Source organism: Pilimelia anulata (assembly GCF_014647895.1).
Taxonomy (GTDB): domain Bacteria; phylum Actinomycetota; class Actinomycetes; order Mycobacteriales; family Micromonosporaceae; genus Pilimelia; species Pilimelia anulata.
The window spans coordinates 1-57058 of sequence record NZ_BMQB01000012.1 but is presented as its reverse complement, the minus strand read 5'-3'; the positions used below and the strand labels follow the sequence as shown (position 1 = coordinate 57058).

Here is a 57058-nt window from a genome sequence, read left to right as displayed (position 1 = left end):
CATCGCCGGCCGGCAGTACGTCCTGGACAGCGACTGGGGCGCGGTCCAGCCGCGGGCGGCCGCGGAGAACGCGTACCTGGAGTCGCACGGCTGGCCGGCGTACGGCGAGTGGTTCCTCGGGCTCACCGACGGCGCCACCGAGGAGACGAAGGGGCGGTACGCGTTCGCCCACGGCGACTTCCGGCGGCTGCACCGCAGCGGGCTGATCGCCTGCGTGTACCGGGCGGCGGAGTGGCGGCACAAGGAGATCGAGCTGGCCGCGCACGAGCTGCTCCAGGAACTCGACCGGGCCACGGCCTGACCGGAGCCGGTCGGCGCGGCCCGAACGGGCCCGGGCCCGGCGGCCGGCGCCGGGTCAGGGTGGCGGGCCGGCGGAGGATGCACAGGTGGTGTCCGCCGCTTCGCCGCCGGCGCAGCCATCGACGTGCTTACGCTGCGATCATGAATGACAGGATCGCCCGGCACGAGGGGCGGCGCACGATCCGGCGGGTACTGATCATGGAATCGATCCCGGTGCGGGAGTCGCTGCTGCTCCACCACTTCGAGCGGCTCGGCTGCCGGGTGGAGCACGTCGCGTCCGCCGCGGCGGTCGTCGCGTCCGTCCGGGACCTCGTCCCCGACCTGGTCGTCGTGGACCGCCAGGAGCTGCCCGACATGCCCACCGCGGAGCTGCTCGACCGGGTCCACCGGGAGGCGCCCGACTGCCGGGTGGTGGTCGCCACCGGGCTCAACTTCACCGACGTCGAACGCGGCGAGCCGCTGGTCTTCGAGGAGGGCGCGGCCGACGTCATCGACAAGCCCTACACCCGGCACGCCGTCCAGCAGGTGATCGACAACGTCGAGCCCGGCGGGGACCGGCCGCCCGGCTAGCGCGGCGGGGACGGCGCCGGCGCCGTCCGGCCCCGGCCCCCACGCCGGTGGATCGACGCCGGTCGCTCCCGGAGTTCGCCCCCCGTTCGCGTGCACCCGGGTTGCCGGCACACCCGGGGTCACCGGGCCCGGTGAGGCTGCGGGCGTCGATATCCGGACGCCCCGGGGGTACCCCATCATGGTCTTGTCCAGACGCACGCTGCTGTCCGCCGGCGCCGCACTCGGCGCCACCGCCGCCGGGCTCCCCCGCGGCGCCGCGGCGGCCGCCCGACCGCTGCGCGACAACCCGTTCACCCTCGGCGTCGCCTCGGGGGACCCCGACGACCGGGGCATGGTGCTGTGGACCCGGCTCGCGGTGCAGCCGCTGGCCGGGGACGGCCTCGGCGGCATGCCGGACCGCCCGGTCGAGGTCGCCTGGACGGTGGCCGCCGACGAGCGGCTGCGCCGGGTCGTCCGCGCCGGCACCGCCGTCGCCCTGCCGGCCTCGGCGCACAGCGTGCACGTCGAGGTCGACGGGCTCGAGCCGGGCCGGACGTACCACTACCGGTTCACCGCCGAGGGCCACGCCTCGCCCGGCGGCGTGACCCGCACCGCCCCGGCGCCGCTGCGGACGGCCGGGGCGCTGACCATGGCGTTCGTCTCCTGCTCCCAGTACGAGCACGGCCACTTCACCGCCTACCGCCGGCTCGCCGAGGACCACCCCGACCTGGTCCTGCACCTGGGCGACTACCAGTACGAGTACAAGAAGGGCGACTACGTCGCGCCGGGCGGCAACGTCCGCGACCACCTCGGCCCGGAGACCGTGACGCTGGCGAACTACCGGCAGCGGCACGCCCAGTACAAGACCGACCCCGACCTGCAGGCCGCCCACGCGGCCGCGCCGTGGCTGGTCGTCTGGGACGACCACGAGCTGGACAACAACTGGGCCGACGAAACGCCGGAGCGCCCGGAGCCGGACTTCCGCGCCCGCCGGGCCGCCGCCTTCCGGGCCTACTACGAGAACATGCCGCTGCGCCGCACCTCGGTGCCGCAGGGCATCGACCTGCAGCTCTACCGGCGGGTGCACTGGGGCCGGCTGGCCACGTTCCACCTGCTCGACACCCGCCAGTACCGCGACGACCAGGCGTGCGGCGACGGCCTGAAGAGCTGCCCCGCCGCCGCCGAACCCGCCCGGACCATCACCGGCGCGGCGCAGGAGCAGTGGCTGCTCAACGGCTTCCACCGGTCCCGGGCCCGCTGGGACATCCTCGGCCAGCAGGTGTTCTTCGCCCAGCGCGACCACACCGCGGGTCCGATCAAGACGACCAGCATGGACGCCTGGGACGGCTACGTCGCCAGCCGCGACCGGATCACCCGGGGCTGGCTCGACGCCGGCGTGCGCAACCCGGTCGTCCTGACCGGCGACGTCCACTCGCACTGGGCCAGCGACCTCAAGCTGGACTACGACGACCCGGGCTCGGCCACGGTCGGCAGCGAACTGGTGTGCACGTCGGTGACCTCCGGCGGCAACGGCGCCGACTCGGTACCGTCGGCGAACCCGCTGCTCCAGCTCAATCCGCACCTGCGGTTCTACAACAACCAGCGCGGATACGTCCTGACCACGATCACCGACCGCGAGCTGGCGGCGGACTTCAGGGTGGTGCCGTACGTGAACCGGCCGGGGGCGCCGGTGCACACGCGCGCGTCGTTCGCCATCGAGGACGGGGTCCCCGGCCTGCACCGCACCGCCGACCGGCCCACCCCCGGCGCCGCCGGGCGCGACCCCGGGCCGCAGCCGGACGCACCCGCCTGATCGCCGCCCCGGTCCCGCCGGATCGCGGTGGGACCGGGGCGGCGATCGCGACGGGGGCGCCGCTACGCGGGCCGGGACACCTCGCCGAACGGTGGCTCCGCCCGGCTCGGGTACGGCGCCGCGTCCGCCAGCGTCACGGTCAGGTCCGGGGCGTCGCTCCACCGCTGCCGCCAGCGCCGGGCGACCGCGTCGAAGCGGGCGTCGTCCAGCCCGTACGTGGTGACGGTGAGCGCGACCGGCCCGGCCGCGGGCGTACTGATCGGATGGTCGGCGACCAGCGCGAGCAGGTGCCCGGCGGGGTCCACGACGATCCGCTGGTGCCGGCTGTCCAGCCACGGCCGGCCGACGACGGCGGCGAGTGCGTCGGCCGGGACGATCGTCGCCTCCAGGTGCACGGTGCGGCGGGTGCCGGGCGGCTGGGTCTCCAGGAAGAATCGCAACTGGGCCAGGAACGTCCGCCAGCCCTCCTCGGCGCTGTCGGCGACCTCCGGCCGCGGCCCGGCGACGCCGGGCATGACGGCGCAGATGGTGGTGCGCGGCCCGTTGGCCAGCAGGGCCAGGTGGGAGCCGTCGTCGAAGCGCAGTTGTACCGGCGGCTCGGCGATCAGGTGGTCGCCGAACAGGTGCTGGATCTCGGCGGCCAGGTGCGGGTGCTCCCAGCCGAACCACTGGCCGAGGAGCGCGGGTTCGGTGAGGGCCTGCCACACGGCCTTGTGCGGGGCGGCGATGGTGGTGTCGACGTGGAACGGTCGGGGCTTGCCGGGCATGGTCGGCTCCCGTCGTCGCGGGCGATACCTGCCGCCAGCCTCCCGGGCCGGGGTGGCCGCGCGGTGGAATGGATCTATCCACTTGCCGCGCGCCGGTACCCGCTCCGCGCCGACGCCCGGTGTTCGGGTGTCGATCACCGGATCGCCATCCGGATCGGGCAGCGCGGTTCGCCCCGGTGCGGGAGGCTGGCGCGCTGTGATCGTGGACATGGCCATCTACCGCGGCGGCGGCCGGCACGCCATCGCCGGCGACATCGGCGACGCGGTCGACGCCGCCCGCGCCGCCGGCGACTGCTTCGTCTGGATCGGGATGCACGAGCCGACCCGGCGGGAGTTCGACCTGGTCAGCCACGAGCTGCGGCTGCACCCGCTGGCGGTCGAGGACGCGATCGACGCCCACCAGCGCCCGAAGCTGGAGCGCTACGGCGACTCGCTGTTCGTGGTGCTCAAGACGCTGCACTACGTCGATCCGACCTCGGACATCGAGGTCGGCGAGATCATGCTGTTCGTCGGCCGGGACTTCGTGATCACGGTCCGGCACGGCCGGGCCGCCCCGCTGACCGACGTGCGCAAGCGGATCGAGGCCGACCCCGACCTGCTCGCCGCCGGTCCGGCCGGGGTGCTGTACGCGGTCTGCGACGAGGTCGTCGACACGTACGCGCAGGTCGGGCACGAGGTGGAGGCGGACCTGATCGACCTGGAGCGCCGGGTGTTCAGCCCGGCCGCCGACGACGTTACCGAGGCGATCTACTCGCTCAAGCGGGAGGTGCTGGAGTTCCGCGGCGCGCAGGACCCGCTGATCCCCGTCCTGGAGGAGATCGTCAAGGGGCGGGTGGCGCTGTGCGGCCACACCCGGGAGCAGTTCGCCGATGTCCTCGACCACCTGCTCCGGGTGGACGCGCAGGTGGACGCGCACAACGAGCTGCTGAGCAGCGCGCTCACCGCCCACCTGGCGCTGGTCGGCACCCGGCAGAACCGGGTGGCGGTCCGGCAGAACGAGGACATGCGCAAGATCTCCTCGTGGGCGGCGCTGATCGCGGTGCCGACGATGATCGCCGGGATCTACGGGATGAACTTCGTGTACATGCCGGAGCTGCACTGGGTGCTGGGGTACCCGCTCGGGCTGGCGGCGATGGCGGCGGCGGTGCTGGTGGTCCACCGCCTGCTCCGCCGCAACGGCTGGCTGTGACCCGACGGCTGGCTGTGACCCGACGGGCGGGCGGGGCGGGCGTCGTGCTCACGTGTCGGCCGGCGGCTCCGGACCGCCCGGGCGATCGACCACGTCGAGCCGTACGCCGACCTCTCGCGCGCCGCGGTACACCGCGGCCTCGACCGCCCGGCGGTGCGCCGGGATCGCCGGGCGGCGGGACGCCAGCCGGACCCTGCGCCGGCCGCGCACCACTCGAAGGAGCGCCGCCCACACCCGACGGATCGGGCTATTCGGATTTCTCGATCGTCGAACCCCCGCCGGGGCGAGCCGGGGAATCGGGTGGCGTGCGCGGGCGGCGCGGGTAAGGCTGTGGGCATGGCGTTGACCGTGCAGTGTCTGTGTATCGACTCCGTCGACCCGGCGGGGCTGGCGGCGTTCTGGCAGGAGGCGCTGGGCTGGCGGCGGACCTCCGCGGACGCCGACGAGGTCGTCCTGGAGCCGCCGGCCGGCAGCCCGGCCGACGGCGTCGCGCCGGACCTGCTGTTCCTGCGGGTGCCCGAGGCCAAGGCCGGCAAGAACCGGCTGCACCTGGACCTGCGGCCGGACGACCAGGCCGCGGAGGTGGCCCGCCTCGAACGGCTCGGCGCCCGCCGGGTCAGCGTGGGGCAGGGCGACGGCGTGAGCTGGGTCGTCCTGGCCGACCCGGAGGGCAACGAGTTCTGCGTCCTGCGCGCCCGCGGCCCGCAGGAGTAGCGGCGGACGGGCCCGGTCGCGCCCCTGCGGGAGCGGCCGGGCCCGTCCGGTCGGGATCAGCGCAGGTCGAACCGGTCCAGCTCCATGACCTTGGTCCAGGCGGCGACGAAGTCCGCGACGAACTTCTGCCGGGCGTCCGCGCTGGCGTAGACCTCGGCGATGGCGCGGAGCTGCGAGTTCGAGCCGAGGACCAGGTCGACCGCGGTGGCGGTCCAGCGCACCTCGTCGGTGGCGAGGTCGCGGATCTCGTACACGTGCTCGTCCGACTCCGACGCCCGCCACCGGGTACCCGGCGCGAGCAGGTTGACGAAGAAGTCGTTGGTGAGCACGCCGGGCCGGTCGGTCAGCACGCCGTGCCGGCTGCCGCCGACGTTGGCGCCGAGCGCGCGCAGGCCGCCGACCAGGACGGTCAGCTCCGGCGCGGTCAGGTCGAGCAGGTACGCCCGGTCGACCAGCAGCGTCTCCGGCTGGAGCTTCTCGCCGGGGCGCAGGTAGTTGCGGAACCCGTCGGCGCGCGGCTCCAGCACGGCGAACGACTCGACGTCGGTCTGCTCGGGGCTCGCGTCGGTGCGGCCGGGCCGGAACGGCACGGTCACGTCGACGCCGGCGTCGCGCGCCGCCTTCTCGACCGCCGCCGAGCCGGCCAGCACGATGAGGTCGGCGAGCGAGATCCGGGCGCCGCCGGCCCCGTTGAACTCCCGCTGGATGCCCTCCAGCGCACTCAGCACGGCGGCGAGCTGCTCCGGCTCGTTGACCACCCAGCTCCGCTGGGGTTCGAGGCGGAGCCGGGCGCCGTTGGCGCCGCCGCGCTTGTCGGTGGACCGGAAGCTCGCGGCGGCCGCCCAGGCGGTCGCGACCAGCCGGTCGGTCGCGATGCCGGACTTCAGCACCCGGGCCTTGAGGTCCGCTACGTCGGCGTCGGTCACGAGGGCGTGGTCGACGGCCGGCACCGGGTCCTGCCACAACTGCGCCTCGGGCACCCACGGGCCGAGGTAGCGGCTGACCGGGCCCATGTCGCGGTGCAGCAGCTTGTACCAGGCCTTGGCGAAGGCCCGCGCGAACTCGTCGGGGTTGGCCAGGAAGCGGCGGGAGATCCTCTCGTACGCCGGGTCGACGCGCAGCGACAGGTCCGTGGTGAGCATCGTCGGCTTGTGCCTGCGGGCCGGGTCGAACGGGTCCGGGATGATCGCCTCGGCGTCCCTGGCCACCCACTGCTTCGCGCCGCCGGGGCTGGTGGTCAGCTCCCACTCGTGGCCGAACAGGATCTCGAAGAAGCGGTTGCTCCACTGCGTCGGCCGGTCGGTCCAGGTGACCTCCAGGCCGCTGGTGATCGCGTCGCCGCCCTTGCCGGTGCCGTGGGTGCTCAGCCAGCCCAGGCCCTGCGCCTCCAGCGGGGCGCCCTCGGGCTCCGGGCCCACGTGGTTGTCGGCGATGCCGGCGCCGTGGGTCTTGCCGAAGGTGTGGCCGCCGGCGATGAGCGCGACGGTCTCCTCGTCGTTCATGGCCATCCGGGCGAACGTCTCCCGGATGAAGTGGGCCGCCGCCGCCGGGTCGGCGTTGCCGCGCGGCCCCTCCGGGTTGACGTAGATCAGGCCCATCTCGGTGGCGCCGACCTCGTCGGCGAGCTGCGCGTCGCCCACGTACCGCGCGTCGCCCAGCCAGGCGTCCTCCGGGCCCCAGAAAATCTCCTCGGGCTCCCAGACGTCGGCCCGGCCGAAGCCGAAGCCGAACGTCTCGAAGCCCATCGACTCCAGGGCGACGTTGCCGGCCAGGACGAGCAGGTCGGCCCAGGAGACCTGCTGCCCGTACTTCTGCTTGACCGGCCACAGCAGACGCCGGGCCTTGTCGAGGTTCGCGTTGTCGGGCCAGCTATTGAGCGGGGCGAACCGCTGCCCGCCGTCGCCGGCGCCGCCGCGGCCGTCGTGGATCCGGTACGTGCCGGCGGCGTGCCAGCTCAGCCGGATCATCAGGCCGCCGTAGTGGCCGAAGTCGGCCGGCCACCAGTCCTGCGAGGTGGTGAGTACCTCGGTGATGTCCCGCTTGAGCGCCTCGACGTCGAGCCGGGCGAACGCGTCGGCGTAGTCGAAGTCCGCGCCCAGCGGGTTGCCCTTGGGCGAGTGGGCGTGCAGCACCGACAGGTCGAGCTGGTTGGGCCACCAGTCGCGGTTGGTGTGCGGGCGGCCGCCGGTCCGCGGGGTCGGCGGGTGGATCGCCGGGTTCTCGCTCTCGCTGCCGTGCGTCGTCGCGGAGTCGTGCGCCACCGGGCAGCCGGCCGCTGACCTCCGGTCCTGCGCACTGGACGGGGTGTCCTGGCTGTCGCTCATGTGCTTCCTTCCGAACTGGCGGTTTGCGGGGACGTGCGGGCGCTGACGCAGTCAGGGCACGTACCCCAATAGACGACTTCCGCCTCGTCGACCACGTAGTCGCGGTCGTCGGAGGCGGTGAGACAGGGCGCCGCGCCGACCGCACAGTCGACGTCGGCGATCGCGCCGCAGGAGCGGCACACGACGTGGTGGTGGTTGTCCCCCACCCGGACCTCGTACCGGGCGGTCGCGCCGGCGGGCTGGATGCGCCGCACCAGGCCGGCGTCGGTGAGGGCCCGCAGCACGTTGTAGACGGCCTGGTGGGAGACCGCGGGCAGCGCCGTGCGGACCAGCGCGATCACCGCGTCGGTGTCGATGTGCGGGTGGTCCCGCAGCACCGAGAGGACCGCCAGCCGGGGCCGGGTCACCCGCAACGAGGCCGCCCGGAGCTGGGCCCCGAAGTCGGACGTCATACCCCGTACCCTAGCCCCTTATCTGGAGTAGTTCAAGTTTTTGGGCGACGCCGGTGTGGCATCGCCCACTGGCCATCCCAGCAGAGCGGCCCCCGAATTACCTGGAGTTGACCGAAGAGAAATTGCTCCGGCTGACCCGGATGCCCTGCTGGCACCGGCCGGTCCGACTTGCCAATGCGGCATCGACGGCCGCCATTCACGGCACTGATGGGATTGTCTATTTCCACACCCGAGGGTCAGCACTCATAGTTGGTCAGCCCGGTCGCGCCGCAGCTCCCTCGTCCCGTGGGTGTCGTGCGGGCGATTCCCTTTCCGAATGGAGCGGTTTGTGCGCGTTCGCCCATTTGTAACCGGCCCGATCCGCGCCGCGCTCCTGGTCGGTGCGCTGGCCCTGGGTTCCGCGGCGCCGGCCGCCGGGTCGCCGCCGCCGGCGACCCGGCCGGCCCCGGCCGACATCAAGGACCAGCTCGCGGCGATCCCCGGCATGCAGGTGACCGAGGGCACGGGGACGGGCGGCTACCGGTTGTTCCGGCTGGTCTACCGGCAGCCGGTGGACCACGGCGACCCGAGCAGGGGCACCTTCGGCCAGCGGGCGACGCTGCTGCACAAGGACGTCCAGCGGCCGATGGTCCTGCACACCAGCGGCTACTGGCTGATGGGCGACAACCGGTCCGAGCCGGCCGCGATCGTCGACGGCAACCAGCTCTCCACCGAGCAGCGGTTCTTCGAGAACTCCACCCCGTCGCCGAAGAACTGGGCGGACCTGTCGATCGCGCAGGCCGCCGGGGACCACCACCGCTTCGTGACCGCGCTCAAGCCGATCTACGCCGCGAAGTGGCTGTCCACCGGGGCCAGCAAGGGCGGGATGACGTCGGTGTACCACCGCCGCTTCCACCCCGGCGACATCGACGCGACCATCGCGTACGTCGCGCCCAACGACGTGGACAACGACGAGGACTCGGCGTACACGAGGTTCTTCGCCGCCGTCGGCGACGCGACCTGCCGGCAGCGGCTCACCGCCGTGATGAAGGCCGCGCTGGGGCCCAAGCGGACCGCGCTGGCCGCGAAGGTCGCCGCCCGCGCGCAGTCGGCCGGGGAGACGTTCGACCAGACCACCGGCAGCGCCGACGCGTCGCTGGAGTTGGCCGTCGTCGACGGCGTCTACGCCTTCTGGCAGTACAAGCTGGCCAGCGACTGCGCCCGGGTCCCGGCCGGCACGGCCAGCGACACCGCCATCTACCAGTGGCTGGACGGCACCGCCGGATTCGCCAACTACACCGACCAGGGCGGCGCGCGGTTCGTCACGTACTACTACCAGGCCGGCACCCAGCTCGGGTACCCCGTCTACGACCTGCCGGAGCTGGCCGGCCTGCTCAAGTACCCGGACCTCGCCGCCCCGCGCACGTACGTGCCCCGGTCGATCCCGATGCCGGCGTTCGACCGGGCGGCGATGCCCGACATCGACGGCTGGGTACGGGAGAGCGGCACCCGGATGATGTTCGTCTACGGCCAGAACGACCCGTGGTCGGCCGAGCCGTTCCGGGTCGGCAGCGGGAACGACGCCTTCGTCTACGAGGTGAAGGGCGGCAACCACGGCGCGACCATCGGCGGCCTGGCGGCCGCCGACCGCAGCGCCGCGCAGGCCGCGGTGCGGCGGTGGGCCGGCGTGTCGCTGTCCACCCGCAGCGCCTTCATTCCCGGCCTGGACGGCTGGACGCCACTGACCGACGACCCGCGCCGGCAGGGCCGTACCGAGTAGCCCCGCGCCACGGCGAATCTCGCGGGTGAGCCCTCCGGCGTCGGAGGGCTCACCCGCTGGCGTCGGCCCGCCGGTTCCGCCGGTGGTGAACACCGGGCCGGCCGGGCTCGGCGGTGGCTACGGTCGCGTCCCATGGCGACAGTGACCAGCCGCGGTCGAGTACCCGGCCGGCGCAGCGGGAGGCGTTCGCCGCCGAGATGCAGGCCGCGGGCGTCGACTGGCGCCTCGTCGTCCACGGCGGCGCCCTGCACGCCTTCCACCACCCGCCGGCGGGTCCGGGGCAAACCCCGCTCCCCGGCGTCGGCTACCACCCGCGGCACGCGCAGCGGGCCTGGCGCGACGTCGTCGCACTGCTCGCCGCATGCCTGCCCCTGCCGGAGCCCGGCCGCCGCGGGTGAGTGCGGCCCGGCCTCTTTCCCCGCCGCCCGATCCGCGCCGAGCGGCCGCCCGGCGACCGGGTCGAGCCGCTGGGCGTACGTCCGATCCGGACGGCCCGCCACCTTCGGCCCGGTACCCGCGATGAACAGGGTGACCGGTCGTCGCGGGCGAGGGGGTCAAGATGGGCAACAGGTTCCATTCACGCAATCCCGGAGCACGGAGCCACGGCAAGTCCTGCAAGGGCAAGAAGCGCTACCCGACCCGCGAGTACGCGCTCGGCGTGCGCCGGTACCGCATCTCGCGCGGCGCGTGGGCCGGCACGCTGCACGTGTACGTGTGCCGGTTCTGCGAGTCGTGGCACGTCGGCAACAGGACGGGATCGAGCCAGAGCAAGTAGCTCGATCGACGATGCGGGCGAGCGGCGGCCCCCGGCCCGTACCCCGGGTCGGCGGTACGGAGCGGGTACCGTTCGCCGACGGGTGAGCCCGGCCCGGGCGATTCGACATGAGTGGTCCGTCGCACCGGCTGCCGGCGGAATGTGCTCGCCCGGCCGGGCGGCGGTGGTTACGGTGGCGCGATGCCCCTGCTCGGCCCCGCCGCCCCGCTGCCCCACCGGCCGGGCCGGATCCTGGTCGCCGGTACGTCCGGGTCCGGCAAGACCACCACCGCGACCCTCGTCGCCGCCGCTCTCGACCTGCCGCGGGTGGAGCTGGACGCGCTCTACCACGGCCCCGGCTGGACGCCCCGGCCGACGTTCGCCGCGGATGTGGACCGGTTCGCCGCCGGACCCCGCTGGGTGACGGAGTGGCAGTACCGCGCGGTCCGCGCCCGGCTGCTCGCCCGCGCCGACCTGCTCGTCTGGCTCGACCCGCCCCGCGCGGTGGTCCTGCGGCAACTGATCCGCCGCACGCTGCATCGGCGGCTGCGCCGGGTCGAGCTGTGGAACGGCAACGTCGAGCCGCCCCTGTGGACGATCCTGACCGACCGGGACCACGTCGTGCGCTGGGCCCAGCGGACCCACGGGCGGACCCGGGCGCGGGTGCTGGCCGCGGCGGCGGAGCGGCCGGGGTTGTGCGTGGTCCGGTTGGGCGGGTGGGTGGACGTGCAGCGGTGGGTGGCGGGGCCGTTACGGACCGCGGCGGACGCCGGGGCTGACGGGGCGGTGGGGTGTGCCGGCGGGGACCGGGGGGTTTGCTAGGCTTGCCGGGCGATCACGGGCTGTGGCGCAGTTTGGTAGCGCACTTGACTGGGGGTCAAGGGGTCGTCGGTTCAAATCCGGCCAGCCCGACAATCGAAGACGCAGCTCAGGGCCGGTATCCCTTCGCGGGATGCCGGCCCTGAGTCTTTTCGAGGGAAAGGCCCGGCCCTCGGTGCACAGGATGGCGTTCAGAGCAGCCATCGGCCCGGTTCGCGCGCTCGGGAAGGCTGCCGCCCACCCGACCGGGGGCCGCATTCACCCGTGCCGCCCGATGCAGCGGCGTTCGTCGGACGTTGCGCCGAGGCGTTGCGCGAAAGGCATAGCCGTCGATAGGCCCGCGCTATGGATCGCGTTGGGGAACGGCGAACGCATTCCCTGTGCGTCACGCACTATCCGGCGCCGCACCGCGGCGTTTTGGCTGTTCAGGGGCGGTTCGTCGGAGCGTGGGCGCCGCGTGAGCGGGTCCGAGGCGCCGGCCGGCGGCGAAGCCGGGGTTATGCCGCATTGACAGCAGTCAATTGCTGCGGTCAGCCTGGGGGCACCGTCGGCAGTATGCGTCGACGGCATACGGCCATCGATGCCCCACGAGGAGCCGATCCATGCTTCGCAGAAAACTGGCCAGCACCGCCCTGTGCGCGCTCGCCGCCCTCGCCCTGACGACCGGTACGTCGGTCGCGGCGACCGCCGAGCCGGCGCGCGCCGAGGCGAAGACGATCAACTATCAGACGGCGCAGCCGGGGAACCTGGCGGCGCAGATCGACGAGTCCGTCGCGATCTGGAACAAGGTCCTGAAGAACGTGCAGTTCGCCAAGGGCAGCGGCGGCATCTCCGTCAGCGTGTACGACGGCACCGGGCCCGCGCCCGGCACGGCGTCCTGCGTCGGCTGCACCAGCGGCGTGATCAAGATCTACCCGAGGAAAGCGGAGGAGTACAAGGCCGGCATCGTCCGCGTCATCGTGCACGAGTTCGGCCACATCCTCAGCCTGAACCACCCGTCCGACATCGGGAACTGCGACAAGGTGATGGCCGGCGGGGCCTGCGACAACCCGCAGCCCAGCGCCGACGAGATCGCGGCCGTGGACCGGTTCTGGAACCGGCCCGTGCTGCCCGCCCCGGGCGCGCCCGCCGACGACTCGGCGATCTTCGGTACGCCCGCGCGCTGACCCGGTACGCCCGCAACCGGTCGATCGGGGCGCCGCCACCACCCGGCGGCGCCCCGATCGCCGTACGCGGCTACTCCGCTGCCGGCGCGCGGCGGGCCCGGCGGGCGGTCAGCGCCCCGGCGGCGAGGTCCGCCAGCAGGAACGCGACCAGCGTGACGCCCAGGACCGGCAGCGCCCAGCACAGGCCCACCACCACGAGGACGCCGACGACGACGAGCCAGTCCGGCAGTCCCTGCCACGCGCCGCGGGTCGGCGGGGTGCCGACGAGCGCGCGCCGGTCGGACCGGGTCGGGCGGCGCTGCCACCACATCAGGTAGCCCCACGCGATCGCGCAGACCAGCCCGATCGCGAGCGCCGCCAGCAGGATCTGGTTGACCACGCCGAACAGGATGCCCATGTGGCCCTGGATGCCGAGCTTGGTGGCCTGCGCCAGCAGCGGCCAGTCGGCGAAGTCGCTGCGGGACACCACGCTGCCGGCGGCCGGGTCGATCGCGGCGCGGTCCAGGCGGACCGGCCAGGCGTTGTCGACCTGGCTGACGCTCCACGCCGCGGCCGGGGACGCCGGGGGCGTGATCTCGATCGGGCCGTCCAGGCCGTTGGCCGCCGCGACGGCGGCGACCCGGTCCAGGGCCGCGGGGTCGACCTCGCCGCCGCCGGCCGCCGGGCCGGGGTGGTGGCCGCCGGCCGGCAGGTCCGTCGCGAGGGCGGGCGTGCGGGCGGACAGGGCGTCGAGCAGGCTGCCGAAGGTGGCGCCGGCGTGCAGCGACCAGGTCATCCCGGTGGCCGAGAGGAACAGCAGGCCGACGGCCATCCAGACACCCATCGTCGCGTGCCAGCCGCGGGTGCGGCGCACGCCCTTGGCCGCGGCGAGGTCCGGCAGCAGGAACCGCCGGGCGCGCCGGCGGGCGCCGCGGACGCGGCGGGCCCACAGGATCAGGCCGCCGAGGACCACGACCCACAGCCAGCTCGCCGCCAGCTCGGAGTAGTAGCGGCCGACCGCGCCGAGGTGCAGGTTGCGGTGCAGGTCGTCCAGCCAGGTGGTCAGCGGCGTCGATCCCCACCAGGTGGTGAGGGTGCCGCGGACCCGGGCGGTGTACGGGTCGACGAAGACGGTGTGCAGCTTGTCGTCATCGGCCAGCTCGGGGACGGCGAACGACACCCTGGTCGTGGTGTCGCCGAGGCCGGGCTGGACCGAGGCGACCGTACCGGTGGGGTGGGCCGCGCGGGCGGCGGCGAGCTGCTCGGACAGCGGGCGCGGCGCGCTGCCGACCCGGTCGACGTACAGCTCGCGGCCGTGGACCGCGTTGTCGAGCTGCGGGGTGAAGACGTACAGCAGGCCGGTCAGCGCGGCCACCACCAGGAACGGGGCGACCAGGATGCCGGCGTAGAAGTGCAGGCGCAGCAGCAGCCCGGCGATGGCCGAGGGCCGCCGGGCGGGCGAGCGCGGCGCCGCCGCGGTCGCTGGTGCCTCCCCGGGCTGGTCGGAGACGTCGGTGATAGCGGGCATGGCGATTCCCATCGGGCTGGGACCGGCCTGGCGGTGCCGGGCGCGAGCGAACGGCGGACGCGGGGGCGCCACCGAGGGGGGCGGCGGGGGCCGCGGTACCCATCGACCGGAGGACGCCGGCTCGACAGGTATTGCCACGGGAGTCGTCGCGGCGCGGCGGAAAGTTCCCACCCGTTCGCGGCTCGCCGATCCGCCGGGGGAATCGCCCCGATCGTCCCGCCGGCGGGTGCCGTCGGGCCGACAGCGGCAGCGCGGCGGTCCCGCCCAGCGCGAGGACCTTGAGCGCTTCCGGGGCGATGTGGGCGTGGTGGGCGCGGGAGCGGGGCGGCCGCCCCGCCGGCGAGGACGCGGCCCGACCGGCGGCGTGGGGCGGCGGCGTGGGGCGGTAGTGACCAACGCAACCCTTCCGCCCGGGCCGCGCGCGCCGGTATACCTATCAATCCGATAGGTATACCGGGGAGGTCGACATGGGACGGGTCGAACAGGGCGGCGGCACCGGCCGCCGGGCGGTGCTGGCGGGGCTGCTGGGCGCGGCCGGCGGAACCGCGCTCGCGGGCGGGCCCGCGTTCGCCGGGCACCCCGACGAGCGGCCGTTCCGCGCCCGGCCGGGTACCGCGCCGACCCGGCCGAACCTGCTGGTCATCCTCGGCGACGACCTCGGCTGGGCCGACCTGAGCGCGTACGGCGCGCCGCAGATCCGCACACCCCACCTGGACGCGCTGGCCCGCAGCGGCGTGCGGTTCACCAACGGCTACTCGGCGGCCGCGGTCTGCTCGCCGACCCGGTTCGCCCTCTACACCGGCCGGTACCCCGGCCGGCTGCGCGGCGGCCTGCCCGAGCCGATCGCCAACCCGAACGAGCTGGAGGGACTGCCGCCGGGGCACCCGACGCTGGCGTCGCTGGTCAAGGGCGCCGGGTACCGGACCGCGCTGCTGGGCAAGTGGCACGCCGGCTTCCTGCCCTGGTTCGGGCCGCTGCGCTCCGGCTGGGACGAGTTCTTCGGCAACCTCTCCGGCGGCCTCGACTACTACTCCAAGCTCAGCCACCTCGGCCAGCACGACCTGTACGAGGGCGAGGTGCCGGTCGAGTCGGTCGGGTACTACACCGACACCGTCGCGCAGCGGGCGGTCGACTTCGTCCGCCGCGAGCACGCCGCGCCGTGGCTGCTGAACCTCAACTTCACCAGCCCGCACTGGCCGTGGGAGGCGCCCGGCGACACCGCGGTCAGCGCGGAGCTGACCGCGCGGATCAGGGCCGGCGAGAAGGGCGTGCTGTTCCACGCCGACGGCGGGTCGCTGGAGACGTACCGGGCGATGGTGGAGAACCTCGACGCGGGCATCGGCCGGGTCCTCGCCGCGCTGCGCGCCACCGGCCAGGAGCGCAACACCGTGGTGTTCTTCGCCTCCGACAACGGCGGGGAGCGCTTCTCGTACCAGTGGCCGCTGTCCGGCGGCAAGGGCGGGCTGAACGAGGGCGGCATCCGGGTGCCGACGCTGCTGAGCTGGCCGGCGGCCATCGCGGCGGGGCAGGTCAGCCACGAGCCGGTGATCACCCAGGACTGGACGGCGACGCTGCTGGCGTTCGCCGGTGCGGCGCCCGCGGCCGGCCACCCGCTCGACGGGCGGGACCTCAGCGGGTACCTGCTGCGCGGCGACGCCGCCCCGGCCGGGGACCTGTTCTGGCGCACCCGCGGCGCCCGGGCGCTGCGCCGCGGCAACCTCAAGTACCTGCGGGCCACGCCGACCACCGGCGACGCGCTGTACGACATCGCGGCCGACCCGCGGGAGGCGGCCAACCTCGCGGCGAAGCGGCCGGAGGTCGTCGCCGCGCTGCGGGCGACGTGGGAGCGGATCGACGCGGACCTGCTGCCGTACCCGTGACGGGCCGTGCGTGTGATCGGGCCGTGCGTGTGACCGCGCCGCGCGCGTGACCGGGCCGGGGAGACCGGGCCGCACAGCGCGGGGCCGCGGGTGATCAGGGCCGTCAGTCGCACTGGTCGAGGGACGCCCCGCTGGCGCCCGCGACCGTGTTCGGCGCCGGGAAGGTGGCCGCGAGCGTGCGGGTGGCGCCGCCGGACGCGGCCACCCGCAGGGTGACGGTCACCTGCTTGATCGCCGGCGCGGACTCCGCGGCCGACTCGTCGTCGGCGCCGGCGGTGACCGCGAAGGGCGCGGTGCCGGCCGGCGCGGCGACGCCGCTGGCCAGCACCGTCTCCGGCGCCGCCGCGGTCGCGCCGAGCGGCCGGGTGCGGCTCCACAGCCTGTCGCCGGCCAGCCACAGCACGGTGCAGCGCGGGGCGTCGCCGGGGGTGAGGTACCACAGCTCCGGGCGGCCGTCGGTGGTCCGGGTGGCCAGCTCGGCGGCGTACCGGACGGAGGCGTCGAGCCGGGCGAACGCCTGCCCCACCCGGGCCTGCGCGCTGCCCAGCGACTCGGTGCTGCGGTACGAGCGGCTCAGGCCGACGACCGCGGCGGTGACGAGCGCGCCGACGACCGCCATGATCCCCATGGCCACGCTCAGCTCGATCAGCGTGACGCCGCGCTCGTCGCCCGGCCGGACCGCCCGCCTCATGCGCCGAAGGACGGTTCGTTGGTCATGGCGCTGACCAGCACGGCGCTGGCCACCGACTGCGCGCTGCCGCGCTCGGTCCAGGAGACCGTGGCCAGCACCCGGACGAGCCGGGCGACGCCCGCCGCGGGGGCCGCGGTCGTGCAGGCCGCGCCGGGGCCGGCCTGATTACACTGGGTAATCGTCCAGGTGCGGGTGTAGCGGACGCCGTCGACGGTGACCGCGTCCGCGGGCGGCGGGTCGGCCAGCAGGGCCGCGCCCCCCGCGGCGGCGGCCTCGTCGGTCATCCGGGTGGCGAGTTGCGCCGCGTGCTGCCGGTCGGCCTGGCTGCCGGTCGTCGCCTGCGACGACACGGCCAGGGACAGCGTGGCGGTCGCTACCGTACCGATGAGGGCCAGCGACACCAGCAGCTCCACCAGGGTGAACCCATGATCCCCGGCCGGGCGCGCGGGGCGCGGCGGCAGGGCGGGGCGGGGGCTGGTCACGGGTGCCGATCGGCCGGCCGGCGGCCGACCCGAGGGATTTCCCGTTGTGCTCCGATCCGCCGGCCGCCGGCCGAAGGGCCGGGGTGGATACCGCTATCGATGCCGGCCGTAGGCCGCCGACAACCGGGAGGCAGGTGACCGGCTCGTGCACCCCGGCCCCGCGGCGGACAGCCGCGCCGCCGGCGGCCCGGAGACCGGGTCGCTGCCGCTGGCCGCGCTGATCGTCCTGGTCTGTGTCGGGCTCGCCGCGGCCCTGGCGCCGGTCGCGCTCACCCAGATCGGCTCGACCCGGGGCAGCCTCCAGCGGATGTACGCGCTCCAGGCCGCCCAGTCCGGCCTCGAGGTGGGCGTCGCCGGGATCCGCGCCGCGTACGGCGCGAGCGGCGGGGACGGCGACCGGTCCCGGCTGCCCTGCGGCACGGTCACCGGCAGTGGCGGCGCCGAGGCCCGGGCGACCTACTCCCTGTTGATCAACTACTACCCGGACCGGCCGACCGGCGGCAGCACCCCGCTGAGCTGCGCCGCCGCCCGCGGGACCGGGGCGGTCCCGGACTACGCGATGCTGACCTCCACCGGCACGACCGCGAGCGGGAGCACCGCCCGGCGGGCCCTGCGCGGCCTGTACCCGCTGCGGCGCACGACCGTCAGCCCGGACCCGACGCCCACCTACGGGCCGGAGAACGACTACTCGATCCAGCCGCGGATGATTCTCGCGTGGAGCCCGGGCAGCGGCTCCACCGACGTGTGCCTGGACCCCGGTACCGCGGTACCCGGCGCCGACGCCACGCCGCGGATGCGCCTGTGCGACAGCCTGGACCACCGCAACGCCGGCTACAAGCAGAACTGGTACTACCGGGAGAACCTCACCATCGCCACCGTCGGCTCGCTGCTCTCCGGCCGGGCGATGTGCCTCGACGCGGGCGCCACCCCGGTGGCCGGGCGGAGCCCGACGATGCAGCCGTGCGCCGAGCCGGCGCCGCCGCGGCAGCGCTGGTTCTACAACAAGTACAGCAACATCGAACTCGCCGCCGCGGCCGGCGCCGGGCCGGACGACCTGGCCCTGAGCGGCCTGTGCCTGAACGTCGCCTCGCCCGGCACCGCCGGCTCCGCCGTGGTCCTCGGTACCGGCGGCAACTGCCACAGCAGCAGCTACAGCACCCGGCAGACCTTCGCCCTCAGCACCAAGACCGGCCCCGGCTGGGCCACCCGCCGGCAGGCCGACTGCACCGCCGCGGCCGGGTACCCGTGCACGCTGCGCCAGGTGGTCAACTTCATCAACCCGTCCCGCTGCCTGGACCGGTACGACGACTTCTCCGCCAACATGGAGTGCGACCAGGAGCCGCAGCTCACCGACACCCGGTGGAACCAGCTCTGGCGGGTACCCCGGACCGTCGACGGCCCGGCCGGCACCACCGGCCCGCTGGTCACGGTCGACACCTCCGGCCGGACGTACTGCCTGACCGCGAGCACCGAGTTCCCCGTGCAGCGGGCCTGCAACCCGCGGTCGCCGACCGCCGACCAGACGTTCACCCTCTACGGCGACACCGGCGCGTACGCCACGATGTACCGGATCCTCGACTCGCGCGGCCGCTGCATGACCCACCCGAACGACAACAAGAACGGCGTGGAGTCATCCTTCTACTGGAACCACGCCAACTGGAACTGGAAGATCCGGATGGACGCCTGCGCCACGCGGCGCTCGCCGCCGGAGGCGTTCAACTACGCCGCGCTGTCCGACCGGCAGAAGTGGAACGCCCCGCCCGTCCTGCCCACCGGGGACCAGACGCCGGGCCCGACGACGCCGACCACCGCGCCGCCGCCCCCGGCCGCCTCGTCCACGACCCCGCTGGAGGAGGTCGTCGAGGTGCCGTGACCGCGCCGGCCGGCCCGGCGTGGTTGGATCGGCCGGTGTGCACCGTCGTGGTCAGCCTGGAGCCCGGCGCGGCCCGGCCGCTGCTGCTGGTCGCCGTCCGGGACGAGCTGCTGGCCCGCCCCTGGCTGCCGCCCGGCCCGCACTGGCCGGCGTACCCCGGCCTGCGCGGCGGCCGGGACCTGCGCTCCGGCGGCACCTGGCTGGCCGTCGACCCGCCCCGGCGCCGGGTGGCCTGCGTGCTCAACGGCCGCGGCCGCACCCCGGACGGCCCGCTGCGCACCCGCGGCGAGCTGCCGCTGCGCGCGGCCGCCGGCGCGCCGCCGCCGGCGGGGGCGTTCGCCCCGTTCCACCTGCTCACCGCCGACCCGGCTGCGGCCACCCTGACCACGTGGGACGGCGTACGGCGGCACACCGTCGCGGTGCCGCCGGGCCTGACGGTGATCACCAACGACGGGCTCGACCCGGGCCACCCGCGCGCCGCGTACCTGGCGCCGCTGCTCGCCCGCGCCGACCGCCCGGACCCGGCCCCCGGCGTGCCGCCGGCCGCGGCCTGGGCGCCCTGGCTGTCGATCGTCGCCGACGGCGCGCACGCCCCGGACGACCCGGCCGCCCTGATCCGCCGGCACACGCTGCCCGACGGTACGGCCTACGGCTCGGGCTCGCTCACCCTGCTGGCCGCCGGCCCGACCGGCCTGACCTGGTCCTTCGCGGCCATCGACGACCCGGCCGACCCGCTGGCGGCGCTGCACGACGTACCGACCGGCTGAGCGGGCCGGGTCAGGCCGACTGCGCCTCGCGGATGACCGCGACGGCGGCGTGCGGGTCCGGGACGGTGACGGTCACCGTGCGGCCCGTACGCAGCGTCAGCCGCAGGGTCGGCCCGGAGCGGACCGTGCAGCAGGTGCGGCGCGGCGTCCACCAGAACCCGTGCGCCACGGCCAGCGGGTGCAGGTCGATGACGTCGGCCCGGGTGATCGCCGCGAGCGGGTACGTGCAGCGCGGCCAGCCGAGCACCCCGAACCGGATGGAGACCCCGTTGGGCCCGGCCGTCGTCCGGATGCTGGCGGCGGTCAGCAGGTTGAGCAGCCCGAGCAGGAAGGCCACCGGCAGCGGGCCCCACCGGTCGAGCCAGCCGCCGCCGGAGGCGCCGCCCATGATCAGCAGCGGCGCCAGCAGGGCGGCGCTCAGGATCGCGATGAACCAGTTCGTGGCCCGGCCGGTGTAGATCGCGTGCCGGCCCCGGCCGGCGAGCGTGGAAGTCGTCACAGGGCACCGTCCTCTCGGTTGTCAGGTCAGTCGCTCGATGAGCCGGATCAGGTCGGTGCGGCCGAGCCCGTGCTGGCGGGCGACGCTCACCAGCGCCCGCGCGGCCTCGGCCACGCCGGCGGGCTCGGTCACCGCGGACGCGACCCGCGCGCCGCGGCCCCGGCGGAACTCCAGCAGCCCGTCGTCCCGCAGTTGCCGGTACGCGGCCAGCACCGTGTTGCGGTCGACGGACAGGGCCGCCGCCAGCTCGGCCGCCGGCGGGAGCTGCTCCCCCACCGCCAGCTCGCCCGACGCGACCCCGAGCCGCACGCAGCCGGCGATCTGCCGGTGCAGCGGCTCGCGCGACGAATGATCGACTACCCATCTCATAGTGCTAGCATTATCAGCACCATTCAGGGCGCGCGTCAAGCGCCCGGCGGGCGCGTCCCGGCGGCGGACCGGCCGGGTCCGATTCCGGACGCGGCCCGCCGAACGGCACCTCCGCGACAGGCCGGCGACGTACACTCTGGACCGGGGAGATCATGCCGATAGCGGGCACCCGGGGCTCACCGGCGGGCCGGATCCGACTCCCCCGCGCGGGGCCGGTGCGCGGGGGCGGGATGATGCTGCCCGGCACCCGCCCGGCCAGGCGACAGGTGCTGGCGGGCGTCGCGCTGCTCGCCGGCCTCCTGGGCCTGCCGGCGGTCGGGGCGGGGTTCTCCGGCACCACCCGGAACCAGAGTTCGTCGCTGGGCATGTCGACGAACTTCCTCGCCGGCGCCCTGTACGGCTGGGGCGACAACACCACCGGCAACCTCGGCCTCGGCAACACCACCAGCCCCCGGACCAGCCCGGTACAGGTCGGCTCGAACACCACCTGGGTCGACGTCGACCCCGGCAACAGCACCACCGACAGCTCGTACGACGCCGACACCGGCCACGCCTGCGCCGTCCGGTCCGCCGGCACCCTGTGGTGCTGGGGCCGCAACGTCTACGGCCAGTTGGCCCGGGGCAACACCACCGACTCGACCAGCCCGGTCCAGATCGGGGCGGCGACCGACTGGGCCGACGTGGACGTCATGCACTACAACACGTGCGTGCTCAAGACCACGGGGACGCTGTGGTGCACCGGCCAGAACGCGTACGGCCAGATCGGCGTGGGCGACAACACCAGCCGGACCAGCCTCGTCCAGGTCGGGTCCAACACCACGTGGAAGCAGTTCAGCGCCAGCAACGTCCAGGTCTGCGCCACCCGCACGGCCGGCACCCTGTGGTGCTGGGGCGCCGGCGGCGACTACCGGCTCGGCACCAACGGCACCGCCGACCAGGACAGCCCGGTCCAGGTCACCGGCTCGAACTGGGACACCGTCTCGCTCGGCCGCCGGCACGGCTGCGCGGTCAAGACCACCGGCACGCTCTGGTGCTGGGGCCTCAACGCCGACGGCCAGCTCGGCCTCGGCGACACCGGCACCCGCCAGGTGCCCACCCAGATCGGCTCGCTGACCACCTGGAGCAGCGTCAACGCCGGCAGCGACCACACCTGCGCGATCAGGACCGACAACACGCTGTGGTGCTGGGGCCACAACACCGAGTACCAGCTCGGCCTCGGCGACACCACCCAGCGCAACAGCCCGGTCCAGGTCGGCTCCGCGGCCTGGATGCGGGTCAGCGGCGGCGAGAACTTCACCTGCGGCACGCGCACCGACCGGACCGTCTGGTGCTGGGGCGAGAACGGCGACGGCTCGCTCGGCCAGGGCAACACCACCGACCGGACCACGCCCACCCAGGTGCCCACCATCACCGGCCGGGTGTACACGGGCAGCAACGGCGTCACCTCGGTCTTCGCCATCGGGTGACCCGGTGCGGCGCCGGGCCACCCGACCGGCGGGCGGTCAGACCGGGATCAGCTCCCAGTGCTGGTTGCGGACGCCCACGCAGGCCCACTGGTGCACGTTCGCGCCGTTGCCGGCCCACCCGCCGGCCACGTCCAGGCAGCGGTTGGCGTGCCGGGAGCGGATCTCCACGACCATCCGGCGCAGCGGGTAGCCGGCCACCCGGCGGGTGAACCAGAGCTGGTTGCCCCGGAGGCGGTCGTCGGCGCTGCCGAACACGCCGTCGACGCCCGGCCGGGAGTCGCAGCTCCACTGGTGCACGTTCGCGCCGTTGCCGCGGCCGCCGCCGGCCACGTCCAGGCACTTGCGGCTGTGCCGGGCGATGATCTCGTACACCGGCTGGCCGTGGGTGAACAGCCGGCGCAGCCGCCACTGCTGCTGCGGCGCGTCGACGCACGTCCACTGGTGCACGTTGGTGCCGTTGCCGCGGCCGCCGCCGGCGACGTCGAGGCACTTGCGGCTGTGCTGCGGCCGGATCTCGTACCACGGCCCGGCCTCGGCGGCCGCCGCCGGCGCGGCGGCGAGCAGGCCCGCCCCGGCCGCCGTGACCGCCGCGGCGAGTGCGGCGAGGGCCCGCCCGGTCCGACTCCCACGATCCATGTCTGCCCCTCCCATCCCGGCCGTCCATAGTGGACGGCCGGGGACAGCAGAGCACGGCGGGCGGCGCGGCGGCAGGGGTCGCGGGCGGACGTCACCGCAACCGGTGACCGGCACGCGCCATCCGGGCGACGCCCGCGCGTGGCCGGGCGGTCGCCGGGCGGTCGGTCGCGGCCGCGCAGCAGCGACCCCGGAACGGGCGCAGCTCCCCCGCGGCGAAGCCGCCGGCGATCACCGAATCCTCTTCCCTGACCCACTCGGCCACGACGCCGATCATGGCGCGGGGCCGGGGTGAGGCCGGCGGGCGGCCGGGGCCGGTGGGGTGCGCGGGTCCGCCGCGGCGGCCGGGGTCGGACGGGCGGCGGCGTGCGCGGTGGCACTTCGGCCGGGCGGCGGCGGGACAAGGAAGGGGGTGAATCATCGCGCACGAGACGGAGCGATGAGAGCCCGATCGATCCGATTCCGTACCGGTGCGGCGGTGCTGTGCGCGCCGCGGCGCGAGCGGGACCGCGAACGTCCGCGAGGTCGGCGCGCAGGCCGACGCGGCGCCCCGGCGCTCAACCGCTTCCGGGACGGCCAGCTCGGCTGCCGGACGGCGACCGCGGGCAAGGGCGCGTCCCGGCGCCGGTCGGCCGACGGGCTGATCGTGGCGAACGTCGACAGCGACGGCGCGGGCAACCGGCGGTGGCCGCTGCGCGGTACCCCGTCGATCCGAGCGGGCGCGGGGCAGGGCCGGCGGGGTTCGGCGCGGGCGCCGCGAAGTGATAACCGAACTATGGGCGGCGCTCTATTCACACGCCGACCTGTGAACGGTGTTCACCGAATGGTGATCTCTCCTGTATCCGCCGCATTTCCGCAGGCCAACACCTGCCACCAGCACGTTGCGCGGGCCGATGTGCATTGACCGGGATCGTTGTTCACGGGGTTGACACAGCCCTCCGGTAAAGCCTTTACTTTGACCCGCTCGGCCGTTCGATGTTGCCGCTTCGATCGATGGGCACCACCCGTACGGCTGATCGGCGGGCCCCCGCTCACCGCGCTCCCGCGCGCGTACCCACCGCGCGCTGGCGGCGGTGAGTGCCGCCACCGGCCGGAGGCCGCGGATCCCCGTCCGATCCCCCGGCGCCCCCACCCCCCGATAAGGAGCGTTTCCATGCGCAAGGTTGCGTGGGCCACGGGAGCGGCGATCGCCGTGACCGGGGCTGTCGCCCTCTCCGCCCCGTCGAGCTTCGCCGACACCGCCGGCGCCGCCCCGCAGGGCCGCCCGACCGCCCTGCTGGCGGCCTCGTCGGCCGACCGGCTCGTCGCCGGCGACCCGGACCGGTTCTTCGCCTCCCCCGCCGACGAGTTCGAGCAGCGCTCGAACGTCGCCGGCGCGGGCCTGCAGTACATCGCCTACGAGCGCACCCACCGCGGCCTGCCCGTCCTCGGCGGCGACTCGGTGGTCGTGACCAACGCCGCCGGCGAGGTCCTGTCCACCTGGGTCGCGCAGACCCGGGAGCTGAACGTCACCTCGACCCGCTCCGGCATCTCCGCCGCCGAGGCCACCCGCGTGGCCCGGGCGCAGCTCCGCAAGGTCGACACCGCCGCCACGCCGAAGCTGGTCGTCGTTGCTGACGGCGCCGGCAAGCTGGCCTACGAGGTCCTCGTCGAGGGCGCGGACAAGAAGAACAACCCGGCCCGCCTGCACGTGGTGATCGACGCCAAGTCCGGCAAGGTGCTCAAGGACCGGACCTGGAACGAGGTCGTGCACGCCACCGGTAACGGCGGCTACTACGGCAAGCAGGACCTGGGCAACCTGTCCTCCGGCAAGATGGTCGACCCGTCCCGCCCCGGCCTCCAGTGCGGCGGCCAGAACGGTTCGGCGTTCACCAGCTCGAACGACTCCTACGGCAACGGCGGCGGCTCCGACCTGCCCTCGGGCTGCGCGGACGCGCTGTACGCCGGGCAGAAGGAGTGGGACATGCTGAAGGAGTGGCTGGGCCGCAACGGCATCGACGGCAACGGCCGCGGCTTCCCCGCCCGGGTCGGCCTGAGCCAGGTGAACGCGTTCTGGAACGGCCAGTACACGAACTTCGGCCACTCGCAGGACAACAAGCGCCAGCTCACCAACATCGACGTGGTCGGGCACGAGTACGGCCACGGCATCTTCCAGAACACGCCCGGCGGCTCGGGCAGCGGCAACGAGGCCGGCGGTCTGAACGAGTCGACCGGCGACATCTTCGGCGCCCTCACCGAGTTCTACGCCAACCACCCGAATGACAAGCCGGAGTACGAGGTCGGCGAGCTGCCGAACCTGGTCGGCAAGGGCCCGATCCGCTACATGTACGAGCCGTCGAAGGTGGGCGACCCGAACTGCATGTGGACCGGCTCGGCGCCGGAGGTGCACAAGGGTGCGGGCCCGCAGAACCACTGGTTCTACCTGCTGGCCGAGGGCTCGAACCCGACCAACGGGCAGCCGAAGTCCCCGACCTGCAACAACAGCACCCTGACCGGGATCGGCATCCAGAAGGCCGGCAAGATCTTCATGGGCGCCCTGTCCCGCAAGACCTCGGGCTGGACCCACGCCAAGGCCCGCGCGGCCTCGGTGGCGGCGGCCAAGGAGCTGTTCGCCGGCGGCGGCGAGTGCGCCGCGGTGCAGAAGGCCTGGGACGCCGTCTCCGTGAAGGGCAGCGACTCCTGCTGACCCGCGCTCCATTCCCGCGCTGATGCGGGACGTCGGGCCCGCTACCGGTTGGGGTGGCGGGCCCGACTGCGTGTCACGGGGCCGGCTCCGCGGGCGGCGCCGGGTCGGCGCGGGCGACGACGACCGGGACCGCGGCGTGCTGGAGGACGCTCTGCGTCACCGAGCCGACCAGCAGCCCGGTCAGGGCGCTGTGCCCGCGCGGGCCGACGACCAGCAGGGCCGCCGACGAGCCGGCGTCGATCAGCGCCTCGGCGGCGTTCAGCGTGTGCACCGGCCGGACCCCGACGGCCAGCTCCGGCAGCTCGGCCGCGACGGCGGCGAGGGTGTCGGCCAGGACCGCGTCGGCCCGCGCCCGGGCCGCCCGCTGCGCCTCGTCGTCGCTGAGCGTCAGGCCGACGTACGGGCTGGCCCACCAGGCGTGCACCAGCTCCAGCCGGGCGCCGCGGCGGTGCGCGGCCCGGGCCGCCCAGCGGGCGGCGGCCGCCCCGCCGGCCGAGCCGTCGACGCCGACGACCACGGGGGCGGCCGGGTCCGCCGGCGCGTCGCCCTCGTGCACGACGGCGACCGAGCAGTGCGCCCGGACGGCCACCCCGCTGCTGACCGAGCCGAGCAGCAGGTGGGCGAAGCCGCCCACGCCCCGCCGGCCGACCACCAGCAGCCGCGCCCCGGCCGAGGCGTCGACCAGGGCCGGGCCGCCGGCGCTGGGCTCCACCCGCTCCTCGACCACCAGGTCGGGGTGGGCGGCCCGCAGGTCGGCGGCCGCCGAGGCGACCAGCGCCGCCGCGGCCCGCCCGGCCTCCGGCTCGACCATCGGGTACGGGCCGAACGGCACCGCGTAGCTCATCGGGTGCAGGTAGCCGTGCACGAGCCGGACCCCGCAGCCCTCGGCGGCGGCCAGGTCCCCGGCCCACCGGGCCGCGTGCCGGGCGGGGGCCGAGCCGTCCACGCCCACGACGATGACGTCATCCATAGCCGCTACTTTCCCCCACCGCCGCCACGCATGCGCGGCGGCGGGCCGGGGTAACGGCGGAGCACTGTTGCCCGGCGAGGGCAACTATTGCACGATGACAACCGTCTGCCGGTACCGCCGGTGACGAAGGGAGCCACGCATGCGCGCCGTCAAATCGCTCTGGGCCATGGTTCAGGGGGACCCCGTCTTCATGCGCCGGATCAACGGCTGGCTCACCGTCTTCTGGATCATCATGATCCCGATCAGCCTGGCCGCCGGCTGGCTGGACTCCGTGGTGTACGTCTCGGCGCTCTCGCTCTGGGCGCTGGTCTCCGGGCACTGGTCGGCCTGGCAGGCCGCCAGGGTCGAGGTCAAGCAGGAGGAGGAGGCCAAGCTGCGCGACGAGCAGGACCTGCCCAGCGAGGTCGCCGAGCGGGTCGCCGAGGTCGTCGACGTGCCGCGGCCGCGGGCGGCCGACGAGCCGGCCGCCCGGCCCACCGGGGACTGACCCGCGGCGGTCCCCGGCGGCGCGCGGGCGGGTCAGCGCAGGGCGTTGCGCGTCCGCGCGCCCGCCCGGGCGGCGAACGTCAGCAGCGCGCCGACGGCGACCATCACCGCGCCCACCACCCCCAGGACCACGCCCGAGGCGCCGGTCACCGGCAGTTCCTGATTTCCCGTCATGTCTCTCTCCTCCGGTTTTCCGGCCGCGCTGCGGTCAGGCGGCCAGGCGGGCAGGGGACGTCCACACGCACCGGTCGACGACCGGCCGGCGGATCGCCCGGATCAGGGCGTGCACCAGGATCACCCGGTACAGCAGATCGATCACGGCCAGCGCCGGGATGAACAGCACCAGCCGCGGGTGGCGCAGGTGCACCGCCGCGCCGAGCATCCAGACGCCGTGCCCGGCGAGCAGCACCGCCGCCCCGGCCGGGCTCAGCCCGCCGGCGGCGAGGACGATCCACAGCGTCGCGGGGCCGGCGAGGACGTAGCCGAGCCAGTGCAGCATCAGCAGCACGTACGCGGCGTCGAAGCGGGTCGCGTGCCGGCCGACGCGGTGGCCGATGATGCCCTGGAAGGTGCCCCACATCCAGCGCAGGTTCTGCCGGTACCAGTCGCCGAACGTCGTGGGGTCCTGGAGCAGCGCCCGGGCGCGCGGGGCGTAGCGGACCCGGCCGAGGCTCTTGCGGTGGGTCTCCAGCACCCAGTACGTGTCGTCGACGATGTACGGCGGGCGCTGCGGCAGCAGCCGGTCGAGCAGCTCCGTGCGGTACATGGAGTTCGAGCCGGAGATGCAGTTCATCACGTTCGCGGCGCTCTGCAGCCGGCGGACGATGAGCTGGTAGTTCCAGTAGCTGTACGCGCGGGCGGCCAGCCACGGGTTCCACCGGTGCGCGCGCGGCCAGTACGTGACGTTGTGGCCGACGACGATGGCGACGCCGGCGCCGAGGGCGGCGCGGCACTGGACGACGAAGTCCGGGGCGACCAGTACGTCGTCGTCGAGGATGGCCACCGCCCGGTACCGGGCGCCGAGGTCGAAGTGCGCGTACGCAGCGTGCAGGGCGGCCGGCTTGCCGGCGTTGACCGGCTGGTCGAGCACCCGGGCGCCGGCCGCGGCGGCGAGCGCCGCGGTGGCGTCGGTGGAGGCGTCGGAGACCACGTACACGGCGACGTTGTTGGCCCGGGCGGCCGCGACCGCCCCGGCGATGGTGGCGGCGCCGTTGTAGGAGGCGATGAGCACGGCGACCTCGTCGTGGCCGACCGGGTCGGGCGCGGGCGCGGCGCGCCGCGGGCGGACCCGGCGGGGCCGGGCGAACCCGTACAGGAACGCGCCGGCGAGCACGGCGGCCAGGAGGGTGGCCACCGCCACCAGGAGCGTTGCGAACAGCAACATTGGCCAACCCGAGGGGAGTCGAGCCCGCACCAACAGCGAGGGGAAAGGCGACCCTATGGGCGCCGCCGCGCCCCTCACCATCGAGCGTTGGTCCGAGTTGGGGCTGGTCGAAGGGACTATGCGGGATTCATTCGCGTTCGCGCGCGGGCACGCCGGAAGCGGCGCCCGCCGGGCGCCGGCGACAGGGGGTACGGCTCGACGAGGGTGTCCGGTTCAACCGGCACCGGGGCGGGCCGCTCCGCGTCCCAGCGGGCGGCCTCCCGGTCCTGCAGGGTGGCGTGGATGGCCAGCAGGCACATCAGGATGAGCACGACGGCGCCGACGACCATGGCGGCGCGGCCGAGCAGCACGCCCAGGGCGACGACGCCCACGGCCGTGACAGGGAGCTGAGCGCTGGGTGACATACGGGTTCCTCCCCCGGAGAACACCGACGCGGGCGCTGCGGAACCCTGGTGCGGTACGGGCACGGCCGGTCGGCCGCGGCGACCGAAGCAGCGGTCGCGGAGAGAAGGTTATCGATACGGGTACGGTTACGCGCAGTGATCAGCTTCGATCGATGCGGGTCCGTGACCGGGCTGTCGCCGACCGGAGATCACCCCTCAGCCGTGCGCCCGACCCCGGCCGCCCGGACCGACGGACTTCTTCGCCCGCACGCTCACCTCGATCGGCGAACCGGTGAAGCCGAACTCCTCCCGCAGCTTGCGGGCCACGAACCGCTGGTACCCGGCGTCGATGGGCGCGGTGGTGAAGAGGACGAACTTCGGCGGCCGGGTCCCGGCCTGGGTGGCGAACAGCACCCGCGGCGCCCGGCCGCCCCGGACCGGGTGCGGGGTCGCCTGGACCAGCGCGGTCAGCCACTGGTTGAGCACCCCGGTCGGGATGCGCTGCTCCCACGAGGCCAGCGCCGTGCGCAGCGCCGGGGCGAGCCGGTCCACCGCGCGGCCGGTCCGGGCGGAGATGTTCACCCGCAGCGGCCAGGTCAGCCGGCGCAGCTCGCGGTCGATCTCGCGGTCCAGGTGGTACCGCCGGTCGGCGTCGACCAGGTCCCACTTGTTGAACGCGATCACCATCGCCCGGCCGGCGTCCTCGACCATCGACAGGATGCGCTGGTCCTGCTCGCTGATCGGCTCGCCGGCGTCCAGCAGGACCACGGCGACCTCGGCGGCCTCGATCGCGGCGGCGGTGCGCAGGCTGGCGTAGTACTCGGTGCCGCTGGCCCGGCCGACCCGCTTGCGCAGCCCGGCGGTGTCCACGAGCTGCCAGGTCTCGCCGCCGATGGCGACCAGGCTGTCGACCGGGTCGACGGTGGTGCCGGCGACCGCGTCCACCACCGCCCGCTCCTCCCGGGCGAGCCGGTTGAGCAGGCTGGATTTGCCGACGTTCGGGCGGCCGACCAGGGCGACCCGGCGCGGGCCGCGCGGGCCCGGCGCCTCCGGCGGGGCCGGCTCGGGGAACGCGGCCAGCAGCGCGTCCAGCAGGTCGCCGGAGCCGCGGCCGTGCAGCGCCGAGATCGGCCACGGCTCGCCCAGGCCCAGGCCCCACAGGTTGGCGGCCTCGGCCTCCAGCGCGGTGTTGTCGACCTTGTTGGCGATCAGCAGGACCGGCTTGGCGCTGCGGCGCAGCATCCGGACGGCGGCCTCGTCCACGTCGGTGGAGCCGACGACGGCGTCGACCACGAACAGCACCACGTCCGCGGTGGCCACGGCCGCCTCGGCCTGGGCGGCGATCGCGGCGGCCCGGTCCCGGGCGTCCGGCTCCCAGCCGCCGGTGTCGACCACGGTGAACGCGCGGCCGGCCCACGTCGCGTCGTACGCGACCCGGTCCCGGGTCACGCCCGGCACGTCCTCGACGACCGCCTGGCGGCGGCCGATGATGCGGTTGACCAGCGTCGACTTGCCGACGTTGGGGCGGCCGACGACCGCCACCACCGGCAGCGGCCCGGTGGGGGCGCCGTCGTCGGCGGGCTCGAAGTCGTCCGGGTCGAAGCCGGTGGCGGACTCGAATTCGGCCGGGTCGAACGCAGCGGGGTCGAACGCGGCGGGGTCGAACGCAGTCGGGTCGAGATTCGCCGGGGCGGCGGAGTCGGGGGCGGCAGGGGCCGCGGCGGGCGCGGGCGGGCCGGCGGGGTCCGCCGGGTGGCGGTCGGTCACCGGACGCCCCGCGCGGCGAGCAGCGCGCCCAGCTCGGCGACGACCTCGTCGATACCCAGCGCGGTGGTGTCCAGGACGACGGCGTCGGCGGCCCGTTGCAGCGGGTCCACCGCCCGGCTCGAGTCCGCGGCGTCCCGGCGGTCCAGGTCGGCGGCCGTCGCGACGACGTCGGTGGCGTCCTCGGCGCTGCGCCGGCGGGCCCGCTCGGCCGCGGACGCGGTCAGGTACACCTTCAGGTCGGCGTCCGGGGCGACCACCGCGCCGATGTCGCGGCCCTCGACGACGATCCGGCCGGCGGCGGCGATGATCTCCCGCTGCCGGGCGACCAGGTGCTGCCGGACGGCCGCCACGGCCGCCACCGCGGACACCGCCCCGGTCACCCCGGGCCCGCGGATCTCGGGCTCCGCGGGCACGCCGTCGACGGTGAGCGTCGGCGCGTCGGGGTCGGTGCCGGAGTCGAGCACGGTGTCGACGGCGATCTTGGCGACCGCCGCGGCGTCGGTGGGCGGCACGCCGGCGCGCAGGACGGCCAGGGTGACGCCGCGGTACATCGCGCCGGTGTCCAGGTACCGGGCGCCGAGCGCGCTGGCCAGCCGCCGGCAGACGGTCGACTTGCCCGAGCCGGACGGCCCGTCCACCGCCACCACGCACCGCGCTGCGCGCGTCCGGTCGCTCACGTCCTGCACTCCCTGCTCGCAAAAGCGAAAAGTCGGAAAAGTTCGGGGGTCGGGCGGCGCCGGGGCGCGCGGCCGCCCCCCATTGTGCCGGGTCACCCGCGGCGGCCGGCGGGCGCGGTGCGGTCCGCCGCCGCGCGGCCCCGGCCGGCCACCCGCGCCAGCACCGCACCACTCGCGCCAGCACCGCGCCACTCGCACGGAGCCGACCGCCAGCGTCGCACCGCCGGCACCGGAGTCGATCGGGCACCGCGGCGCGCCGGGCGGGTGCGGGCGGCGGTGGGTGCGGCGCGAACGCGCGCGGGCGTGGGGCGGGCGTGGGGCGGGGTCAGGAGGCGGCGGCGTCGCGGTGCTCGGCGCCGCGCTCGCAGTCGCGGAACAGCGCGGCCACCTCGGCCGCCGACAGCCGCCTGGTCCGCCCGGCCTTGAGGTCGCCCAGCCGGACCGGGCCGATCGCCGTCCGGATCAGCCGCCGCACCGGGTGGCCGAGCTCGTCGAACAGCCGCCGGACGATGTGCTTGCGCCCCTCGTGCAGCACGATCTCGACCAGGGCGCTGCGGCCGTACGCGTCGATGACCCGGAACTCGTCGGCCCGGGCCGGGCCGTCCTCCAGCTCGACGCCGGACAGCAGTTGCCGCCCGACGCTGCGCGGCAGCGGGCCGGGGACCTCGCACCGGTACGTCTTGGTCACGCCGTACGAGGGGTGCATCAGCTTGTGCGCCAGGTCGCCGTCGTTGGTGAGCAGCAGCAGGCCCTCGCTGTCGGCGTCCAGCCGGCCGACGTGGTAAACCCGCTGCTCCAGGTTGCCGATGAAGTCGGCGACCGCCGCCCGGCCCTTCTCGTCGGCCATCGTGGCGACGACGCCGCGCGGCTTGTTCATCGCCAGGTACACCAGCCGGGAGTCGACGATCACCCGCTGGCCGTCCACGTGGATCTCGGCCGCGACCGGGTCGACCCGGTCGCCCAGCGCGGCCACCCGGCCGTCGACCGTGACCCGGCGGGCGGCGATCAGCGCCTCGCAGGCCCGGCGCGAGCCGACGCCCGCCGCGGCCAGGATCTTCTGCAGCCGCGCCGGCCCGCCCTCGGGCTCAGGCATCCGCTATCTCCTCGACGTCGTCGGGCAGGAACGGGGCCAGTGGGGGCAACTGCTCCACCGACTCCAGTCCCAGCTTCTCCAGGAACAGCGGCGTCGTGGCGTACAGGTGCGCGCCCGTCTCGGGCTCGGTCCCGCACTCGGCGATCAGGCCGCGGGTCACCAGGGTACGGGTCACCCCGTCGCAGTTGACGCCCCGGATGGCCGAGATGCGCGATCTGGTCACGGGCTGCTTGTAGGCGATCACAGCGAGTGTTTCAAGGGCGGCCTGGCTGAGCCGGGCCTGCTGCCCGTCGAGGACGAACCGCTGGACGTACTCGGCGTACTCCGGCCGCGTGTACAGCCGCCAGCCGCCGGCCACCCGGCGCACGTCGATGCCGCGGCCGGCGGCGGTGTACTCGGCGGACAGCTCGGCCAGGGTGAACGCGATCCGCTCCAGCGGCTCCCCCAGGACCCCGGCGAGCACGGTGTCGGTGACGGGCTCGTCCACGACGAGCAGGATCGACTCCAGCGCCCCGCGCAGCACGGCGTCGGGCAGCGGCTCCGGGGGTGGCGCGGCGAGCGGCGCCGGGGGCGGTGCGGCCGGTGGCGTCGAACCCTCGACCTCGACCTCCGGTTCAGGTTGAGGGTCGAGTGCGGGTCGAGGGTCGATGGCGGCGGGCAGGTCGTCGGGCGCGGGCGCCGGGGACGGGACGGGGCCGGCCGGCCGCTCCCACGGCGGCACCCACGCCGCGACCTGCTCGGCGAGGGAACGATCGTCACTCACCCTGGCTCCTCCCGTCCCCCGCCGGGCCCGGCTCCGGGCTGCCCGCGTACTCGTCGACGTCGATCTCGACCGCATCCGCGCCGCCGGTCCAGCGCACCGTCAGGTCGCCCAGCGCCTCGGCCTGGACGAAGCTGACCAGGCCCTCCCGGTACAGCTCCAGCAGCGCCAGGAACCGGGCGACGATCTCCAGGGTGTTCGCGCAGTCCGCGCACAGCGCCCGGAACGTCGCCACCTTCTGCCGCTGCAACCGCTCGCGCAGGATGCCGGCGTGCTCGCGCACGCTCACCCGGACCTGGTGCACGTGCGCGATCGAGACCATCGGCGCGACCTTCGGCGTCATCGCCCGCACCGCCAGCTCGGCGAGCCGGCGCGGCCCGACGGTGAGCACCAGCTCGGGCAGCGCGTCGGCGTACCGCGGCTCCAGCGCCACCAGCCGCGGCCAGCGCCGCGCGCCCTCGGCCTCGCGCTCGGCGATGACGCCGGCGGCCTCCTTGAACGCCTTGTACTGGAGCAGCCGGGCGAACAGCAGGTCGCGGGCCTCCAGCAGCGCCAGGTCCTCCTCGTTCTCCACGTCGGCGGACGGCAGCAGCCGGGCGGCCTTGAGGTCGAGCAGGGTGGCCGCGATGACCAGGAACTCGCTGGCCTCGTCCAGGTCCCACGCCTCGCCGTTGGCCCGGATGTACGCGATGAACTCGTCGGTCACCGTCGACAGGGCGACCTCGGTGACGTCCAGCTTGTGCCTGCTGATGAGCTGCAACAGCACGTCGAACGGGCCGGTGAAGTTCGTCAGCCGGACGGTGAACCCGGTCGCCGCGGCCGGCTCGGCGGCGGGCGCCGGCTCGGCCGCGTCCGCCGGGGCGGTCACGTGAGCACCAGCAGGACGGCCGTCAGCACGCCGCCGAGGAACTCGAACGGCAGCAGCAGGTACGGCCCGCGCAGCGGGAAGAAGCACAGGAACATCAGGATGACGGGCCCCACGTTGTTGTCAACGAGCGTGTGCCGGATCCTCGCCGCGTTCGGGCCGGGTCGGCGCATCGCCACCCAGAGGAGGGAGAAGCCGTCCAGCGGCGGCAGCGGCAGCAGGTCCAGCAGCGCGAAGCAGATCAGCTCGAACGCCACCCCGAACAGCACGTCCGCGAGCACCCCGCCGCCGGTGGCGAAGCCCTGGAGCGTGAAGCCCGCGCCCAGCGGCACGTCGACGAACAGCAGCCCGTAGCAGATCATCAGCAGCACGCCGGCCAGCAGCGGCGCCAGCGGGCCGAACGCGACGGCCAGGACCCGGCGGCCGCGGGTGCCGCGCACGTCGAGGTCCGCGCAGCTCCCCCAGCCGATGCCGGCGACCGCGGCGGCGACCGCGCCGAACGGGTCCACGACCGTGCGCAGCGCCGGCCGCGGCCCCGGCGGCAGGCCGAGCAGCCGGCGGCCCAGGCGCAGGCCGGAGGCGCGCAGCAGCAGCGCGGCCAGGAAGCCGAGCAGCAGGCCGACGAACGACGCGGGGTCGCCGAGCGCGAACAGCACCGCCGGCTACCGCTCGGCGTGCGCGGCGATCACCTCGCGCGCAAGCTGCCGGTAGTTGCGGGCGCCCGAGGACGCCGGGTCGAGCGTGGTGATCGGCGCGCCGGCCACCGTCGACTCGGGGAACTTCACGGTCTTGGTGATCACCGTTTGGTACACCTTGTCGCCGAACGCCTCGACCACCCGCTGCAGCACCTGCCGGCAGTGGGTGGTGCGACTGTCGTACATCGTGGCGAGGATGCCCTCGAGCTCGAGGTCGAAGTTCAGCCGCTCGCGGACCTTGTCGATGGTGTCCAGCAGCAGCGCGACGCCGCGCAGGCTGAAGAACTCGCACTCCAGCGGGATCAGCACCCCGTGCGCGACGGTCAGCGCGTTGATCGCCAGCAGGCCCAGCGACGGCTGGCAGTCGATGAGGATGAAGTCGTACTCCTTGCGGACCGGCCGCAGCACCCGGGCCAGCGCCATCTCGCGGGCCACCTCGGTGACGAGCTGGATCTCCGCGGCGGACAGGTCGATGTTGGCCGGCAGGATGTGCAGCCCCGCCACGTCGGTCTTGATCACGACGTCCTCGACCGGGACGTCGTCCTGCATCAGCAGGTTGTAGATCGAGATGTCCAGGTTGTGCGGGTTGACGCCGAGGCCGACCGAGAGGGCGCCCTGCGGGTCGAAGTCCACCAGCAGGACCCGGCGGCCGTACTCGGCCAGCGCGGCGCCCAGGTTGATCGTGGTGGTGGTCTTCCCGACGCCGCCCTTCTGGTTGGCCATCGCGATGATCCGGGCCGGGCCGTGCGCGTCGGTCGGCACCGGCTCGGGGATCGGCCGGCGGGTCGTGTACGCGGTCGGGTCGGCGGGGCCGAGCTGGGCGCTGAGGTCCAGCGAAGACTGCTCGGCGCGTAGCGCCGTCGTCCACGCCTCCGCCCGCTCGCCGTTGCCCGCCATACCCCGCCTCACGCCATGTCGATGCGGCGACTGTACGCCACCGGCCCTGCTCCGCCGCACGGCTGCGCCGGCGTGTCGACCCTACGACACGGGGACCGGGCCGGTGCGCCCGATCCCCGTGCTGTCGTCGCGGTGAGTGCCGGCGTCAGGCGAGCACGTCGGCCAGCGCCACGCTGGTCATACCGTGCGCTTCCGCCACCGGACCGTACGTCACCGCGCCGTCGTGCGTGTTGAGGCCCAGCGCGAGCGCCGGGTCCCGGCGCAGCGCGTCCCGCCAGCCGTGGTTGGCCAGCGCGAGGGCGTACGGCATGGTGACGTTGGTGAGCGCGAAGGTGCTGGTGTGCGGCACCGCGCCCGGCATGTTGGCCACGCAGTAGAACACGGTCTCGTGCACCTTGTACGTCGGCTCGGCGTGCGTGGTCGGCCGCGAGTCCTCGAAGCAGCCGCCCTGGTCGATCGCGATGTCGACGAGCACCGCGCCCGGCTTCATCCGCGCCACCAGCTCGTTCGGGATCAGCGTCGGGGCCTTGGCGCCCGGCACCAGGACCGCGCCGATCACCATGTCGGCGTCGACGACGGCCCGCTCGATCTCGTACGAGTTGGACATCACGGTCTGCATGTGGCCCTGGTAGATCGCGTCGGCCTGGCGCAGCTTGTTGACGTTGTTGTCCAGCAGCAGCACCTCGGCCTGCATGCCCAGCGCGATCGCCGCGGCGTTCATGCCGGAGACGCCCGCGCCGATGACGACGACCTTGGCCGCGTACACGCCGGAGACGCCGCCGATCAGCACGCCGCGGCCGCCGCCGGAGCGCATGAGGTGGTACGCGCCCACCTGCGGCGCGAGCCGGCCGGCGACCTCCGACATCGGCGCGAGCAGCGGCAGCGACCGGTCCGGCAGCTCCACGGTCTCGTACGCGATGGCCGTGACCCTCCGGTCGATCAGCGCGTCGGTGCACGCCTTGGACGCCGCGAGGTGCAGGTACGTGAAGAGGGTCTGACCGGGACGCATCCGGTCGTACTCCTCGGCGATCGGCTCCTTGACCTTGAGGACCAGGTCCGCCTCGCCCCAGACGGCGTCGGCCGTCGGCAGGATCGTCGCCCCGGCGGCGACGAACTCGGCGTCGCTGATCGACGAGCCGCCCCCGGCCCCGGCCTCGATCACGACGCGGTGACCGCTGCGCACGAACTCCTGCACCCCCGCGGGCGTGATCGCCACGCGGTACTCGTGGTTCTTCACCTCACGGGGAACCCCGACCTTGACCATGAACTTGCCCCTTAATTCTCACCGCGTGGTGCGCGGTCGGTGGCCCGATTGCCACCGCAGTGTCGGTGCGCCGCCGGGAAGTCTACGGCCGCGGAGTGCCCGGGCGCACGCCCGGGGACCCCGTCATTCCCGCAGCTCAGCGGCCCGACCGGCGGGGGCGGCCGGTGCCGGGCGTCGATTCCCGCGCTCAGGCGGGCCGCAGGTCCGCCCAGCCGCGGTCGCGGGCGTGCCGGGCGGCGAACAGGCCGGCGATGGTCGGGCCGCTGGTGATCGCCCCGGTCCGGACCAGGTCGAGCGCGGCGTCCAGCGGCACCCGCTCGACCGTCATCGCCGCCTCCTCGTGCCGCCGGGCGTGTCGCTGCGGGGCCGGCGACAGGTCGCGGGCCAGGTACACCCGGAACAGCTCGTCGGTGAAGCCCGGCGAGGTGTGCAGGTCCAGCAGCGCGTCCCAGCGCCGGGCCAGCAGGTCCGTCTCCTCGGCCAGCTCCCGGCGGGCCACCGCCGCCGGGGCCTCGCCGGGGACGTCCAGCAGCCCCGCCGGCAGCTCCAGGCACGCGGCGGCCAGCGGGTGCCGGTACTGCCGGACCAGCGTCACCGCGCCGGCGTCGTCCAGCGCCACCACCCCGACCGCGCCCGGCTTGCGGACCACGTCGCGGGCAGCGACACCGCCGTCGGGCATCGCCACCTCGTCGCTGACCACCGTGAAGATCGGCCCGGCGTACCGGGTCCGCGAGCCGCGGACGGCGTACCCGTCGGCGGTCACCGGCGCTTGCGCGCCGCGGCCGGGCGGGCGGCGGCCGGCTCGAGCGGCTCGGCCGGTTCGGGCTCCGCGCCCCCGTCGGCGGCGGCGCGGTTGCCCGCGTGGTACGTCAGCGCCGCGCCGACGAACGCCGCGAACAGCGGGTGCGGCCGGGTCGGCCGGCTCTTCAGCTCCGGGTGCGCCTGGGTGGCGACGAAGAACGGGTGCAGGTCGGCGTCCAGCTCGACGAACTCCACCAGCCGGCCGTCCGGCGAGGTGCCGGAGAAGCGCAGGCCGGCGTCGCCGAGCGCGTCCCGGTAGGCGTTGTTCACCTCGAACCGGTGCCGGTGCCGCTCGCTGGTCTCCGTCGTGCCGTACGCCTTGGCGACCAGCGACCCCTCGGCCAGCGCCGCCGGGTACGCGCCCAGCCGCATCGTGCCGCCCAGGTCGCCGCGGCCGGCGACGATGTCGGCCTGGTCGACCATCGTCGAGATCACCGGGTGGGCGGCGTTGCCGTCGAACTCCAGCGAGTTCGCCCCGGCCAGGCCGGCCAGGCTCCGGGCCACCTCGATCGTCATGCACTGCAGGCCCAGGCAGATGCCCAGGGTGGGGATGCGGTTGAGCCGGGCGTACGTGGCCGCGCCGACCTTGCCCTCGATCCCGCGGACGCCGAAGCCGCCGGGGATGAGGATGCCGTCGACGCCGTCCAGCGCCGCCGCCGCGCCCGCGGCGGTGATCAGCTCGTCGCTGGGCACCCAGCGGATCTGCACCCGGGCCCGGTGGGCGAAGCCGGCGGCGCGCAGCGCCTCGGACACCGACAGGTACGCGTCCGGCAGGTCGACGTACTTGCCGACCATGGCGATCGTCACCGTGTGGGCGGGGTTGTGCACCCGCTCCAGCAGGTCGTTCCAGGAGCGCCAGTCGACGTCGCGGAAGGACAGGCCGAGCCGGCGGACCACGTACGCGTCGAGGCCCTCCCGGTGCAGGACCTTGGGGATGTCGTAGATGCTGGGCGCGTCCGGGGCCGCGATCACGGCCTCCTGGTCGACGTCGCAGTACAGCGACAGCTTCCGCTTGACCGTCTCCGGGATCTCCCGGTCCGACCGGCAGACCAGCGCGTCGGGCTGGATGCCGATGTTGCGCAGCGCGGCGACGGAGTGCTGGGTCGGCTTGGTCTTCAGCTCGCCGGACGGCGCCAGGTACGGCACCAGCGAGACGTGCAGGTAGAAGCAGCGCTCCCGGCCGACCTCGTGCCGGACCTGCCGGATCGCCTCCAGGAACGGCAGCGACTCGATGTCGCCGACGGTCCCGCCGACCTCGGTGATGACGACGTCCGGGGCGACCCCGGTGGCGTCCGGCTCGGCCATCGCGAAGATGCGGGCCTTGATCTCGTTGGTGATGTGCGGGATCACCTGGACGGTGTCGCCGAGGTACTCCCCGCGCCGCTCCTTGGCGATCACCGCCGAGTAGATCTGGCCGGTGGTGACGTTGGCGGCGGCGCCCAGGTCCCGGTCGAGGAACCGCTCGTAGTGGCCGACGTCGAGGTCGGTCTCGGCGCCGTCCTCGGTGACGAAGACCTCACCGTGCTGGAACGGGTTCATCGTGCCGGGGTCGACGTTGAGGTAGGGGTCCAGCTTCTGCATGACCACGCGCAGCCCGCGGGCCGTGAGGAGGTTGCCGAGGCTGGACGCGGTGAGGCCCTTGCCCAGGGACGAGGCGACCCCCCCGGTGACGAAGATGTGCCGGGTGGAACGTGCAGATGCGGCCAAGGCCTGCTCCCGTGGTCGGCGGCGATTCGTGCGGAGCCCTGCGTGCGGCCCCCAGCGGGGGATCCGGCCCGAGCGACCCACGGGACTCCACGGTAACAAACGCCGCCGGCGGCCCGACCGCGCACCACCGGACAGTGATCAGGCTCGATCGCCGTCCGGCTGGCGCTGCGGCGTGGTGCGGTCGGCGGCGTGGTCGAGGACGCGCAGCGCCGCCAGCGTGGCCAGCGGCACCGCGACCGCCGCCGCGGCGCCGGCCACGTTCAGCGCGGCGCCGCCGACGACGCCGGCGAGCACCGCGGCCACGGCGATGCCGCTGAGCGCCGCCCGGATCGCCGGGTAGATGCCGTACAGCCGCTTCAGGCCGCCCCAGTGCTGGAGCAGGGCGAGCCAGCAGAACAGCGCCGCGGCGGTGGCCAGGATCGTCAGCGGGCTGCTGGCGAACGCGATCACGTTCGCCACGCCGGTGCGGTGCACCGTGAGCCCGCCGGTCCCCTCGCCCCACTGGGTGAGGAACCGGCCGAGGCCGCCCCGGTCCTCCGGCGGGCGGCGCACGTCCAGGACGGCGAAGCAGATCGCCACCGCGAACCCGGCCAGCAGCGACCAGGCCAGCCGCGGGAACGTCAGCCAGCCGCCGGTGACCAGCGCCACCGTCACGCAGACGCCGGCGGTCAGCGCGATCGCGCCGACGGCGTCGCCGCCGTGGTACGGGCTGCCCACCACCAGCACCCCGGCGGCGCCGACGGCGGCGGTGGCCGCGGTCCGCCAGCGCGCCGGCACCCGCTGGGCGAGGCAGCCCGCGGCGAGCAGCAGGCCGGCGGTGAACGCGCCGAGGCCGACGGTGCCGATGCCGGCGTACCGGCCGCCCTCCAGCGCCGAGTACCCGGCCACGCCGTTGAGCTGCAACGACGCGCCGGTGAGCACGTCGGCGCCGACGACGGCGGCGTTGACCGCGGCGACGACGGCGACCGGGCCCCAGGTGTGCCGGTACAGCGGCAGCAGCCGCACCCCCGCGGTCAGCCCGGCCAGCGCCACCGCCACCCCGGCGAGGAAGATCCACGACCCGTGCGGGTACCGCCACCAGGGCAGGATGTCGGCCAGCAGCGCCGCCGGCAGCGCCAGCGCGGCGGCGACCAGGGCCAGTTCGGCGGCCCGGCGCACCGGCGCGGGCACGCCCGCGGGGCCGCCGGGGCCGGCGTGCGCCCGGGCCCGGCGCAGCAGCGGGACGGTGGCCAGCAGCAGGACGATCTGGCCGGCGGTCAGCGCGCCGAAGAACCAGCCGGCGGCGCGCCGCTGCGCCCGGGCGCCCCGGTCGGCGTCCACCGGGTCGGCGATCGCCACGGCGGGGTCGGCCGGGCGGCCGGCGACCGGGATGGCCTCCCGGCCGAGGAACAGCTTGGCCGGGACCGGCTTGCCCAGCGCCGCCAGCACGGTCGGGGCGAGGTCGACGAGCTGGAGGTACCCGTCCCGGCCGGTGGTCGCCGAGGTGAGCCAGCCGCCCGCCCAGCCGGGCCCGTCGGCGAGGACGGCGTGGAGCTGCGGCGCCGCCCCGGTGTCGGCGAGGCCGGCGACGACGACCAGCGAGTTGGCGGGGCGGGCGGCGTCGACCGCGGCGACGGTGGCGTCCAGCCGGTCCAGCGCGGCCCGCCGGGCGGTGGCGTCGCCGCGCAGGTCGCCGGCGTCGACCAGGCTGAGCACGCAGCTCGACAGCAGCTCGCGCGGGTCCGCCGGCAGCGCGGGGGCGTAGGTGTCCACCCGGCCGTACGGGCGGGCGCCGGCCAGCGCCGCCCCCGGCCCGACGGCGACCGTGCAGCGCAGCGCCTCGGCCAGCGCGCCGGGGACCGCGCCCCAGGGCAGCTCGGCGTTGCGGGCGGCCAGGGCGCGCTGGTCGGGCAGGTGGGCGCCGATCCGGTCCGGCCGCTCGATCCGGACCGCGTCGGTCCGGCAGGGGCCGGCGGTGCCGGGGGTCCAGGCGGCGTGGTTGCCGGCGCCGAGGGTGAGCCAGCCGTCCTGCGGGCAGGTCGGGGTGTGCGCCGACCGGACGGCGAGCGAGCCGATCGACCCGCGGCCGGCGAGCCGCCACAGGTGCGGGGTGCGGGCGGCGTCCACGTCGGACCAGCGCAGCCCGGCCATCCCGATCACGACGACGTAGTCGACCCCGGCGGGGCGGGCGGCGACGGTGGGGCGGGCGAGGAAGCCGGCGCCGGCCAGGACGGCCAGCACCAGCGTCGCCGCGGCGGCGATCAGGCGGCGCGCGATCACCCGGGACCGCCGCCCGACAGCCCGGCGTACAGGGCGGCGAGCTGGTCCAGCGTCTCCCGCTCGGTGGGCCAGCCGCCGGCCCGGGCGCGCCCGGCGACGGCCAGGGCGGCCCGCGCGGCCGGGTCGGCCAGCAGCTCCCGGACCGCCCGGTCGAGGGCGTCGGCGTCGCCGGGCGGGACCAGCACCGCCGCGTCGCCGACCAGCTCGGGGATGCCGCCGACGGCGGTGGCGACCAGCGGCACGCCGGCCCGCAGCGCCTCCTGCGCGAAGAGCTGCCGGGCCTCCCAGGCGCTCGTCACCAGGGCGAGGTCGGCGGCGGCGAGCAGGTCGGGGACGTCCGACCGGTGGCCGAGCAGCGCCACCGGCGCGCCGGTGGCGGCGATCCGCGCGGCCAGCTCGCACCCGGCCGGGCCGCTGCCGGCGATCAGCACCCGCGGCGCCGGCCGCAGGTCGGCCCAGCGGGCGGCGGCGTCGACCAGGACGTCGTACCGCTTCTGCGGGTGCAGCCGGCCGACCGACAGCAGCAGCGGCACCCCGGCCGGTACCCCGCAGGCGGCCCGGACCGCGGCCGGGTCGCCGGCCGGCGGCGGCAGGGCGGGCGCGGCGACCGGGCCGAGCCGGGCGTCGCGCGCGCCGCAGGCCCGGGCCCGGGCGACGAGGTCGGCGGACGCGCCGAGGGTGACGTCCGCGGCCCGGGCCACCAGGTGCTCGGTGGCCGCGTGCAGCAGCCTGCGCGCGCCGGTGGACAGCGCGGCGTTGTGCCAGGTGACGACCAGCGGCCGGCCGGTGCGGGCGAGCGCGGCGACGAACCCGGCGCGCAGCCCGTGCGCGTGCACGACGTCGGGGGCGGCGGCGCGGACGGCGGCGCGCAGCGCCCCGATCGCGCGCAGGTCGCCGGGCCGCGGCGCGGCCGGGATCCCCACCGGCACCAGCGCGGCGCCGCCGAGGTCGAGGGCGGCGGCCGTGGCCGCCGGGGCGCACACGGTCACCGCGGCGCCGCCGGCCCGCAGCCCGCGGGCGACCGCGGCGACGTGCGCGCCGATCCCGCCCGTGCTCGACCCGAGCACCAGTACCACGCGGCCCCGCCAGCCGGTCACGACGTCGTCCTCCCAGTGGTCGCGCGCGGCCGGCGGCCGGCGATGGTCAGGGCGCGGTCCAGCAGGGGCCGGACCGTGCCGCGGTCGAGCAGCAGCGCGAGCGCGCCGAACAGCGCGGTCACCGCCACGGCGGCGGCCGCCCCGCGGACCGCGCCGGAGGCCGCCGCCGGCAGCCCGGCCAGCGGCCCGGCCAGCGCCGCGGCCACCGCCCGGCCGGCCGCCGCGGCCACCGCGGCGGCGGCCAGGCCGGCGAGCCCGGCGCGGGCCAGCCCGGCAACGGCCGCCCGGCCGGCGAGCCGGGCGACGACGGCGAGCAGCGCGGCCGCGAGGACCAGCATGCCGGCCGACTGGCCGAGCGCCAAGGCCAGGGCCCGGTCGGCGGCCGGCAGCACCGCCGCCAGGACGACGCTGGCGGCGATCACGGCCAGCCAGCCGGCGGCGGTCACCGCCGCGGCCCGGCCGGCGGCGCCGCGGGCGTACATGGCGCGCGAGTACAGGGCGAACGCGCCGTAGCCGAGGAGGCCGGGCGCCAGCCCGGTGACCGCGGCGGCGAACTCCGGCGAGCCGCCCAGCAGCAGGTCGGCGGCCGGCTGCGCGCCGGCCACCAGCAGGGCGGCGCCCAGCGCGCTGGCCAGCGCCGCGGTCCGGCCGGCCGCGGCCAGGGTGCCGGTGTACCGGTCCCGGTCGCCGTGCGACCACGCCGCCGCCAGGGCCGGGTACGCCGCCGTCGCCAGCGGTACCGCGAGCACCGCCCACGGCAGCAGGTACACCGTCTGCGCCAGGGTGATCCGGGCGGCGCTGCCGACCGGTCCGCCGGCGTTCGCCCGGTTCAGCGCGACCAGCAGCGCGAGCTGCTGCCCGGCGACCGCGACCAGCCCGGCGAGCGCCAGCCCGCCGGCGGCGCGGCGGACCGCGGGCGGCAGCGCGTACCGGGCCGACCAGGGCAGGCCCAGCCGGCGCACCGGCGGGATCAGGCACAGGCTCAGCACGACCACGCCGAGGGTGGTGCCGCCGGCGAGGACCAGCTCTGCCCGGGTACCGACGTGCACGGTCGGCGGTCGGGTGCCGGCGACGGCGGCGAACGCGGCGTACGCACCGATCACGGTCACGCTGGACAGCAGCGGCGCCAGCACCGGCCAGGCGAACCGGCGGTGCGCCTGGAGCACCCCGGCCAGCACCACCCCCACCCCGTACAGCGGGATCTGCGGTACGAACAGCCACAGCATCCGCACGGCCACGCCCCGCTCCCCCGCCGGTACGCCGAGCAGCGCCACCAGCGGCCCGGCCGCCGCCGCGACCAGCGCGGCCAGCGGCACCAGGACGATCAGCACCCGGACCAGCAGCGCGGACGCGATCGCCCCGACCGCCGCCCGCTCGCCCCGCTCGACCGCGCCGGCCAGCAGCGGGACCACCACGCCGGCCAGCACGCCGCCGGCGGCGATCTCGAAGACGACGTTCGGCAGGGCGTTGACCGCCTGGTACACGTCGCCCAGCGCGCCGTCGCCGACGGTGTTGCCGAACACGGCGGTCCGGCCGAAGCCGACCAGCCGGGCGACGACCGTCAGCAGCGCGATGCTCGCCGCGGCGCCGGCCAGCCGGCCCGGTGCGCGTCCCACGTCAGCGCGGGCGGCGGCCGAGCTGGTCGAGCTGGCGCAGCCCGGCGGTGCGCTCGATCACCTTGGTGAAGCTGACCCGCTCGCTGGCGAGGTTCAGCGCGACCAGGCCGGCGAGCAGCGCCGCCCGCCCGCCCGGCCCGCAGCGGCGGGCCAGCGCGGTGCCGAGCAGCGCGCCCATCGCGTTGGCGCCGCAGTCGCCGAGCATCACCCGCTCGTCCAGGTCGGCCGGGAGCAGCCCGGCGGCGGTGCCCAGCGGCCCGGCCACCAGGCCGCCGGCCGGGCCGGCGGCCAGCGGCGCGCCGAGCAGCGCGCTGGCCTTCAGCGCCCGGCCGGGGCGCAGGTCGAGCAGGTTGACCAGGTTCGCCGTACCGGCGATGACGCCGGCGCCCAGCGCCACGTCCAGCGCGCGGCCGGCGCGGCGGGCGCGGACGCCGCGGCGGTCGGTCCGGTCGGCGGACAGCAGCGCGGCGGCGGCGACGCTCGCGGCGCCCACGCCGGCGAGCTTGACCAGGCCGGCGGAGACCCGGCCGGCGCGCAGCGCGGCCAGGTGGCCGCGGAAGCCCTTGTCGGCCTTCTGCTCGGGGCGGGCGCCGACGATGTCGTCGTACAGGCCGACCGCCCCCGAGCCCAGGCCGGCGACCAGCGCGGCGCCGGCCGCGGCCGGGGTGCCGGCGCCGAGCGCGGCGCTGCCCGCGGCGACCGTGGCCAGGGCGGGCCCGGCGGCGAGGCTGACCGTGCGGCCGTGGAAGTTGGTCCGCTCCCAGCCCTGCGCGTACCGGCTGCGGCGCAGCCGGTCGAGGACCGCGGGCACGACGGCAGCGGCGGCGGCGGCGAGCAGGAGCCGGCTCCCCCGGGGCGGGACGGGTCGGGAACTCATCGGACCAGCGTACTCATTGCGGGCAAGGCCGCCGTGCCGCGGCGCGCTCGGGTCACGCCGCGGTGCGGGGCAGCAGTCCCTGCGCGCCGGCGCCGATGCCGTACTGGCCGGCGACGTTGCCGAGCTGCCCGGCGACGGCGAGCGCGGTCACGAGCTGGCCCTGGGCGGTGCCGGCGTTGTCCACCGTGGAGATGGTCCGGGCGAGCGTGGGGTCGCCGCGGACCGCCCCGACGACGTTGCCGTCGCCGGCGATGCCGGGCGCGCCGAGGACGATCCGGCCGGCCCGGTCGAGCTGGGTGGCCAGGGTGAGCAGGTTCTTGTTCTTGGGCGCGGCGTCCTTGTCGGTGTACGGCAGCCCGGCCACCATGACCACCACCTCGGCCGGCCCGGTGACCGGGCTGTTCACCGACAGGTAGCCGGCGGCCTGGTACGCGCTCAGCACCGACCGCTGGTCGGTGGCCGGGACGGCCGGCGTGCGCTCCAGCAGCACCCCGCCGAGCAGCGCGCTGGACTTCTCCACCCCGTCGCTGTTGCCCGGCAGCGACGCGGCCGGGATGCTCGGCACCAGCGCCCGGTCGGCGAGGTCGAGCAGCTCGACGCTGTTGGCCGGGTCGGTGAACTTCTCGGTCAGCTCCACCCGGCCGGCGATCTTCGCGCCGGCCGCGACGAGCATCTGCCGGACACCGTCGACGTGCTCCCCGCCGCCCGGCGTGGCCAGCAGCAGCACCCGCCGGTTGGTCAGGGTGCCGCCGACGATCCGCGGCGCCGCCTGGCGGAGGAAGTCCTCCTTGCCGCTGGCCTCGGCGGTCAGGTGGCCGACCTGCTCGCGCAGGTCGCCGTTGGTCCGGCCGAGGGTGTTGATCTGATCGTTCAGCGAGTCGGCGACCGGGCCGTTGAGCGCCGCCGTACCGACCACGAGGCCGATCGCGAGCGCCAGGAAGACGGCGGTCAGCGACACCACGTGGTACCGGAAGTTGATCACGAATCCCGCCTCGGGTCAGAAGAGCTGGCGGAGCTGGAAGAGGAGGTTGTCCCACCACTCGGCGACGACCGCCAGGTACGCCTTGCCGACGGTGGACACGGCGACCGCGGCCGCCATCGCGGCGATCGCGGAGAGGACGAGCAGCAGCAGCGACGACCCCGAGATGCTCGACCGGTACAGCCGGCTCACGCCCTTGGCGTCGACCAGCTTCCCGCCGACCTTCAGCCGGGTGAGGAACGTCGAGGCCATCCCGCCGCGCCCCTTGTCCAGGAACTCGACCAGCGTGGCGTGGGTGCCGACGGCCACGATCAGCGAGGCGCCCTTGCCGTCGGCGAGCAGCATCGCCAGGTCCTCGCTGGTGGCCGCGGCCGGGAAGGTGATCGCCGGGACGTTGAGCTGCTCCATCCGGGCCATGCCCGGCGCGCGCCCGTCCGGGTACGCGTGCACGACGATCTCGGCGCCGCAGCGCAGCACCTCGTCGGAGACCGAGTCCATGTCCCCGATGATCATGTCGGGGGTGTAGCCGGCCTCGACCAGCGCGTCCGCGCCGCCGTCGACGCCGACCAGCACCGGCTTGAACTCGCGCACGTACGGGCGCAGCACGTCCAGGTCGGCCTGGTAGTCGTACCCGCGCACCACGATCAGGCAGTGCCGCCCGGCGAACCGGGTCCGCACGTCCGGCATGCCGACGCCGTCGAGCAGGAGGTCGCGCTCCTGCTTCAGGTACTCCATCGTGTTGGCGGCGAACGCCTCCAACTGCACCGACAGGCCCTCCCGGGCGTCGGCCATGGCCTTGCCGACGGTACCGGCGTCGTGCCGGGTGCCGTGCGCGACCGGCTCCTCGCCGGCGAACACGGTGTTGTCCGAGATCCGGACCGTGTCGCCCTCGCGGAGCTGCTGGAAGATCGCTTCGCCGAGGTCGTCGATCAGCGGGATGCCCGCCTCGACGAGCACCTGCGGCCCGAGGTTGGGGTACCGGCCGGAGATCGCCGGCCGCGCGTTGAGGACGGCGGCCACGCCGACCGCCACGAGCGAGTCGGCGGCGACCCGGTCCAGGTCCACGTGGTCGATGACAGCGATGTCGCCCGGGCGCAGTCGACCGACCAGACGCTTGGTCCGGCGGTCGAGGCGGGCGGTGCCGGCGATCGCCCCCGACTCGGGTGGGCGGGTCCGGCGCAAGGTGGGTAAGCGCATCGGCACCCATCCTGACACGCCGTGACACCCGGCGGGGGCGCGACATGCCCGATCGCCACAATGGTCCCGGTTCGGCGTGTTTCACCTGGCCAGCCGGTCGGCGCCGCCCTCCGCGCGCCGCCGGGCGCCGCCGGCGCGGGGCGGCGGGGTGCGCTTCGCCGTCGCGGCACCGTCACCCGGCGTGTCGGCCGCCGCGGCGGCGGGCGGTTCGGTCGCCGCGGCGGCAGCCGGCCCGGTCGCCCGCCGACCGCTCGTCGGTGGGTCGCCGGTCGGCGGGTCGTCGGCGGTCGCGGCGCGGTCGCGGGCGGCCAGGTCGAGCAGTTCGCGGGCGTGCGCCACGCCCAGGTCCGAGTCGGGCAGGCCGGCGAGCATCCGGGCCAGCTCGCGGTCCCGGTCGGCGTCCTCCACCACCACCACGCCGCTGGTGGTCACCGCGCCCGCGGTGTCCTTCGCCACCACCAGGTGCCGGTCGGCGAACGCCGCCACCTGCGGCAGGTGCGTCACCACGAGCACCTGGTGGTGCCGGGCCAGCCGGGCCAGCCGGCGGCCGATCTCCACCGCCGCCGTACCGCCCACGCCCGCGTCCACCTCGTCGAACACCAGCGTGTCCGGGCCGCCCGCACCCGCGAACACCACCTCGATCGCCAGCATCACCCGGGACAGCTCGCCGCCGGACGCGCCCTTGCCCAGCGGCAGCGCCGGGGCACCCGGGTGCGCGGCCAGCCGCAGCTCCACCTCGTCGGCGCCGTCCGGGCCGGCACCCCGCTCGGCGCCGTCCACCGTGATCGCCGCCTCGCCGCCCGGCGCCCGCGGTGTCACCGCCACCTCGACCCGGGCGTGCGGCATCGCCAGCCCGGCCAGCTCGCCGCTCACCCGGTCGGCGAACCGGTCCGCCGCCGCCCGCCGCGCCGCCGACACCTCGCCGGCCAGCCGGCCCAGCTCGGCGGCCTCCGCCGCGCACTCCGCGGCCAGCGCCGCCAGCGTGTCGTCGGAGGCGTCCAGCTCGCCCAGCCGCCGCCGGGCCCGGTCGGCCCAGTCCAGCACCCCGTCGGTGGTGTCGGCGTACTTGCGGGTCAGCGCCCGCAGCGCCGCCCGCCGCTCGTGCAGGCTCTGCAACCGCGCCGGGTCGGCATCGAGCCGGTCCAGGTACGCCGACAGCTCCGCCGCCGCGTCGCCCAGCACGGCCCCCGCCTCGGCCAGCCGCTCGGCGACCGCGTCCAGCGCCCGGTCCACCCCGGACTGCCCGCCCAGCGCCCGCCGGGCCGCGCCGAGCAGCGACACCGCGTCGCCCCCGCCGTCGGCGTCGCCGGCCAGCGCCCCGCACGCCGTACCGGCCGCCTCGCGCAGCCCCTCGGCGTGCTCCAGCCGCTGCGCCTCGGCGCGCAGCGCGTCGTCCTCGCCCGGCTGCGGGTCGACCGCGGCGATCTCGGTCAGCCCCAGCCGCAGCAGGTCGGCCTCGCGGTTGCGCTCGCGGGCGTGCGCCCGCCGGTCGGCCAGGTCGGCGGTGCGCTCGCGCCAGCGCCGGTAGCAGTCCCGGTACGCGGCCAGCACCTTCTCGTGCGCCGGCCCGGCGAACCGGTCCAGCGCCGCCCGCTGGTCCGCCGCGCGCAGCAGCCGGAGCTGGTCGGCCTGCCCGTGCACCGCGAGGAGCTGCTCGCCCAGCTCGGCGAGCAGCCCGATCGGCGCCGACCGGCCGCCCACGTGCGCCCGGGACCGGCCCTCGGCCTGCACGGTGCGGCTGAGCAGCAGCGCGCCGTCGGCGTCCAGCTCGCCGCCGGCGTCGGCCACCCGCTCGCCGACCCGGTCCGCGACCGTCGCCGACGGCCGCATCCGGCCCTCGACCACCGCCCGGCCCGGCGCGCCCCGGACCCGGCCGGGGTCGGCCCGGCCGCCGAACAGCAGGCCGAGCCCGGTCACCACCATCGTCTTGCCGGCCCCGGTCTCGCCCGTGATCACGTTCATGCCGCCGGTCAAGGGCAGCGTCGTGTCCTCGATGACACCCAGACCGGCGATGCGCAGCTCCTCCAGCACGTGCCAGAGGTTAGCCGCGCCGGGTGACGCCCGGCCACCCGCGCGGCCACCCGACGCCGCGACCTGGCGCTTTCCGACGCGACACGCCGCCGACCCGCCGCCGTACGACGTGATCACCGACGGCCGGGCAGCCGCCGGCCGCGCCGGATCCGCACCGAACGGTCACCCCGCGGTGGCCGCGGGTCACCAGCGGTTGCCGCGCCAGCCCGACACCGGCAGCCCGAACTTCGCCACCAGGCGGTCGGTGAACGGGCGCGGCCGCAGCCGGACCACCCGCACCGGCAGGTGCCCGCGGGCCACCCGCACCCGCGCCCCCGGCGGCAGCGTGAACACCCGGCTGCCGTCCGCGCACAGCACCGCCTCGCGCGGCGCGTACGGGTCCAGCGTGATGTCGATCGTCGACGTCGGCGCCGTCACCACCGGCCGGCTGAACAGCGCGTGCGCGCTGATCGGCACCAGCAGCAGCGCCTCCACCTCGGGCCAGACCACCGGGCCGCCGGCCGAGAACGCGTACGCCGTCGACCCGGTCGGCGTGGCGCACACCACCCCGTCGCAGCCGTACCGGGACAGCGGCCGGCCGTCCACGTCCACCCGGACCTCCAGCATGTGCTGCCGGGACGCCTTCTCCACGCTGATCTCGTTCAGCGCCCACGACTGCGCGACGACCCCGCCGTCCACCGTGGCCGTGGCGTCGATGGTCAGCCGCTCCTCCACCGTGTACGCCCGCGCCGTCACGTCCCGCACCACCTGGTCCAGGTCGTCGCTCTCGGCCTCGGCCAGGAACCCGACCTTGCCCAGGTTGATGCCCAGCAGCGGCGCCTTCGCCGGCCGGGCCAGCTCGGCGGCGCGCAGCAGCGTCCCGTCGCCGCCCAGCGCGAACACGATCTCCACGCCCTCGGCGGCGGCCGGGTCGTCCACCGGCACCATGCCCGGCAGGTCGATGTCCGGTGCCTCGCCGGCCAGCACCCGCACCTCGAACCCCGAGCGCAGCAGGTCGGCGGCGACCGTCCGGGCGTGCGCGGTGTTCAGCCGCCGCCCGGTGTGCGTGACCAGCAGCGCCGCCCGGCTCACGCCGCCGCCCCCGGCCCGGCGGCGACCGCCGCCCGCACGTCGGCGGCGTCCAGCGGCGGGGCGCCGCGGCGGAACCACACGAAGAACTCCACGTTGCCGCTCGGCCCCGGCAGCGGGCTGGCCACCACGCCGGCCACGCCGAGCCCGTGGTCGCCGGCGACCCCGGCCACCCCGCACACCGCCTCGGCGTGCAGCTCCGGGTCCCGCACGACGCCGCCGGCGCCGACCCGCTCCCGGCCCACCTCGAACTGCGGCTTCACCATCAGCGCCAGGTCCCCGTCCGCCGCCGTGCAGGACGCGAGCGCCGGCAGCACCAGCCGCAGCGAGATGAACGACAGGTCCGCGACCGTCACCGCGACCGGCCCGCCGATGGCGTCCGGGGTGAGCGAGCGCACGTTGGTCCGCTCGAACACCCGCACCCGCGGGTCGGTGCGCAGGGCCCAGGCGAGCTGCCCGTACCCCACGTCCACCGCCACCACCTCGGCGGCGCCGCCGCGCAGCAGCACGTCGGTGAAGCCGCCGGTGGACGCCCCGGCGTCGAGGCAGCGTCGCCCGCCGACGGCGAGCCCGCGCGGCCCGAACGCGGCCAGCGCGCCCGCGAGCTTGTGCGCGCCGCGGGAGACGTACCCCGCCCGGGGGTCCTCGCCGACGACCAGCACCGCGACCGCCGGGTCGACCAGCGCCGCCGGCTTCCGCGCGGCCACCCCGGCCACCCGGACCCGCCCGTCCTGGATCAGCGCGCCGGCCTGCTCGCGCGAGCGGGCGAGGCCGCGGCGGACCAGTTCGGCGTCGAGTCGGATGCGTCGGGCCATCGCGTCTGCACTCCCGGGGCGGCTCAGGCCTCGTCGATGGTGGCGAGGGTCTCGCCGAGGGTACGGTGGGCGGCCTCGTACTGGGCGATCTGCTCCCCCAGCGGCAGCGCCGCGGTGTTGGCCATCGCCCGGACGGCCGCGTCGACCGCCGGATGCCCGGTGGCCTCGACGGCAGCCGGCCCGGCGGCCGCGTGCGGCGCCGCCCCGTACCGGTCCGGGGTCCCGTGGGCCCCGGCCGCGTGCAGCGGGGCGGTCATCGGGCGTCGCCCGCGGGGGCGGGGGTCTTCTTGACCGCCTTCTTGGCCACCTTCTTCGCCGGCTTCGCGGCGGGCTCGCCGCCGTCGCCGGCGCGGGCCTTGTCCGGGGCGGCCTTCTTCGCCGGGGCGGCCTTCCTGGCGGGCTTGCCCGCGCGCTCCGGCGCCCGGCCGGTCACGGCGGCCAGCTCCGCGCTGAGCGCGTCGACCCGGGCCGCCAGCCGGTCGACCTCGTCGGCCCGGGCGAGGCCGACGCGGTCCAGCGTCCGGTCGATCTCCGCCCGCACCGTACGCTCCAGCGCCGCCCGGTTGGCCGCGCCGTTGGACATCAGGTCCTCGGTGAGCGCCTGCACCTGCGCCGCGGTCGCCACCCCCGACCCGACCAGCTTGGTCGCCACGCCGCGGGCGCGCTTGCGGGTGGCCTCGGTCACCCCCGTGAGCAGCTCGAAGTACGCCTGCCACGTCTCCTGCATCGTCACCCGCCCCATCCCGGTCGTCGACTGCACCCGTTCACGCTACCCGCATCGGGCGCGACGGGGCCGGTACCGGGCCGCACATCCGCCCGGTCGGCGGGCCGCGGGGGTGGCCGGCCGGCGGGCCGGGTCGTCCGGCCGGTCGACCCGCCGCGCCCCGGTCATGTGCTGTTCGCGCGCGGGGCCGGCGCGGTCGAGCGGGGCCGGCACGGCGACCCGCGGCGGCCCGGTGAGCGCCCGGTCGCGGTCGACCGGGCGGCGACCCGCAACGCCCGACCGCCGACGCCGTCCGCCGGATGCCCGGTCCCGCGCGCGGCGGCGGCCGGGCCGGGCGCAGGAGCGGCGGGGACGGGTCGGCGGCCGGGAGCGGTTCGGGTCGAGCGGCGGGTCAGGTCGGGGGCAGGAACAAGCCGCCGAGGTCGGCGGCCACGAACGTCGGCCGCTGCGGCGCCGCCGCCGCCGCCGCTTCCGCGCGCGAACTCACGCCGGTGAGCACGAGCAGGCTGTCCATCCCCGCCCGGACCGCACCGGCGATGTCGGTGTCCAGCCGGTCCCCGACCACCAGCGGCCGGACCGCGCCCACCCGCCGCGCCGCGGCCGCGAACAGCTCCGGCGCCGGCTTGCCGATGACCAGGTCCGGCTGCCGGTCCAGCGCGGTCGCCAGCGCCGCGACCAGCGAACCGTTGCCCGGCAGCGGCCCCCGCTCGGACGGCAGCGTCCGGTCGGCGTTGGTCGCCACCCAGCGCGCGCCGCCGCGGACGGCCACGCACGCCTCGGCGAGCTGCGCCCACCCGACGGTCGGCGCGTACCCCTGCACCACCGCCACCGGCCCGTCGGCCGCCCGGTCCACGGGCCGCAGGCCCGCCTCGGCGACCTCGGCCCGCAGCCCGTCCGACCCGACGATCAGGACGGCCGCGCCGGCCGGCAGCTCGGCGCCGAGGCGCTGCGCCGCGGCCCGCGCCGACGTCTCCACCTCGGGGGCGGACGCGCCGACCCCGATCCCGGTCAGCAGCGCCGCCACCTCGGCGGGCCGCCGCGAGGCGTTGTTGGTCGCGAACGCGACCGGCACGCCCGCCGCCCGCAGCCGCCCGAGCGCCTCGGGCGCGCCGGCCACGGCCGACTCGCCCTCGATGACGACGCCGTCGAGGTCCAGGATGACGAGGTCGTACGCGTCGACCAGCGCGGGCGCGCTCACCGCGCCGGCGGCGGGTCGTCCCCACCGGTGGCGCGGTACCCGGCGGCGTGCTCCCCCGCCCCGTCGGACCCGGCGTCGTCCGCGCCCTCGGCATTGCCGCGCCCGGCGTCATCCGCCGCGGGCGCAGCCGCGTCGTCGGGGCCGTCGGTCGGGTCGGACCGGCGGGTGTCGACGGGGGCGGCCGCCGTGGTCGGCGGGCCGTCCGCAGCACCGGCCGGACCGTCGTCCCCGGCGCCCGCAGGGGCCGTGGTCAGCGACGCGGCGGCAGCGGTCGGAAGCGCCCCGGCGGCGGCGACGTCGTCACCGAACCCGGACGCCGTCAGCTCCGTGGCCGCAGCCCCGTCGCTGCCGGACCCGCCCTCGGACCCGCCGGTCCGGTCGGGACCGGCGGTGCTGTCGGGACCGGTGCTGTCGACCCGGTCGGGGCCGTCGGCGTCGTCGACCCGGCCCGGCTCGTCGGACCCGCGGGCCCCGGGAGCGCCCGCCCGGTCCGCCCCGGCGGCGTCAACCCGGTCGTCCTCGGGAGCATCCGCCCGCTCGTCCTCGCGGTCGTCGGCCGGATCGGTCCCGGGGCCGTCGGCCGCACCGGTGCCCCGGGCGGTCGTGGTGTCGGCGCCGTCGTCCGGATCGGAGTCGTCGTCCCCGGCCGCATCGTCCTCGGCCGTGTCGTCCCCGGTCGTGTCGGGCTCGGGGTCGGGGTCGGTGAGGGCGACGCCGTCGAGTTCGAGCAGCCGCTCGGCCGCGTCCGTCTCCAGCTCCGGGTCCGCCGCGGCGGCCCGGGCGAACCACTCCCGCGCCTCCTCCGGCCGGTCCGCGCCCAGCAGCGCCTCCGCGTAGGCGTACCGCAGCCGCGCCGCCCACGGCGTACCGTCGGCGGTCAGCTCCCGGACCTGCAGCATCGCCACCGCGGCGTCCCGCTGCCCGAGGTCACCCCGCGCACCGGCCGCGACGATGAGCAGCTCGACCGCCACCGCCGGGTCGAGCGACTCGCGCTCGGCCGTGCGGTACAGGTCCACCGCCCGCTCCGGGCGCCCGAGCGCCCGCTCGCAGTCGGCGATCACCGCGAGGTGCGTCTGCCGCCCCGACATCCGGTGGTACGTCCGCAGCTCCGCGATCGCCGTCTGCCACTCGTCCGCGTGGTATGCGGCCACGCCGACCGCCTCCCGGATCACCGCGAGCCGCGACGCCAGCCGCCGGGCGGCCAGTGCGTGCGCCAGCGCCTCGTCCGGGTCCTCGTCGACCAGCCGCCCCGCGGCGACGAGGTGCCGCGCCACGGTCTCGGCCACCGGCCGGTTCAGCGACAGCAGCTCCGCGCGGACCGTGCTGTCCAGGTCGTCGGCGCTGATCTCGTCCGGCAGGTCCGGCGGCCGGTTGACCGGCCCGTCCTCGCCCCGCTCGTCGAACCGGCGGGCGCGGTCCGGCCCACGCTCGTCCCGGTCGCCGCGATCCCCGCCGAAGCCCCGGTCGCCGCGGAAGCCGCGGTCGTCCCGGTCCCCGCGCGGACCGCGCTCCCGGTCGCTGCGGAACCCGCGATCGTCCCGGTCCCCCCGGAAACCGCGATTCTCGCGGTCGCCACGGTAGCCACCGCTGTCCCGGTCGCCGCGGAAACCGCCGCGGAAGCCGCGGTCGTCCCGGCTCCCGGAGCCGCCGTCGCGGTCCCCGCGGAAGCCGCGGTCGTCGCGGCCCCGGAAGCCGCGGTCGTCCCGGTCCGGTCGGTCGCCCCGGTCGGGCCGGTCACCGCGATCGGGCCGGTCACCGCGGTTGCCGCGGTCGTCCCGGAACCCGCGCTCGGTGCGGTCCCCCCGGAAACCCCGGTCGCCGCCGGAACGGTCGCCGCGGAACCCGCCGTCACCACGGGGGCCGGCGTCGCCGTCGCTGCGATCCGCGCGGTCGCCGCGCTCCTCGCCCGGCGCGCCGTCCGGACGGTCGGCCCGCTCCGCGCGGTCGTCGGCGTCGCGGTCCGAACGCTCGGCCTGCCCGCCCCCGGGACCGCGCTCCCCGCCGTCGACATCGCCGCCCGCCGGTGCGTCGGCGCGCGCTGCGCCACCCGCCGCACCGGGCTGTCCGGCGTCACCGTCGACTACGCCGGCCGGGCCGGCCTCTGCGACAGCAGCGCCACCGGTACCGCTCTCGCCGCGGCCCTCGACCGCCCCGTCGGCGCTGCGGCCGGGGGTCTCGTCGGTGTCCGCGGTCGGGTTCTCCGGCCGCTCGCGGTCCGCGCCGCGGCGGTCGTCACCCGATCGTGCGTCCCGGTCGTACCCGCCCGCGCGGTCGTCGCGGAAGCCGCCCCGGTCGTCCCGCCGGAAACCGCGGTCATCACCCCGGTCGTCCCGGCGGAAGCCACCGCGATCGTCCCGTCGGAAACCGCCACGGTCGTCGCCCCGCCCGCCGGCGTCGCGCCCGAAGCTGCGCCCCGCGCCGCGCTCGCCGAACCGCTGACCCCGCTCGCCGAACCGGTCCCCGCGCTCCCGGTCGCCGCCGGACCGGTCGTCGCGCGGCCGGTCCGACCGGAAGCGGTCGTCCCGGTCCCGGAACCCGCGCGGCCCGCCCGGACCGCGGCCGCCGGCATCCCGGTCGTCGCGCCGGAAGCCGCCCGGCCCGTCACCGCGGGAGTCGCCGCGGCCGCCGAAGCCACCGCGATCGCCCGAACCCCGCTCGCCCGAGCCGCCGCGGAAACCGCTCCGCTCGTCGTAGCCGCGGGAACCGCGCGGCCCGCCGTCCCGGCTGCCGCCCGGCCGGTCACCCCGGAAGCCGCCGCGGTCGCCGGAGCCGCTCCGCTCGCCGAACCGACCCGCGCCGGGCCGCCCGCGGTCACCGAAGCCGCCGCGGTCGCCGGAACCCCCGCGCTCGCCGCCGCGGAAGCCACCCCGGTCGTCCCGGAAACCACCACGGTCGTCCCGCCGGAAGCCGCCGCGGTCGTCGTCGCGGCCGAACCCGCGCCGCTCGCCGCCGAAGCCGCCCCGGGCGCCGCGATCGTCCCGGCCGTGCCCGCGGTCGCCGTACCCGCGGTCGTCGCGGCCGGTGCCGCCCCGCCGGTCGCCCTGCGGCCGGTCGCCGAAGCCGCGATCGCGGAAGCCACCGCCCGAACGGTCGCCGGACGGTCCGCCCGAACGGAAGCCACCACCGCCGGAACGGTCGCCGGACGGTCCGCCCGAACGGAAGCCACCACCGCCGGAACGGTCGCCGGACGGTCCGCCGGAGCGGAAGCCACCGCGGTCGTCCCCGCGGTACCCGCCCCGATCGCCGCCGCGGAACCCGCCGCGCTGGTCGCCGCCGCCACGGGAGCCGCGGTCGTCGTTGCCGCGGAAGCCGCCCCGATCGCCGCCGAACCCCCCGCGGTCGCCGCGCGAATCGCCGCCGAAGCCGCCGCGCCCACCGCGGTCGCCGCCCCGCGCGTCGCGGCCGAAGCCGCCGCGGTCACCATGCCCGGGACGCGCGTCGCCGCGATCGCCGAAGCTGCGCCGCTCGCCGCCGAAGCCGCCGCCGCGCCGGTCGCCGAAGCCGCCGCGGTCGCCCGGCCGGTCGTCGCGCCGGAAGCCCCGATCGCCGCCCCGGTCGCCGCGGCCGTCACTCTGCGATCGGTCGCCCTGCGGTCGGTCGCCGAAGCGTCCGCCGCGGCGGTCGCCCTGGTCGTAGCGGCCACGGTCCTGGCCACCGGAGCGGCGGTCGCCGCCACGGTCGGTACCGGGGCGGTCGGCGCGGCCGCGCGGGTCGCCGTCGCGGTGACCGCCGTCCCGACCCGCGCCGCGACCGGCGTCGCGGGAACCGCGCCCGCTGTCGTCGTCGCGTCGCCCGCGATCGTCTGGTCCTGCGTTCACGGCGTATTTCCTTCCCGAGGGCGCCCGGTACAAATCCGGGCAGTACACACAAAAAAATGGATCGAGGGCCAACTCCGTTAGCCGGAGTGGCCCTCGATCCAAACGTTTGTCCGGCGGCGTCCTACTCTCCCACACCCTCCCGGGTGCAGTACCATCGGCGCTGGAGGGCTT

At 76.1% G+C, this 57058-nt stretch carries 50 protein-coding genes, 1 tRNA gene and 4 pseudogenes (1 of these 55 cut by a window edge); 18 read left to right on the top strand and 37 right to left on the bottom strand.

Features of this window, described 5'->3' with window-relative positions:
- From IEY94_RS21155 to IEY94_RS21145, 3 genes are all read left to right on the top strand, one after another.
- On the top strand, window positions 1-301 hold the 3' portion of the coding sequence (locus IEY94_RS21155) for a hypothetical protein (protein WP_189171989.1). 50 nt of this gene lie to the left of the window's left edge; only the last 301 of its 351 coding nucleotides appear in the window; its start codon lies off the left edge, out of view; its stop codon occupies window positions 299-301.
- Window positions 302-441: 140 nt separating this feature from the next.
- Window positions 442-870, top strand: a complete 429-nt coding sequence (locus IEY94_RS21150) for a response regulator (protein WP_189171988.1) — start codon at window positions 442-444, stop codon at window positions 868-870.
- Window positions 871-1048: 178 nt separating this feature from the next.
- Window positions 1049-2662 (top strand): alkaline phosphatase D family protein, encoded by a 1614-nt coding sequence (locus IEY94_RS21145; protein WP_189171987.1) that lies wholly within the window; start codon window positions 1049-1051, stop codon window positions 2660-2662.
- A 62-nt stretch (window positions 2663-2724) separates the two neighbouring features.
- Here IEY94_RS21145 and IEY94_RS21140 read toward each other — a convergent pair whose 3' ends face one another.
- The gene (locus IEY94_RS21140; RefSeq protein WP_189171986.1) at window positions 2725-3429 is read right to left on the bottom strand and encodes an SRPBCC family protein; all 705 of its coding nucleotides are present in this window, start codon (window positions 3427-3429) and stop codon (window positions 2725-2727) included.
- Window positions 3430-3637: 208 nt separating this feature from the next.
- Between IEY94_RS21140 and IEY94_RS21135 the strand changes: the two genes are divergently transcribed.
- Together IEY94_RS21135 and IEY94_RS21130 are read left to right on the top strand one after the other, a co-directional pair.
- Window positions 3638-4618, top strand: coding sequence for a magnesium and cobalt transport protein CorA (locus tag IEY94_RS21135; RefSeq protein WP_189171985.1), 981 nt, complete (start codon window positions 3638-3640; stop codon window positions 4616-4618).
- A gap of 336 nt (window positions 4619-4954) precedes the next feature.
- Window positions 4955-5332 (top strand): VOC family protein, encoded by a 378-nt coding sequence (locus tag IEY94_RS21130; RefSeq protein ID WP_189171984.1) that lies wholly within the window; start codon window positions 4955-4957, stop codon window positions 5330-5332.
- A gap of 56 nt (window positions 5333-5388) precedes the next feature.
- Here IEY94_RS21130 and katG read toward each other — a convergent pair whose 3' ends face one another.
- Window positions 5389-7656 carry a catalase/peroxidase HPI gene (gene katG / locus IEY94_RS21125; RefSeq protein WP_189171983.1) on the bottom strand — a complete coding sequence of 756 codons (2268 nt, stop codon included), beginning with the start codon at window positions 7654-7656 and terminating at the stop codon, window positions 5389-5391.
- The gene (locus IEY94_RS21120) at window positions 7653-8108 is read right to left on the bottom strand and encodes a Fur family transcriptional regulator (RefSeq protein ID WP_189171982.1); all 456 of its coding nucleotides are present in this window, start codon (window positions 8106-8108) and stop codon (window positions 7653-7655) included. The genes katG and IEY94_RS21120 overlap by 4 nt, the downstream gene beginning before the upstream one ends.
- A gap of 328 nt (window positions 8109-8436) precedes the next feature.
- Here IEY94_RS21120 and IEY94_RS21115 point away from each other — a divergent pair, with 328 nt between their 5' ends.
- The 6 genes and pseudogenes from IEY94_RS21115 to IEY94_RS21090 all read left to right on the top strand — a co-directional run bounded on the left by IEY94_RS21115 (window position 8437) and on the right by IEY94_RS21090 (window position 12606).
- Window positions 8437-9867 carry a S28 family serine protease gene (locus IEY94_RS21115; protein ID WP_229784317.1) on the top strand — a complete coding sequence of 477 codons (1431 nt, stop codon included), beginning with the start codon at window positions 8437-8439 and terminating at the stop codon, window positions 9865-9867.
- 89 nt (window positions 9868-9956) lie between these two features.
- Window positions 9957-10265, top strand: a pseudogene (locus IEY94_RS21110) (dienelactone hydrolase family protein); the annotation flags it as partial.
- Window positions 10266-10426: 161 nt separating this feature from the next.
- Window positions 10427-10642: a hypothetical protein gene (locus tag IEY94_RS21105; RefSeq protein WP_189171980.1), complete on the top strand. Its 216-nt coding sequence runs from the start codon at window positions 10427-10429 to the stop codon at window positions 10640-10642.
- Between the two features lie 180 nt (window positions 10643-10822).
- Window positions 10823-11443, top strand: coding sequence for a P-loop NTPase family protein (locus tag IEY94_RS21100; protein ID WP_189171979.1), 621 nt, complete (start codon window positions 10823-10825; stop codon window positions 11441-11443).
- Window positions 11444-11459: 16 nt separating this feature from the next.
- Window positions 11460-11533, top strand: a tRNA-Pro gene (locus IEY94_RS21095).
- Between the two features lie 509 nt (window positions 11534-12042).
- Window positions 12043-12606: a snapalysin family zinc-dependent metalloprotease gene (locus tag IEY94_RS21090; protein WP_189171978.1), complete on the top strand. Its 564-nt coding sequence runs from the start codon at window positions 12043-12045 to the stop codon at window positions 12604-12606.
- A 70-nt stretch (window positions 12607-12676) separates the two neighbouring features.
- Here the strand turns inward: IEY94_RS21090 and IEY94_RS21085 are convergent, their stop codons facing one another.
- Entirely contained in the window at window positions 12677-14113 is a 1437-nt protein-coding gene (locus IEY94_RS21085) for a PepSY-associated TM helix domain-containing protein (protein ID WP_229784316.1), read from the bottom strand.
- Between the two features lie 467 nt (window positions 14114-14580).
- Here IEY94_RS21085 and IEY94_RS21080 point away from each other — a divergent pair, with 467 nt between their 5' ends.
- On the top strand, window positions 14581-15993 hold the full coding sequence (locus tag IEY94_RS21080; RefSeq protein ID WP_189171976.1) for a sulfatase family protein: 1413 nt from the start codon (window positions 14581-14583) through the stop codon (window positions 15991-15993).
- Window positions 15994-16096: 103 nt separating this feature from the next.
- On the opposite strand, the gene IEY94_RS21075 is transcribed toward IEY94_RS21080, so the two are convergent.
- On the bottom strand, window positions 16097-16684 hold the full coding sequence (locus tag IEY94_RS21075) for a PulJ/GspJ family protein (RefSeq protein WP_189171975.1): 588 nt from the start codon (window positions 16682-16684) through the stop codon (window positions 16097-16099).
- A complete protein-coding gene (locus IEY94_RS21070) occupies window positions 16681-17166 on the bottom strand; it encodes a type II secretion system protein (RefSeq protein WP_189171974.1) in 486 nt (161 codons plus the stop codon). The genes IEY94_RS21075 and IEY94_RS21070 overlap by 4 nt, the downstream gene beginning before the upstream one ends.
- A 145-nt stretch (window positions 17167-17311) precedes the next feature.
- Between IEY94_RS21070 and IEY94_RS21065 the strand changes: the two genes are divergently transcribed.
- Together IEY94_RS21065 and IEY94_RS21060 are read left to right on the top strand one after the other, a co-directional pair.
- On the top strand, window positions 17312-19039 hold the full coding sequence (locus IEY94_RS21065) for an RICIN domain-containing protein (RefSeq protein WP_189171973.1): 1728 nt from the start codon (window positions 17312-17314) through the stop codon (window positions 19037-19039).
- The gene (locus IEY94_RS21060; RefSeq protein ID WP_229784315.1) at window positions 19036-19806 is read left to right on the top strand and encodes an NRDE family protein; all 771 of its coding nucleotides are present in this window, start codon (window positions 19036-19038) and stop codon (window positions 19804-19806) included. The genes IEY94_RS21065 and IEY94_RS21060 overlap by 4 nt, the downstream gene beginning before the upstream one ends.
- A 10-nt stretch (window positions 19807-19816) precedes the next feature.
- Here IEY94_RS21060 and IEY94_RS21055 read toward each other — a convergent pair whose 3' ends face one another.
- Both IEY94_RS21055 and IEY94_RS21050 read right to left on the bottom strand, forming a co-directional pair.
- Complete coding sequence (locus IEY94_RS21055) at window positions 19817-20305, bottom strand: hypothetical protein (protein ID WP_189171972.1); 489 nt, start codon at window positions 20303-20305, stop codon at window positions 19817-19819.
- Window positions 20306-20326: 21 nt separating this feature from the next.
- On the bottom strand, window positions 20327-20674 hold the full coding sequence (locus IEY94_RS21050; RefSeq protein WP_189171971.1) for a GntR family transcriptional regulator: 348 nt from the start codon (window positions 20672-20674) through the stop codon (window positions 20327-20329).
- A gap of 230 nt (window positions 20675-20904) precedes the next feature.
- Here IEY94_RS21050 and IEY94_RS21045 point away from each other — a divergent pair, with 230 nt between their 5' ends.
- Window positions 20905-22140 (top strand): RCC1 domain-containing protein, encoded by a 1236-nt coding sequence (locus IEY94_RS21045; protein ID WP_189171970.1) that lies wholly within the window; start codon window positions 20905-20907, stop codon window positions 22138-22140.
- 36 nt (window positions 22141-22176) lie between these two features.
- Here IEY94_RS21045 and IEY94_RS21040 read toward each other — a convergent pair whose 3' ends face one another.
- Both IEY94_RS21040 and IEY94_RS21035 read right to left on the bottom strand, forming a co-directional pair.
- Window positions 22177-22776, bottom strand: coding sequence for an RICIN domain-containing protein (locus tag IEY94_RS21040; RefSeq protein WP_189171969.1), 600 nt, complete (start codon window positions 22774-22776; stop codon window positions 22177-22179).
- A gap of 91 nt (window positions 22777-22867) precedes the next feature.
- Window positions 22868-23038, bottom strand: coding sequence for a hypothetical protein (locus tag IEY94_RS21035; protein WP_189171968.1), 171 nt, complete (start codon window positions 23036-23038; stop codon window positions 22868-22870).
- An 888-nt stretch (window positions 23039-23926) separates the two neighbouring features.
- Between IEY94_RS21035 and IEY94_RS21030 the strand changes: the two genes are divergently transcribed.
- A complete protein-coding gene (locus IEY94_RS21030) occupies window positions 23927-25459 on the top strand; it encodes a M4 family metallopeptidase (protein WP_189171967.1) in 1533 nt (510 codons plus the stop codon).
- A 73-nt stretch (window positions 25460-25532) separates the two neighbouring features.
- Here the strand turns inward: IEY94_RS21030 and IEY94_RS21025 are convergent, their stop codons facing one another.
- Window positions 25533-26429, bottom strand: a complete 897-nt coding sequence (locus IEY94_RS21025) for a universal stress protein (protein WP_189171966.1) — start codon at window positions 26427-26429, stop codon at window positions 25533-25535.
- 139 nt (window positions 26430-26568) lie between these two features.
- On the opposite strand from IEY94_RS21025, the gene IEY94_RS21020 reads away from it, so the two are divergent.
- Window positions 26569-26916, top strand: a complete 348-nt coding sequence (locus IEY94_RS21020) for a hypothetical protein (RefSeq protein ID WP_189171965.1) — start codon at window positions 26569-26571, stop codon at window positions 26914-26916.
- A 32-nt stretch (window positions 26917-26948) separates the two neighbouring features.
- Here the strand turns inward: IEY94_RS21020 and IEY94_RS21015 are convergent, their stop codons facing one another.
- From IEY94_RS21015 to IEY94_RS20890, 26 genes and pseudogenes are all read right to left on the bottom strand, one after another.
- Window positions 26949-27089, bottom strand: coding sequence for an LPXTG cell wall anchor domain-containing protein (locus IEY94_RS21015; protein ID WP_189171964.1), 141 nt, complete (start codon window positions 27087-27089; stop codon window positions 26949-26951).
- Window positions 27090-27123: 34 nt separating this feature from the next.
- Window positions 27124-28299: a glycosyltransferase family 2 protein gene (locus IEY94_RS21010; protein ID WP_229784314.1), complete on the bottom strand. Its 1176-nt coding sequence runs from the start codon at window positions 28297-28299 to the stop codon at window positions 27124-27126.
- Between the two features lie 116 nt (window positions 28300-28415).
- The gene (locus IEY94_RS21005; protein WP_189171963.1) at window positions 28416-28703 is read right to left on the bottom strand and encodes a hypothetical protein; all 288 of its coding nucleotides are present in this window, start codon (window positions 28701-28703) and stop codon (window positions 28416-28418) included.
- A gap of 195 nt (window positions 28704-28898) precedes the next feature.
- Window positions 28899-30449, bottom strand: coding sequence for a ribosome biogenesis GTPase Der (gene der / locus IEY94_RS21000; RefSeq protein ID WP_268244866.1), 1551 nt, complete (start codon window positions 30447-30449; stop codon window positions 28899-28901).
- Window positions 30446-31126 (bottom strand): (d)CMP kinase, encoded by a 681-nt coding sequence (gene cmk / locus IEY94_RS20995; RefSeq protein WP_189171962.1) that lies wholly within the window; start codon window positions 31124-31126, stop codon window positions 30446-30448. Before cmk ends, der begins: the two co-directional genes overlap by 4 nt.
- A gap of 325 nt (window positions 31127-31451) precedes the next feature.
- Window positions 31452-32219, bottom strand: a complete 768-nt coding sequence (locus IEY94_RS20990; RefSeq protein WP_189171961.1) for a pseudouridine synthase — start codon at window positions 32217-32219, stop codon at window positions 31452-31454.
- A complete protein-coding gene (gene scpB, locus IEY94_RS20985) occupies window positions 32212-32982 on the bottom strand; it encodes an SMC-Scp complex subunit ScpB (protein ID WP_229784313.1) in 771 nt (256 codons plus the stop codon). Before scpB ends, IEY94_RS20990 begins: the two co-directional genes overlap by 8 nt.
- Window positions 32975-33847 (bottom strand): segregation and condensation protein A, encoded by an 873-nt coding sequence (locus tag IEY94_RS20980; protein WP_189171959.1) that lies wholly within the window; start codon window positions 33845-33847, stop codon window positions 32975-32977. The genes scpB and IEY94_RS20980 overlap by 8 nt, the downstream gene beginning before the upstream one ends.
- Window positions 33844-34500, bottom strand: coding sequence for a hypothetical protein (locus IEY94_RS20975; RefSeq protein WP_189171958.1), 657 nt, complete (start codon window positions 34498-34500; stop codon window positions 33844-33846). Before IEY94_RS20975 ends, IEY94_RS20980 begins: the two co-directional genes overlap by 4 nt.
- A gap of 6 nt (window positions 34501-34506) precedes the next feature.
- On the bottom strand, window positions 34507-35436 hold the full coding sequence (locus IEY94_RS20970; RefSeq protein WP_189172051.1) for a ParA family protein: 930 nt from the start codon (window positions 35434-35436) through the stop codon (window positions 34507-34509).
- A gap of 145 nt (window positions 35437-35581) precedes the next feature.
- Window positions 35582-36700, bottom strand: coding sequence for an alanine dehydrogenase (gene ald, locus IEY94_RS20965; protein WP_189171957.1), 1119 nt, complete (start codon window positions 36698-36700; stop codon window positions 35582-35584).
- Window positions 36701-36887: 187 nt separating this feature from the next.
- A complete protein-coding gene (locus tag IEY94_RS20960) occupies window positions 36888-37463 on the bottom strand; it encodes an NUDIX domain-containing protein (RefSeq protein WP_229784312.1) in 576 nt (191 codons plus the stop codon).
- Window positions 37460-39208 (bottom strand): CTP synthase, encoded by a 1749-nt coding sequence (pyrG, locus tag IEY94_RS20955; protein WP_189171956.1) that lies wholly within the window; start codon window positions 39206-39208, stop codon window positions 37460-37462. Before pyrG ends, IEY94_RS20960 begins: the two co-directional genes overlap by 4 nt.
- Window positions 39209-39346: 138 nt before the next feature.
- Window positions 39347-41464, bottom strand: a complete 2118-nt coding sequence (locus IEY94_RS20950; protein ID WP_229784328.1) for a hypothetical protein — start codon at window positions 41462-41464, stop codon at window positions 39347-39349.
- Window positions 41464-42564, bottom strand: coding sequence for a glycosyltransferase family 4 protein (locus IEY94_RS20945; RefSeq protein WP_189171954.1), 1101 nt, complete (start codon window positions 42562-42564; stop codon window positions 41464-41466). The genes IEY94_RS20950 and IEY94_RS20945 overlap by 1 nt, the downstream gene beginning before the upstream one ends.
- Window positions 42561-44180: a lipid II flippase MurJ gene (locus IEY94_RS20940; RefSeq protein ID WP_189171953.1), complete on the bottom strand. Its 1620-nt coding sequence runs from the start codon at window positions 44178-44180 to the stop codon at window positions 42561-42563. The genes IEY94_RS20945 and IEY94_RS20940 overlap by 4 nt, the downstream gene beginning before the upstream one ends.
- Before the next feature lies 1 nt (window position 44181).
- The gene (locus IEY94_RS20935) at window positions 44182-45057 is read right to left on the bottom strand and encodes a hypothetical protein (protein ID WP_306341615.1); all 876 of its coding nucleotides are present in this window, start codon (window positions 45055-45057) and stop codon (window positions 44182-44184) included.
- A 52-nt stretch (window positions 45058-45109) separates the two neighbouring features.
- On the bottom strand, window positions 45110-46039 hold the full coding sequence (locus IEY94_RS20930; protein WP_189171952.1) for a copper transporter: 930 nt from the start codon (window positions 46037-46039) through the stop codon (window positions 45110-45112).
- Window positions 46040-46054: 15 nt separating this feature from the next.
- Complete coding sequence (gene steA / locus IEY94_RS20925) at window positions 46055-47233, bottom strand: putative cytokinetic ring protein SteA (RefSeq protein ID WP_189171951.1); 1179 nt, start codon at window positions 47231-47233, stop codon at window positions 46055-46057.
- 288 nt (window positions 47234-47521) lie between these two features.
- Window positions 47522-49264: pseudogene (gene recN, locus IEY94_RS20920) on the bottom strand (DNA repair protein RecN); the annotation flags it as partial.
- A 183-nt stretch (window positions 49265-49447) separates the two neighbouring features.
- Entirely contained in the window at window positions 49448-50335 is an 888-nt protein-coding gene (locus IEY94_RS20915; protein ID WP_189171949.1) for an NAD kinase, read from the bottom strand.
- On the bottom strand, window positions 50332-51147 hold the full coding sequence (locus IEY94_RS20910) for a TlyA family RNA methyltransferase (protein ID WP_189171948.1): 816 nt from the start codon (window positions 51145-51147) through the stop codon (window positions 50332-50334). The genes IEY94_RS20915 and IEY94_RS20910 overlap by 4 nt, the downstream gene beginning before the upstream one ends.
- Window positions 51148-51170: 23 nt before the next feature.
- Complete coding sequence (locus IEY94_RS20905) at window positions 51171-51404, bottom strand: hypothetical protein (RefSeq protein WP_189171947.1); 234 nt, start codon at window positions 51402-51404, stop codon at window positions 51171-51173.
- On the bottom strand, window positions 51401-51907 hold the full coding sequence (locus IEY94_RS20900; RefSeq protein ID WP_229784311.1) for a phasin family protein: 507 nt from the start codon (window positions 51905-51907) through the stop codon (window positions 51401-51403). Before IEY94_RS20900 ends, IEY94_RS20905 begins: the two co-directional genes overlap by 4 nt.
- A gap of 364 nt (window positions 51908-52271) precedes the next feature.
- Window positions 52272-53069, bottom strand: a pseudogene (locus IEY94_RS20895) (HAD-IIA family hydrolase); the annotation flags it as partial.
- A gap of 706 nt (window positions 53070-53775) precedes the next feature.
- A pseudogene (locus tag IEY94_RS20890) lies at window positions 53776-54343 on the bottom strand (Replicase polyprotein 1ab); the annotation flags it as partial.
- Here IEY94_RS20890 and IEY94_RS20885 point away from each other — a divergent pair.
- Entirely contained in the window at window positions 54332-56968 is a 2637-nt protein-coding gene (locus IEY94_RS20885; protein WP_189171945.1) for a hypothetical protein, read from the top strand. The pseudogene IEY94_RS20890 and the gene IEY94_RS20885 sit on opposite strands and share 12 nt — an antisense overlap.
- Window positions 56969-57058 lie beyond the last annotated feature (90 nt).

Excerpts from the sequence above, each read along its gene's own strand:
- IEY94_RS21150 (WP_189171988.1), top strand. The coding sequence starts at position 442 with ATGAATGACAGGATCGCCCGGCACGAGGGGCGGCGCACGATCCGGCGG.
- IEY94_RS21145 (WP_189171987.1), top strand. The coding sequence starts at position 1,049 with ATGGTCTTGTCCAGACGCACGCTGCTGTCCGCCGGCGCCGCACTCGGC.
- IEY94_RS21140 (WP_189171986.1), bottom strand. The coding sequence starts at position 3,429 with ATGCCCGGCAAGCCCCGACCGTTCCACGTCGACACCACCATCGCCGCC.
- IEY94_RS21135 (WP_189171985.1), top strand. The coding sequence starts at position 3,638 with ATGGCCATCTACCGCGGCGGCGGCCGGCACGCCATCGCCGGCGACATC.
- IEY94_RS21130 (WP_189171984.1), top strand. The coding sequence starts at position 4,955 with ATGGCGTTGACCGTGCAGTGTCTGTGTATCGACTCCGTCGACCCGGCG.
- katG (WP_189171983.1), bottom strand. The coding sequence starts at position 7,656 with ATGAGCGACAGCCAGGACACCCCGTCCAGTGCGCAGGACCGGAGGTCA.
- IEY94_RS21120 (WP_189171982.1), bottom strand. The coding sequence starts at position 8,108 with ATGACGTCCGACTTCGGGGCCCAGCTCCGGGCGGCCTCGTTGCGGGTG.
- IEY94_RS21105 (WP_189171980.1), top strand. The coding sequence starts at position 10,427 with ATGGGCAACAGGTTCCATTCACGCAATCCCGGAGCACGGAGCCACGGC.
- IEY94_RS21100 (WP_189171979.1), top strand. The coding sequence starts at position 10,823 with ATGCCCCTGCTCGGCCCCGCCGCCCCGCTGCCCCACCGGCCGGGCCGG.
- IEY94_RS21090 (WP_189171978.1), top strand. The coding sequence starts at position 12,043 with ATGCTTCGCAGAAAACTGGCCAGCACCGCCCTGTGCGCGCTCGCCGCC.
- IEY94_RS21085 (WP_229784316.1), bottom strand. The coding sequence starts at position 14,113 with ATGCCCGCTATCACCGACGTCTCCGACCAGCCCGGGGAGGCACCAGCG.
- IEY94_RS21080 (WP_189171976.1), top strand. The coding sequence starts at position 14,581 with ATGGGACGGGTCGAACAGGGCGGCGGCACCGGCCGCCGGGCGGTGCTG.
- IEY94_RS21075 (WP_189171975.1), bottom strand. The coding sequence starts at position 16,684 with ATGAGGCGGGCGGTCCGGCCGGGCGACGAGCGCGGCGTCACGCTGATC.
- IEY94_RS21050 (WP_189171971.1), bottom strand. The coding sequence starts at position 20,674 with ATGAGATGGGTAGTCGATCATTCGTCGCGCGAGCCGCTGCACCGGCAG.
- IEY94_RS21045 (WP_189171970.1), top strand. The coding sequence starts at position 20,905 with ATGATGCTGCCCGGCACCCGCCCGGCCAGGCGACAGGTGCTGGCGGGC.
- IEY94_RS21040 (WP_189171969.1), bottom strand. The coding sequence starts at position 22,776 with ATGGATCGTGGGAGTCGGACCGGGCGGGCCCTCGCCGCACTCGCCGCG.
- IEY94_RS21030 (WP_189171967.1), top strand. The coding sequence starts at position 23,927 with ATGCGCAAGGTTGCGTGGGCCACGGGAGCGGCGATCGCCGTGACCGGG.
- IEY94_RS21025 (WP_189171966.1), bottom strand. The coding sequence starts at position 26,429 with ATGGATGACGTCATCGTCGTGGGCGTGGACGGCTCGGCCCCCGCCCGG.
- IEY94_RS21020 (WP_189171965.1), top strand. The coding sequence starts at position 26,569 with ATGCGCGCCGTCAAATCGCTCTGGGCCATGGTTCAGGGGGACCCCGTC.
- IEY94_RS21015 (WP_189171964.1), bottom strand. The coding sequence starts at position 27,089 with ATGACGGGAAATCAGGAACTGCCGGTGACCGGCGCCTCGGGCGTGGTC.
- IEY94_RS21010 (WP_229784314.1), bottom strand. The coding sequence starts at position 28,299 with ATGTTGCTGTTCGCAACGCTCCTGGTGGCGGTGGCCACCCTCCTGGCC.
- IEY94_RS21005 (WP_189171963.1), bottom strand. The coding sequence starts at position 28,703 with ATGTCACCCAGCGCTCAGCTCCCTGTCACGGCCGTGGGCGTCGTCGCC.
- IEY94_RS20990 (WP_189171961.1), bottom strand. The coding sequence starts at position 32,219 with ATGCCTGAGCCCGAGGGCGGGCCGGCGCGGCTGCAGAAGATCCTGGCC.
- IEY94_RS20970 (WP_189172051.1), bottom strand. The coding sequence starts at position 35,436 with ATGGCGGGCAACGGCGAGCGGGCGGAGGCGTGGACGACGGCGCTACGC.
- ald (WP_189171957.1), bottom strand. The coding sequence starts at position 36,700 with ATGGTCAAGGTCGGGGTTCCCCGTGAGGTGAAGAACCACGAGTACCGC.
- IEY94_RS20935 (WP_306341615.1), bottom strand. The coding sequence starts at position 45,057 with ATGAGTTCCCGACCCGTCCCGCCCCGGGGGAGCCGGCTCCTGCTCGCC.
- steA (WP_189171951.1), bottom strand. The coding sequence starts at position 47,233 with ATGCGCTTACCCACCTTGCGCCGGACCCGCCCACCCGAGTCGGGGGCG.
- IEY94_RS20910 (WP_189171948.1), bottom strand. The coding sequence starts at position 51,147 with ATGGCCCGACGCATCCGACTCGACGCCGAACTGGTCCGCCGCGGCCTC.
- IEY94_RS20905 (WP_189171947.1), bottom strand. The coding sequence starts at position 51,404 with ATGACCGCCCCGCTGCACGCGGCCGGGGCCCACGGGACCCCGGACCGG.